Genomic DNA, 57,671 nt, shown 5'->3' with positions numbered 1-57,671 from the left:
ATAATTGATCCAGATTTCCGGATGAGGAGGATTTTCTCTTCCTGAATAATACAATGCAGGTAATCCCATTTGCAGCGATGCATAATACTCATCTGGATCATAGGCAAAATATTCTTCCAGAGAACCAATTCCATTAAAACCGTATCCATAATAATCAAGAATATACCCTGACATTAGTCTGGCAGTTCTTCCATTCCCCTCTTCAAAAGGCTGAATGGTAACCAGTTGATGATGGACAACGGCGGCAATGATTAACGGATGATCATCTGTAGTATTTACATATTCAACAAGTTCATCCAGTAACACCGGAATATCTATATACTCCGGTGGAATATATTCTGGTACTCCTGTTTCAGAATCATATACTGCAAATAATACGCCTGGCGGCATAGGACCTCTTAATCCTATCTTTTCTTTCCCGGCACCTTTTTCAACCATTGCCTGCACTTCAAGAATCATCTCTTTTGAAAAGAACTCTTTCTTTTTCAGTTTTTTTTCCAGAAGATTTAAGGCCAGAAAGTAATTGCGAACTTCCTGTTCCGGCTTCAAAAAGTGTTTGTGCGGCTCACTGTCAATGGCTTCACTTGCCTGTTTTTCAGTCAATGGATTCCCCTCAATCTTATTAGAAGCATATGAACTTTTTTTCTTGGAGTTTTTTCTAAGTCTATTCTTTGTAACAGGTGGCAATTCTATCGTGCTGAGAGAAAAACGATTTTCATCAATTTCCGATATCCTTTTTAAAATTTCATTCGTTAGTGTAACCTTTATCAAATTGTCCACCTCCATTAATCGATTCATGAATTATTTTTCCACTAAAATTACACTATTTTTCACTTCATCGTCTTCGCCAGTGAAGTAAGAGGTGCTGCCATCTCCGGGTTGGAAAGAACCTTTCCCAGTAGTTCTGCATCAACGCCTTCCGGAACCGTCACCGTATTTTCTGTTGTATTCGGATGCATCTGCGGATCCAGATTTTTTTCTCATAAAATGCTTCTTCAAACAGTCCTGCATTTTTCTTCCGATCATCATCCAGGATATGGGAATATACATCTGTGACCATGCTGACCTGAGCATGTCCGGATTCATGCCGATAACTTCCCACATTCTGGTCACACTGACGCAGTTATCCATATTATCATCTGCGACAAGTTCCCACAGTCCTTCTAGATTCTTAATCGTTATAACCTTGCGAGAGTTCTCTTGTTGTCTGTGCTTCCTCTTTCCCATTCAGAAAACACATGGTCACCTGATTTTTAGTTTTTTTTGATTGATACATCATATTGTCCGCAGCTTTGAAGAACTTTTTTATAGTTCCAATTCCATATGCTCCACCTATGCTTACAGACATATGCAGTTCGGGACGAGCATCAATTGTCATCCTATCAACAGAGTGCCTAATCCTCTCCAGTTTTTTCTCAAATATATCTGCAGGTATACTAAAAAAGATAATTACAAATTCATCGCCACCATAACGGATAACGACATCTGTTTTTCGTACGCAGGATAACACAGTTTGTGCAATACTCTGCAATACGATATCGCCAACATCATGACCATAATTGTCATTGATATGCTTAAAATTATCTACATCAATTACCACCATAGCCTGAATATCATTTGCGCCTTGAAAATGTTCGTCGTAATAACGGCGATTGTAAATACCGGTTAAGGAATCAATATATAATAATTGCAGATGCCTCTGTTTACTGGACAGAAAAGTGTCTTTTTCATAGGGAAACAGCCGGTCGTAGTCTATTTTATTTCTTATATCCTGAATATTTTTAGTCTCTTGTTCCGGGGAGGCATCCAGAAGCTCACTTTCAAGTATGTCCGCAATTTCTTGCAGACACAGTAAAAGAATAGGATTAAATGCACCACATTGTCCTTCTAAGATCATTTTCAAAGCTTCTTCATGTGAATAAGCTTTCTTATAGCATCGCTCACTTGTCAAGGCATCGTAAACATCGGCTAGGGCAACCACCTGGGCAGCTATGGGAATCTCCTCCCCCTTTAATCCATCCGGATAACCATTACCATCATACCTTTCGTGATGCCATCGACAAATCTCAGCAGCCATTTTGACAAGCGGAGCCTCCTGCTGCTCAATGGGCAGGTCTAATAGAATATTGGCACCAACTATTGAGTGAGTTTTTATTACTTCAAATTCCTCTGCCGTCAGTCGACCAGGTTTATTCAGTATTGAATCTGATATTGAGATTTTCCCAATATCATGAAGCGCAGAAGCGGTGCTAATTAAAAAAATATCTGCTTTGGACAAAAGATATTGATCTGTAAGCTGAATCAACTGCTTCAGCAAATATTTTGTAATCGTAATAACATGCAGAATATGTAAGCCGCTCTCTCCATTACGGAACTCCACGATATGAGCCAGGATTGAGATCATCAGTTTATTATTCTTTTCCGTCTCCTGAAATTGTTCTACGATAATTTTCTCAAGATGTTGCTGGCGTGCATATAAAAACATCGTATTAGAAATTCGACGCCGGACTATGGTCGAATCAAAAGGACGGCTAATGTAGTCAAAAGCCCCCAAGTCATAGGCACGCTTTATATTAGCAGGAGAATCAGCAGCAGAAATCATAATAACAGCGAAGGTGTCATCCCAGTGGTGTTTCTTTATGTAGGCTAATACTTCTAATCCATCCATTTCAGGCATCATAATGTCCAGAAGCAGAAGGGAGAAATCTGTTCTTTGCTTTGAAAGAAGAGAAATTGCTTCAACACCGTTCTCAGCCTCAACTACATCATAGTGCTCTTTTAAAATGTCTATTAAAAGATAACGGTTCATTTCTGAATCGTCCACAATTAAAATTTTTTGTTTTTCCATGATACTCAACCCTTTTCCTATATTTTTACGGTTTTATTATATCTGTTATCTCTACAAGCTGGCAATAACTATATTGGTAAGGTTTGCAAATAGGTTATGTCTTTTATTACTGACAAATTTGTTCCATCATGATATAATTCAAACAGATAGGAGGCGAATTATGAATCGACAAGAAACAAAATTTACATTTGTATATAACGAAATTAAGCAGTGTATTTTGGAGGGCCAAATACTTCCTGGAAATGCCTTGCCATCTTCAAGGATGTATTGTGACCAATTCCATGTAAGCAGATATACGATTAACCGCGTTTTTGAAGCATTGAGGGAGGAAGGACTGGTGAATATTCAGCCTCGCCTTGCGCCGATTGTTGTTTCAACAAAAGATACTTCTAATCCATCAAATACTGTTTTCGAAATTTTAAAACAAAAGGAAGGTATTTTACAAATATATCAGACCTCTGCTTTAATACTGCCTTCACTTCTGGTTTTTGCTTTGCAGGGCTGTGATGTGGAGGTACTACCTCACTATAAACAGGCTGTAAAAGCATTGCATTTAGGATACGCTACTGGCGGATGGCGTCCTCTTTCTAAATTAGGATATAATATATTAAAAATAGGTGGCAATCCCCTATTAAGCGAACTATATTCTACGTTTAGTCTTTATAACAAACTTACATTTTTTACAGAAGAGTGCCCCTATTTCTCTAAACACTTTTTAACGGAATCTATATCTGCAACCAATGTCATTATGGATATATTAAAGGGCGATGAACCACTCACAAGGTACAACCAGCTCTCAAATATGTATCAAAGACTTACGGATGCCATTCAAAATACGTTAAATCACCTGTCAGAGACCAATCCCAAATGTCCTGCACAAACGGGTTTGAAGTTTTCGTGGAATCCCATGCGTGGTCAGGATTATTTTTACTCAAAAATTATTGATGATCTGAATCTAAAAATTGGTCTTGGAGAGTATTCTGTTGGAATGTTTCTTCCATACGAAAAGCAACTGGCCAAACAGTACGATGTATCTATATCGACGGTCAGAAAGGCGTTATCAGAACTTGAACAAAGAGGTTTTGTAAAGACATTAAATGGTAAAGGCACTATTGTTATAAAACCGGATGATACGAAACTTCATCAGCTGGCTCTTAATTCCGGATATGTAGAAAAAGCACAACGTTACCTTCACGCTCTACAGCTAATGGTATTAATTATTCGTCCGGCAGCATTAGTTGCAGCTCCAAGGTTTTCTAGAGAAGAACTGGATGAGTTGGCAGATAAATTTACTTCTTCTGACTCTATTCATTTGGCAGATATTTTGGAATCTATAATGAAACATACCACTTTAGAACCCTTATATGTTATATTATCTAAGACCAATCATCTTCTTGAATGGGGACACCATTTTGCTTATTATCCGTCAAAGAAACATACTCTTTCACATCTCAACAAGCAAGTCATTCTAGCACTTGAGCAATTACGTGAAGGTAATGCTGACTCCTTTGCGGATGGTATAGCAGATTGCTACCGTTACAATTTGGTTCTTATGAAGAAACGTATGGTAGAAAAATATAAGTTTCATAATGTTGCTAATATCCGGGTTCCAGAAAAATACTAGTTACAAGCACTGAATGAAAAGTGGTAACCTTTTCTTCTTGTTGGAGAGTATAAGACCTCGACCTCTCACTTACTACGATTATTTTACAAAAGGCGGGCCCGGTTTTCCGGTGCCCTCCATAATTTTATTATCCATATTTTACCATATATCATATAACCTTCATCTAAGCCCGTTCTGTATGATTGACGTCTTTTATTTGCACAGGGATATACAGTTTTACTATGCTTTATGGGAAAGACAGACGATGTGTTACTATCATATTTTATTGCAACAGCAATATCATTAGTAAATCATATCAACAACCTCTTATTTGTACTTTTCTGCGGCTCGAATTGCTACTGTTCAGAATTGTAACAATACCATTCTGGGCATACCGAATATTTTCTGCCGGTTAGAATACTTTTCACTGCAATTTTCCTTGAAAGTTGGCTGAAGTTATGTATCACATCGCACTTATCAGCAACTACACGCTTCTACCCTATCATTTCTCCCGGATGGCCACAACAACCAAGCGGCTGTCCTTTTTCCAGTAACCACATGTAATTAGGAATAACAGTGGAGCACGATGATCTGGAAATATTCGATTTTCATGCATCCCTCTCTCAATTAGTACTTCAATCAATTCCTCTCTTTTCATGCTCCCCAAACCAGCATCAGCAAACAGCCCTCCCTCTTCACTCCATTCTGTTTCTTCTGCATAGAATACCGAAAATACCCGGTATTCCCGATGCTCATAGAGATTATCCACTTGAATGACCTGATGGGCCTCCCAAAATGGCTTCTTCTGGTACTTTAGCAAATCGGCAAACATTGTCCCATTTCTCATGTTATGTCCATATAAAAAGAGATCTCTTTTCTCCTGCAGGTTCCCCCTTCCCACAAAAGGAGTTCCGGCATAAGAGGCCTTGCCTTTAAAATCCCGGTGTAGATAATATTCCAGTTCTTTTGGAGTTTGCATGATTGGATAGTTAATCGCAGTATCATCAATAACAATCCATCCAGCAAAATCAGGATTTTTCAAGGCCAGTTCATGATATTCCGGTAGAATTTTCGCCTCTTTATCTTCTATTTTTCCCTTATTATCCACGGTTTTAACGTTTTCACTATCTGTGCCCTCATCCAATACATTCTTCTTTTTATCCTCAATGTAAGCCGCTAACTCTACAAACGCCTGCTGCTCAGAATCTAATCCCTGCCAATTATGAGCCAATAGAACGGTCAAAAATATAGTAAGAATAAAAAGTGTGGTCATAACAATCCCTTTCATCATTCCAGCCCCGTCCCCCGATTATCTTCCCACAAAATCCTAGAAAAATAAATAAAACGGCCGTTCCACCAACGACAGACTCGGTTCTCGGTGAGATAATCCTCAGTCCGAAGTTCTGGATTGTTTCTTTCCCATCCCGTAGCCTCAAAAAACTCGTCCGCATTTTCATAAACAAAAATCGCCCTCCGGGCTTTTGCATAATCTTCATCCTCAAATGAGTCTATATGTATGAAAAACTCCCGTTCCAAAAGAAATTTCAACTCTTTCTTTTCAAAAGTTAAGCTATCATTCATCTGTAAATAAATCCTCCACTTTCTCTATTATTCCCAGTTTCCGCTCTGTCGGTTCCTCCTGAATGTTTTTTTCATTAGCCTTGCTTTTTCCAACTTCTTGGGATTCATCTTCCTTTTTCAAATCCTTCCCAGACCAGATTCCCTGTTCAAATCCGGATTCCTGCTCCCCGATATCCTCCTGGCGGACCTTACTATCCTGTTCAGCTCTCAGTTCCTCTTCCCGTCTCCATACCGGCACATGAGAATCCGTTTTTTCCTGGATAAGTTTTTTTGCATCTGGATGCATAGTATAATCCATCTTCCTTACACGCAGTATTTTCTGTCCTCGGATAATCACAAGTGCCTGATCAAGAGGGAAGCGCAGTACCTCATCCGGCAAAAGCAGCATCCTCTTTCCCACGGAACTGGATTCTGAATAGCCTGGCACATAGTTGCTCATTCTCACCGTACTTAAATTTTTTCGGACCGAGGACACACTCACGGTTACTTCACCGGAACGATTGCTAAAATAGGTGGCTGTAGTCATATCATTACAGCCTAAAAACAGGGACATATCACAGCCTCCTAATATCTCCTCCCATTGCCCGTCCGGATATCGATTCTGTAGCTGTGGAATATTTTGGTATATGATACTCATTCCAATATTACGACCTCTGGCTGTTGCCAACTTTTTTTTGAAATCAGGTACAATCCCAATATTCGGAAATTCATCCAGAATAAAATGCACTGGCAACAGCAATTTCCGGTTTTTCTGGCGGTCAGCAAACCGTATCAACTTAATGCACAGAAAAGACACAAACAGCGTAGCCAAAACATCATAGGTTGATTCCTGGTCAGAGGTAATACAGAAATATGCACACTTCTCCCGTCCAGGCAACGTTAAATCAATTTCCTTATGGCTGGTAATTTTCTGCACCTTCTCATTCTGCATAATCTGAAGCCGGGTTCCCAGGCCTAGTACTGCATTTCCCTTTACCTTTTCAGCTTTGGCAAAGAGTCGGTAGGGACCCTTTGCTGGGTGAGAAGTAGGGAGCCGGTCAAAAATTCCATCTATTGCTTCCAAACTCTGGTTAATTAAAATCTTATAACTCTCTGCAAAGGTTTTATCTTTATCTTTGTATTCATGGTATACATACAGGCAGAGCGCCTTTAATAAATCCATTTCAACATTATCATAAAAATGATCGAATTTGTCAGTCGTGTTGCGGATTACTACGTCCACAAAGATATCAATCAGTCCTCCCTCGTCAATCTCTGCCAAACAATCCCATGCATCGGAATTTTCAAGGTTAATCAAATTCCATTGACGGACCGTATAGTTCTGCTCTTTTAAGTATGCAACCATATCCTCATACAGTTCGGATTTCGGATCCGTCACAAACATACTCTCCCCCCGTCTGACACACTGAAGAATCATGTTCCGGGCAAATGCCCTGGACTTCATGGAACCCTGTGAGCCACACACGGCAATATTACGATTCAGTCTGGAATTCACAGGAAGGCTTAATATATTCCCGCTCGTCATTTCCAGACCCAAAATAATTCCATCTACATTCCTTATATCTTTATTCTCCTTTAACACCTTCTTCCGCTCGGTATCCTTCATATATCCAGCCGTACCATAGGTTCCTAGATTCGAGTAGGTAAAATTCCGTTCCTCATCTTTCCCGTCCGTATCGCTTATACTACCCTGGAATGCAATAACCCCGGCAATCACAAAAAAAAGCAATACGGTAAACACCGATGTTTTTAAGCCATTCATGGAAGATACCGCAAAATACAGACACCGGAACGGGTTAAGACTCACATGACCGGCATCTACCATAAGCTGCAGTAAGAAACCGCCGCTATAAAGAGCCACCAGAAGCAAGCAGGCCAGTCCTATGGCAAATTTCTTTTTCCTAAATTTTTGTTCTTCCTCCATCTGAATCCTCCATTTCTATAATTGGCAACAAAAACAGACTGCCATATTGTCTGCTTTCCCAACCTATTTATGTTTATTCTCGTTTTATTTTCTGGTGATACTGGAACAGATTTCCGTAATAGGTCCCAATCGTACTCACGGAGTTATAAAGCGCCGTCACCATTACTGCCCGGATATTCCTCGCCTTTGATTCCGTCTCCTGCAGGCAGGATAACACGTACTGAATATGGAACATGGTTAAGCGCCGATATTGTTCTTTGACAAGCCCGGCCGGCTTGTCCTCCCGGTTGACACGAATGGTATCTCTGTTGGACGCCAGGATTTCCACGGCCACCTCCACCAGTTCCTCCAATTCCTCCTTCGCTCCTAAATCCCTTTTTAAAATGTCATACTCAATCTGCTCTTTAAATTCCTCCTTCAACTCCTGATATGATTGGATAGGATATTCTCTGTTGTGATCTATGTATGTAATTTCTGTATTTGTCTCCCTCATTTCGAAGAGAGATGTCACTTTTTTTAGTATAGATATGTCACCAATTTCGGGGGGAGGTGTCACCGATTTGAGTGACACGTCTCCCTTATTTCGGGCATACTGCCTGCTTGGTGCTCCCGTTCCGGTCGGCCGGCTCTTTTTTTCTTTTATTTTTAGTCTTTCCGGTTCCTCTTTATACTCCTCCGGGAAGGTAAGCCGCTCCAGGATGTCCACATCGAGGTCAAGAAACAGGACATTGGGGATGGACTGCCCATTTGAAGTCAATGTACGGAAAACACGGCGAACCACTCCCAGTTTCTCTAACTCCACCACCGCGTTGGTCGCGTCCCGTTTTGTAATCCCAAACTGTTCCGCTATCTGCTGGTAACTTCTCTGCAACAAGTCAGCCTTAAACCGCTTGCGGTAACCCAGAAGCTGTCCGCTCCCTTCATCCCGCACTTCGGCTGCGCGGTACCAGTACACTATATCAGACAGGATTACTATGGCAATCAAATATGGTTTTCCTGTGTCTCTTAAAATGGTTCGGTACCAGGCCGGAGGAATCACATTGCCGGTAAGCCGAATTCGGCTCAACCGGTCTACCGTGTCATTACCAGTTTGATAAATCGGTTCCATATTGCTCTCTCCTTTTTCTGTTCAGCTCTGCCCTACTGCCTCCACCCCAGATATCGGTACACTTTCTCTGGCCGGATTGCCTCCACCTGAAACCATTTTGGTACAAGTAAACGGAGTACCTCTGCCTGATAAGTAAAACAGAATATTCTGCCACCCTTTCTTAACGGCAGACTCATAATACGTTTAATCTGCCACAAATCCATTAAGTAACAAAAGTAGACCGGGGTCCCGTTCTCATCTTCTCCGGCCTCCGGTGAGAATCGGTCATTATTCACGCTTTTTAACGCGCCACACAAAAAGCGGTAAAACCTAACCCCATCGGTTTCACTGCCTAATAGTCTCAGTTGAATAGCCGCCTCTGCATAAAAGGGAATATAGTAATAACTCTCATACACATCATCTAAAGAAAAGAGGTTCCCCTTCAGTCCTCCGTCACTGATTAATATTCTCTGTACCATCTCCATACCGACTCCCATGATAATGGCACCGCCCGGTAAAATCTGCCTGCACTTTCTAAGACGTATCTCCAGACGGCTTTTTAAATTCCGTTCTATTTTTGGTGTCCATTTCATCAGGTTTCCCATTGTATTGTAGACCACATAAAACTGATCCGCCGCCAGTACCCCACAGGCCCTTGAGCCTTTGATTTCCATGTCCGTTTCCTGCTTCCACTCCATTGTCCCGTAATAAGATACCGGGGTACTGCCTATGATAGTTGAGGAATCGAACGGAACCTGATGGAAAACAGGGAAAAGTTTCGGTTTTTCACTCTGAAAAATCCGTATCCCAGCGCGATGAATATAAATCCATACCATACTCATACGATGAAGCCGCAACCGTTTTTCTGGCTCACTCTTCACGTGATTGGTGGAGTTGGCTCCGGATAAATAGAGCCGCACATCATCCCAATAATGAACCAATAGATACTGTTTAGCTTTATTTCGAAGCAGATAACCTCTGATACCATCCTTACTCCGAAGTTTAACTTCTCCCTCACGCTTCAATCGGGTCAAAAGCACAGCGGCGTAAGATTCAGAACCGACTGCACGGCCAATCCAATCTGACGGTATTTCCCCGCTGACTGCTATAAGTAACAGAAGTTCATCTTTTCTATCCATTTTCATATCTGTCCCCTTCTTCTTATTCCGTTTTGTTCCTTTTCATACCCTGTCCTCTCCATCCCTGGGTAGAATGAATCTCCTTTTTTCTGTCTATGGATACGTTTTTAAAGGCTCTCACCAAAATTTTACCCTGTCGAAAAACCTGTAGCGGGAATCGGATGATTTTTCGATATGATGTCCAGGTGGTGCCTTTTACAAATCCACTTAGGAAATTGGTTATATTCCATCAAAAAAAGGAACGTGCAATCCCGTTCCCCCAATATGGTAGTATGATAAGTGTCTAGATGCAGACCGCCGTCCGATACAAGGAAGTACATTCCTAAAGCATCCACTACCTGTTTTTCCTCTATATTGTCATGGTCCCGAATCCTGGTTCCTGGCAGTTTCTTATCATACTCATGAATAAAGCAGACCGTTGCCCGCTCATATACAGGAATCTCTTTTCCCTGCTGCTGACGCTCTTTACACCAATTCTGCAGAGCCAGAAATAAAGGTTTATAGATATAATCTGTATATTTACTTTTACGGTGGGGCAGTAAAACCGGGAGTTCTGCTTTCAATATGCAAGCCTCATATTCCACACGGATTTTATGGATTTGTACTAAATTCAGACAATATTCCTCTTTGAGAGAACTGCTAAATGGGTTTCTCAATATAAATCTCCGCAGCCGGTCTGTCAGACATTCAGCACGTTCAGAAGCTTCCATCATACAATCTAACAGTCGTCCATACTGGAAACTGGAAGCGCTACGATTATAAAGTGTTTTTACGCTCTGTGCCTCAGCAAGTTTATCCTGTACTACTCCTGCAACTCTCTGAACCTCCAAAAGCTGATGTTCCAATTGTTCCATCACCTCAAATTCATGTCCTTTTTCTATAATATTCGACTTCTCCACCCTCCTTCACAACGCAAAACCCAATGATTCCAGGGACCTCTATCTGGCTAATTAGCGTTTTATCCTCCAAAACGATAATGTTATTTTCCTCTGAGCGCCTGCTTTTGGCGAACATACCATTTACCAGCTTTAAATCCCTAATTCCTATATAAATAATATCGTAGATATCCTGACCACAGAAAAACAGGATTCTTACTGGAAAATCCTCTTTCACCGCCATATAATGGCCGTCCACTTCCCGTTTATGCATCATATCGATTAATACCCAAAGGCTTTGTATTGTACCCTCGTCTTTCAGCGAATAGGCAAATTCGTTAGATGCAAGAAGGCCGGTATAAGGATTTCTGTAAATCTGCCTGTTCTTTAAAAGCCTTGACACCGCTTTTCCTGCAGCCTTTTCTTTCCCATCAAAAAATTTCAAAAGCTGTTCCATATAAAGAACATTATACTTGCGTATTACCATAAGTATCCTCTCCTCCATTACCTCAGGGCTAATATATACTGCCATCCAGTTATCCTCCCCTCCTACCATATGCATGGTTTCCGAATTTTTCAAGCCGTTCCTTCAAGTTCTGCAGGTCTTTCCTGTCTGTAGTAATCAAATCATTCTCAAGCTGGCTTGCCCTAAATTCCAGTGTAAGATTATTACTGTTCGTGGAAATCATCCCTTTTCCACGCTCAAAATGTACAATCTCCATGCGTTCCGAATCGGACAGGTGAAGCAGCCCCTGCACTTTTTTTGCCTCGTCATTTTCCAGGTTAAGGACGATTTTTGTTTTCGTGGCGTTAATAATGCCACGTCCATATTTTCCTTCCTTGAGCGCCATAAAATCCGACAAATCTTGTGTCGCGCACACTGCTCCACCTGCGTAACCTCTAATTATCTTAAAAATCTCTAGAACATATTCCGCCGCCAGTTCGTTGGAGGAAGCCCCAATCAGCTGCCAGACCTCATCCAGGAATACCATCTTTTTCTCTGTCCGGTCCTCCTTTACCTTTGACCATACATAGTCCACCGCCACGAACATTCCCACTGGCAGCAAGTCCCCGGTAAGCTCTGATATGTCTAAAACAATATATTTGTTCTTCAGATCCACGTTGGTCTGCTGGTTGAAACTGGAGGCAGAACCATGCACCAGACGGTTCAAGATATTGGCCAGCCTCTTGGTCTCCTGCTTCTTAATCAGTTCATTGTAAACATCCCCCAGAACCGGCATTTCTTTATATTGTTCCGGTTTTTCCGGGTCAACCAGGCTTTCGTTCTCATGGGTAATCCCCTTCTGCTGATAGGTCAGTACCAATGCTTCATCCAGGAGCTGTTTTTCCTCATGGGACATATCGGGAATCAAAAGAGAAAAGAAAATATGCAAATCCTGGATTTTCGCCGCCAGTTCAGAATATTCCATGACTTCCCCGTCAAGGATTGCATTCGTTTCCTTATTTTTTTTCCTGATTTCCATTACATTGATACAGCTTTTTGAAGATGACGATATCTTAATAAATTCGCCTCCGATATTGGTACATGCCCTGGCAAATTCATGTCCTTTGTCTGGCGCTATAATAAAAACCTGTATGTTTTTTCTTCTCATACGCAGGGCCATTAACTGGAGAAGGAAAGTTTTTCCCGCTCCAGTTGTCCCCATGATAGAAATATTCGCATTTTTATATAAGGATGAATTAAAAATATCCACAATTACCAATGAACTGTTTGCAGTATTCACCCCCATCAATATGCCGTCCTTGTCCGACATCTCAAACGAAGTGAAGGGGTAACAGCTCGCAGCGCCAGATGTCAAAACATTCCGCTTAGAACGCTCATAAATGCTTTTATCAAGCTTTAACAGTGGCAGGGCGGACAAGAATGCCTGTTCCTCCTGAAACAGGCAGGAAACTGTGTCTAAATCCTGGGCATTTAAGAGCTTCCTCATTTCCTTAGCCCTCCACTCCACTTCCTTTGCGCTGTATCCGGTTACGGTTATCAGGATAGCAATATAATAAAATTCCTCATTTGCCGCAAGTCCATTTTTCAGATAATATCCGGATTGGATTGACTCTGCGAGATCATCAAAATCAGTATTGGTATCGGAGGCATCCTTGATTTTTGAGCGGTTCAGCCGGATTCTCCTTCCAATGCGCTCAATAGTCTTAACCTTATCCTGTTTATATAAAAAAAGGTCCACGTCAATACCCTCCCCCGCATTGACAAGAAGGGACAACCAGCCGGCCGGCACCCGGTTCCGGTACCTTGCCGATGGGACAAAGAGATATGTATGGTATACTCCGTCCATGATAACATAATTCCCATGCCTGAAGTCCAGTCTTTCGGGCGCAAAGTATTCCGCAACCGGAATCCGGCCGGTACTTTCCTCCCCATTCTCGCGAATATACCACTCGGCCACCTGATTTAACCTCTGGGAAAGAGAAACTGTGGCGCTGGTTTTCCTGTTTAACAGCAGATACAGCATTTCCACCATATCTTGTGTCGGATTATCTGATGTTTCAACTTCATTTCCACACTGGTATAAATATTTCTTTGCTGTCTGTGCATAAGAGTTTAATGTCGCTGCGATTTCAGACTCAGTTCCCCGCCTGCCGTCCACAGAAAATACCAGAAAAAACCTCCGGGTTACCGCTTCCCGGTATCCGACCGAACGCAGAAGCTTGATATAATCTTTTTGGAGCATCCGGCACCGTTCATCCGGCTCTGCCTCAATGTCCTGCTTCACAGCCTCAATATACAGGCCGATATCTGCCTTTTTCGAGATGGATTTTATCTGCAGTTCAGGAGGCGCTATCTTTAAATAGCCTATGTAAGAATAAATGATGTTACGCTGTTCGCTGGCGCTCCGGTGCAGGAAGTTAATCGGCAGAACCTCAACGATTTTTACATACCGTCCATCTGTTGTGTGAATCACTCCGTCACGGATTGATTCAATTGGAATTTCTTTAGAGGCTCTTGTGTAAGGCAGGTCATAAAACTCCTCCTGCTTTGCTGCTGTGATTTTCTCCTTTGTCTGTTTTTGGGGAGCGTTTTCTCCCTTTTGCTTTAGTTTTCTTCTTTTTTGCTCCTGTTTCAGTTTTTTCCTGACTCTCCGTAGTTCCCGCCTCCAGGCTTTTCTTTGGTTTTTCTCGCTTTTTTCCTCTTTCATGCTTTATCGTCCCTCCTTTCTCTGACCTTTCTCTCTTCCGGCTCTGTTCTAAGCGGTATCTCTCATCCGGTACGGACAGGTTGCGGCGACGCTTTAAAAATTTGAAAAAGCTTGCGATAAATGCCAAAAGACTTTCTCCCTGAACTCCCATGATAGCCAGGATTATAACCGGCACCAGGACTATCATGCCGATGTATAGTTTTGTCTTTCCCGTAACATTCAGTGACATAATAATTGGTACCAATACCGCGAGAATCAGTGCTGTTTCGAATGCATTTCTGGTTTTTACCCGCCCGGAAAGAATTGTCCCCTCCTCAGCAAAATTGGGCGGGATTGTATAAATATCAATCCGGTTATCCTCATTCATTACTCGTCACCCTCCTATTTATCCCGTTTTCTCAAATAAAACAGGCTGCCGGCACAGCTCAGGATTAATACAGTGCCAATAATACCCAAAACTGGTATATTCCTCCAATCCGGTTCTGTTTTAAACATCTCTTTCTCCACGGCTGGCTTTATCTGTTCTGTCTGTTTTTTCCTCTCTGCTATTTCTTGTTTTTCAGCCTGCTCTGTTATCTGCGTTTCAGTTTCTTCCGGAAATTTCTGGATACTGCCCGGTTTCACAAACACCTTACAGATAGAAATCCTGCCAGCTTCCACACAAACAGTATTCGGCTCTACATGGCAGTCATATTCCCGTAATTCTGATATGGCCGTGACTCCTGTTACTTTGTACTGCTCCCCCGCCAGCGAAAGATTTGCTATATAATCACCATCTTTATCAAGTGACACAGTAAATGTCCTTCCTCCTGCCAAACCAGTAAAATGAATGGTGACTGCGCCCTGAAACCCCTGAAACACCTGGCACCGGACAGCCAGCATTCCCTTCCCTGTGTCTGTATCGGTATACTCTTCACCCCACATTGTTTCTTCTTTTGCCCCCACCAGACTATCAGCATGGCAAACTCCAGATATGCCAAGAATCAGGCTGAGCGCAAGACTGGAAAAGAAACTCCATTTTGATCTATGCTTCATTCCTTCACTCTCCTATAATCCATATGCCGCCATCGCTTAAATCCCTGGCGTATGACCGAATTGTGGAAGGGCTGTACAGGTTTCCGGTCCTCCCCCGGCTTCCAGGGTCGGCAATTGTTATGTTTCCGTCACTGGTCACTCCGGTTAATACGATAAAGTGTCCGCTGCTTCCTGATATCGTATTTTCCGCACAAATTACCACCACAAGCTTACCATTCTTCAATTCCGCAACAACATGATTCATCTGTTCCCGCCTCACACGTTCCACCGACAGTCCCCAGTTCCGAGCCGCGTTCGCCGGATATGCATGGCTGGTTCCACGCCCCGAAACATATCCTCCGGTGTCCATTGCATATTGCGCTGTCATCTCCGGCGTTATCTGTTCACCTGTCAGTGTCGAAATCACAATAGCAAGCGCTGTAGGGCCGCAGCCAGAAGTGCGTATTGTGCTTCCCCCATAGGAAAGAGAGGCCCAGGGTTCCTCCCCCTGGTTGTAATACACTACCTCCCTCACACAACCGGGCACTGTCTCATAGGAGATTTTATCCCCTCCGGTAGCGATGGTACTGGTATAAATACCTCCTGACGCTCCCAAACCTAATATATAATTTTTCCAGCTTGCGGCCTTAAACAGTATATCCAGTGCCCCGTCCTTCCCATTTTGAACTAACTGGAACAGCTTCAGCACGTTATTAAAGCTATTTGGGTCCGTCACATAACGGAAACTATATCCGGTTCCTGTTGAAGACAAATGTGGATTCAACTTTACCACAATAGAATAGTCCACAATTTCAATTTCTTCTTCCTCATCGCCGGAACCAATGGTTTCTGTATGTGTTCCTGTCTCTGCCCAATCAAAAAAGGCGCTCTCTTTTTCATCAATAAAGGATTTTAAGAGCACTTTCGATATGGACGAATCGGTCTGTGTGATTCCCGGTATCGTGTTTCCGCCACCCTCTCCCATATATCCCAGAACCTTTTGCACATAGGCTGGTGTTTCTCCATTTTGGGGAATTTGATACCCTGCTCTCTTCACAGCGCCTGGCCCCGCGTTATATGCAGCAATCGCCAATTCCAGCCCATTCGGATAAACAGAAAAAGCTGCAAGTTGCTGTGAGATATAGTTAGCTCCTCCCATAATATTCTGTTTAGGATCGTAGGGATTGGTAACTCCCAGGTTCACTGCCGTTTCGGGCATAAGCTGCATGATTCCAATAGCACCTGCACTGGATACACAATTTGGATTAAAATCGGATTCTGCTTTTGCCATAGCCTTTAATAGTACTTCTGACACCTGATAAGTGGCGGACGCAAGCGTAAAATATTCATCATACGCACTGGTAAGACTGCTTGTCCCTCCCCCTGTACCGTACCCATTAAATCCTTCTATTTGTTTCCCGTTCCAGGTTTCTTCCATCAGAACGGCCAGATACTGGCTCAATTTTGGTTTCAGGACTGTCTCATATTCATCATCCACCTCATACCCATCATATCCACTCTGGTTATTATCATAGTCAGCCCGGATTTCCTCTGCTGCCTTATCTCTTAGGGCCTCGACCAAACCATATATTTCTGACTCAAAAGCCGAATCAGCGGCAAAAAGAGCATCTATTTGTATTTTTATGTTATTGCATTCTGCGGTACGAGCCTGGGACACATATGCATCCGCATCTGCAAAGCTGAGATACATAAAAATAAGGCTGACAGAATTTACAAGCAGATATGCAAAAAGCAGGATTGTAAGCAGGATAGAACCTATTACTTTCCAAACGGTTTTACTTGTAAGCAAAGCGCCGACTAATGTTCCAAGCGGTCCCCCCAACGCGGTTCCCACCGTGGCACCGCTGGCCGCACCTCCAGCCCTGACAGCCCCAGCGGCGGCATGTACCGCCTGTATCGAATGGGCAATTTTTTCTGTCTGCCCCGCTGCCCGAACGATTCGGGCAGCCGTTTCTGCCGCTTTGTCAAGCGGCTCATTGCTCCGGTCTTCGTTCATTCTCTCTCCTATAAAACAGCCGGTCCCATTTAGACCGGCTGTTTGTTATCTTTTTTCTCCTTTCCCGTCCGCATACCTCTTTCCGGTATTCTTTTTGTTCTCCGGTTTCTTTTTCGACGCTTGCTTCGGTACGCCTCTCTCTTGAGGAGTTTCCTTGTATACTTTCTCCAGACGTATCATGCCGTTCTTTTCCAAAACCGCTTTTGTTTCCGGTAAAACCGCTGGAGCTTGTTCCTTTTCCGGAAGTTCGTAATAGGTTTTTCCATCTTCATGTATCGTCTGATAGGCTCCCTGTGGTTTTTCAAACCGACTGGCATCATAACGCATATCCCGTTCTCCATCACGCTCCGCAAGATAAGAACCATAATTTTCATCAGAACTGCCCTTTCCGGATTGACCATAAGTTCCGGTACCAGTTTCCATAACTGTACCGCTCTCCATTCCGCCCTGGGATACACCTTTGACCTCTTGCATACTTTCAGCGCCTGAGACAGCACCAACACCATTGGAAACACTGCCATCCATTCCCATGCTATGGGGCTGACCTTCGTCCATGGCGCCACCACCTGCCATTTCGTTTATTGCGGTATCAGTATCCAATATGCCGGCTCCTGCCGTACTGGTTCCCGGCAGACCAGAATGTACAGAAGAGGCCGGGCTATCCAAACCACCTGCATAATCTGCAGCCATGGCTTCTGCTCCACCAGGCAATGTTCCTGCATGTTCTTTTACCTGTGCGGACTCACTATCATATGAAAGAATACCAGTGTCTGCCATTCCTGCACCTGGTTCTGCTTCCTGCCCGCCATCCTGCATTCCGGTAATTCCACCAGTCTCTCCTGATACCTCCATACCGCCACCCGGTTCTGCTCCTACAAAGCCAGAAATATTGCCTTCGTCCATTCCGATTTCAGTTCCAAACGCTTCTTCAGGCTCATCAAGGGAGGCTCCAAACGGCCCATCTTTTCCATATCCCATTCCGGGAATTTCCCCTGCCTCATCATAAGAACTATCCATAGGTACATCCTCATCATAATTAAAGCCAGGGTAATCCATACCTTCCCTACTCTCCATCCCGTCAAAGGAGCCTTCTTGTGCATCAAAATCTGATTCATCCGGCATTCCAAAGGGGGCATTTGCACTCTCAGTACCAGGCATTCCACTGTCAAAATTATTTTCAGCCCCATGCCAGTCAATGTCCTCCCCTAGTTCTGGGTTTTCATCGGCATTTACTCCACCACTCACGCCGCCAATATTGGAACTATTCTGCATACCGGACATACCAGCTATTCCAAAGTCCGGAGAACCACTTCCCATTGGAATTGGTTTTCCTGTGCTGAATCCCATGGGGGAAGTTCCCTTTTCCTGGCTTCCGCCTCCGATTCTGCCACCGCTGCCTCCCATATGAAGCAGCCGGCCTGCCATAAGAAGTGCGCCCATACCACTAAGGCCGCCTCCGATTCTGCCCAGATTCACTCCCAGAGAAGCCATATAACTATCAAGCTTCGCGGTTATCTTACAAAATCCAATCAGACACATGGTTGCCGCAAAAAACTTCGTAAATCCATAACTGCTGGACATTAAGTTACCATAGCCCGAAAGGAACATCTTCAGACACCACGCGTCCAGTATGATAATCAATATCTGTCCACCAAACATCCTCACCCATGTGGTGGTAATATTATTTGTGGATTTTGAACCGCCGGCTGCAAATGCCAATGGTGCGGTATAAGAAAAGATTCCCAGCAGGACATACCGTTCCGCCAAAATAAAAAGCATTTTAAAATAGTTCCAAGCTACAACAAAATGCATGATTAACAAAAGCATCTGAATGCTGATTATATCGATGCCCAATACAGATACCACTGCCTCCGCTGCTGTCACGTATGCTGAAAAAGAATTAACTGTGATTGCGCTTCCCGCTACCCACTGGTAAGGAGTTCCTACAATATTCAGAATATAATTGACAATATCTTTTGCGTAGACAATCATGAAAAGGCTGATGGCCGACCGAAGTATGAGTTCAATTGGCTCCTCCGATGAGGTTGTTATCTTGCTGAATATTCCCTTAAATAACTGCCAGACCAAAATCATAAGAAGAATCATAACCGCAATCGGCATAATGCCATCCCGGTACAAATTACCGGCAACGCCAAACAATTCTTCAAACAGATTTAAATTACAGGATAAAATTTCCGTAAACATACTGCTTGCGACATCCATCATATCTATGATAAATTGGGAACACATTTCTTTAATACTTTCAAATAATAATTCTAACAGCCAGCCCATTTTATTATCCCGTTACAGGATTTTACACACCTCCTTGCTGGGAGAGCACCAGCCTTTTTTATACACTCCATATAGTTACGCAGAAAACATACTCTTTGGAATAATACTTTCCATATAGGTTACAATACCGCCAAGAGTCATTAGGGCGGCCCAACAGATAATAATACGCTTTAGCCAGGCACGTGATTCATCCACGGTTTTTCCTGACTTTGAAAAATTCATAAGAAAGAGACATACTGCCGCACACACAACTGCACCTACCGTTGCAATTCCAGCAACATCTGTATACACTTGCTGCATGGCGGATTTAGCTGTATCAAAAATATCTGCATAGGCAGTCTGACACCTAAAAAGCACTATCATGCTGACTACATAAAACTGTCCTGTAAGCGCCGGTATGTTTATATGCTTTTTTTGATTAAACACCAGAACCCCCGCCTGTCTGTCCTTGCTCAAATTAATCACTCCTTTTTTGGTACAAAAAAAGCAACCATCACAATGATGATTGCCTTCTCTGCATATTTTACAATTTTTATGGCTCTCCACGGAAATATTCCCATGCATAAAAACTGATGATATCATTATAAAAACTTTGAAATCTCAAGTCAATGCATGTTCGGTCCCAATATAGTCCCTTTCTTATCTCTTTTTTGATCTTGCTTAAGCCGCACCTTTTAACTGCCCACAATCTCTGCCATTTCTTTCGATTGTATAGTAGTAGGAGGTAGTCTCAATCCGTACATAATCCGCCGCAACCTCCAGAATGCGATGTACCCTATCCGTCCACATTAGATGACCATCATATCGATAGCATACTTCTTCACCCACTTTAATTGGTAACTGTACGTCTCCTGCGGTTATCACGATTCTTTTTGCCTGCAAATTATTCTTCATCATAGCAGCCTCCTTCTCAACTGGCTAACTGATCCAACGATAATACACTCACCTTGTCAGTATAATCCACCTTTTTTCCGTTACCAAAAGCAAATTCCAGCTTTTTAACTGAAAAGGGGATAGTCTTTCTTAAGCGGAAGTCTAATAGTTCTGCTTTCACTTCCGTAATCACTGTTTTTGGCAACCTGGAACGAAAAAAATTATAATCCAGAATCTCCGCCTGCTTGCTGGTGCCTAAATTCCTCAGTTTCTCATCTTCTGTCCTGATACCTTTGGCCTCCAGTCCAACTAATATTGTTCCGTCAGGCATCCAGCTTTTTTTCTGCATTGCCTGACCGATTGACAATTCCATTGGTTCTGGATTTTCCATCTTAACTTCGCTTAGTAGTAAAACACAGTTATCTGGATGGCTCACTGGTTCAAGTGTCTGGATATCAAGTTTCATTTTCTTAAATTTGTCACGTTTCATTTGATTCCTCCTTTGAATTAAGCTCTGATTCCTAATCGCTATCCTCCTTCTGTATTGTTGCTTTTTTCTGCACAAAAAAAGACGCTACATTTTTCTAAAAATGAGCGCCATTCTATAGCTTAATAAATTTAAAACACCCAGAACAAACTGATGCTCTGATTGCTTCCTTCAATGCAGAAAGAACAAACTTTTATGTGTTACTTATTCAAGTACTACATAAATCAATACACCATCATTTTATCACTACATATTGTATGTGTCAATATTTAATCACAATATATGGTGCGTTTTTATTTTTTATCTAAAACCTCCCCACTTGATAACTGCTTTGTAACATTGTTTTGCAAATTAATCGTCCCTCTAGCTCTCTCACTGAGCATCATCTCTTCTTCCTGCGCAATCATATCAAATATTGATAATAAACTTTTTTCTTGTATAATCTTTCTACATGTGTCCCTATTCTCAAACAACTTAACTCACCTCTCCTATAAACATATTAAAAAGGATATTACACGTCTATTACCCATGTATCACGATAATGTTCTAATAGCATTCGGCTTTCCATCTCGTAACCCCACAGAATACCTTCCACGGCTTTTAGAGCACTTTCTCTCCACCGAAAGTAGGTACTTCGATTTATACGCACATTCTGAGACAAATGCGGTTCCAACTTATTTATAATCTCTGTTATATTGTTTGGCTGATAGGCAGACATATAAGTATAATATAGAATCCAATAATATCGTTCTCCCTGCGGATGGTATTTTCTCATAAGCTCTACAGCCTCATCAATCAATTTTAAAAATTTGTTGGAACTGTTGATTGCTTCCACTCTGGATTTAATATTTGCTTCATCATCATTTATATCCATGCCAGCCTGATATATTGACTCTAAAAATTGATCCACATCCGTCCCATACTCTTTTTGAAACCGATGTTTCACTTGTCCAATCTGCACTTGCATTCGCCAGGAAACAGAACGATAAATTTTAAATAATACAGCAACATCATGATATACCTGATTATCTTTACTTTCAATCGTTATAACTCCACTTTTACCCATTATATTTATCCTCCTTTATATCTTCTACATTTTGGTAAATATATTTGCTTTGGAGAATAATTCTAATGGCTGGCCACTTTGCGACATTCTTTCGCAAAGTGCAGATAAGTGACTTTATGACATTCTTTCGCAAAGTCTCCATGTATTAGATTAACCGACTTTGTGACTATCCCTCCAAGACTCCAGTAAGTCATATATTACAGCTTCAATCTGCCCTTTTGTATATTCCTTCGGAAAATAATCCCTTAGTTTCTTAGGGGATAATGTAATCTTCGGCATACTGGGCATCTTAGAGTCCGAAATCAATATTTCTGTCACTCTTTTTTTATTTAAAGTCCCTGCTTTGCTTTCATCCTTTAAGGCCTCTGCCTGTATCTCATTAGGAAAAAGACGTTTATCTAAAATTACTCCCAGTACCCACCCCTGTTCTTCAGCAGTAATAAATGATAACTTTTCTGCGGGTATCAGCAAGAGTTTTTTCAAGTCCACATATTCTAAAAGTTCTGGCAACAAATAAGTCAGGCGCACATACCGTTGCACTGTTCTTCCTGTTTTCTTCGCGCCTTTACCTATTAAATCAGCGGTATACTCTTCTCCTTTGACTCCCTGATGGCTTAATGCCTCCATTTTCATCCGATAAGCCTTTGCTTTTTCTGATGGCAGGAGATCTTCTCTCTGAATATTGGAATCAACCATAATGATAGTGGCTTCATCATCATTCAAGTCCCGGACTATAACAGGCATATCCTGATATCCAGCCAGTTCACAGGCCCGCTTTCTTCTATGGCCTGCAACTATTTCATATCCTCCCTGCTTATCTTTTCGGACAACTCCAGGAATCAGAACCCCGTATTTTCTCACACTATCAACGGTTTCCATCATCTTTTCATCATCAAGGACGCGAAACGGATGATTTTTGAAGGAATGAAGGATATCAAGAGATAGATGTATGACCTGGCCTTCAGCGCTTTGTTCTATTGATTCGTTACCAAACAAGTCATTATAAGAGGTGAATTTCACCTTATTCGCACTGCGGCTTCCCATAAGCAAGCACCTCCTCCGTCAGAGCTGCATATCCATCAGCAACAATCCCCTTTGGATCATGCAAAAAAATACTTTTCCCTTCCGCACTTGTCTCTACTGCTCTTACCGACAATGGAATACAGTTTTCAAAGATATGAATTTGACCGCCATATGCCATTCTCAGCTTGTCTGAAATATCTCTTGCAAAGTTGGTCCGTCGGTCTACCTTTGTCAGCAATATTCCTTCAATTCCAAGTTCCGGGTTCAGCTGCCGGTGGACCCGGCCAATCGTTTTTATAAGCTGCTGTAACCCCTTTGTAGGCAGATAGGCCGCTTCTACCGGTATCAGAACACTGCCGGCCGCAACAAGAGAATTAATTGTCATCATTCCTAAAGATGGCATGCAGTCAATCAATATGTAATCATATCGGTCCTTTATCTCGTCTACATACTGACGAAGGACCGTCTCCCTGCTCATAACGTTCACCAGCGTTGTTTCAAGTCCGGCAAGTTCTATATTTGCAGGAAGAAAATCCACACCCTCCTCATGGTGAAGAATTCCCTCTGTCACATCCAGAGGTTCATCATTCACCACCTTCGCCAAAATATTTACCAGTGTTACCTCCAGGTTGTCCGGCTCACCAATTCCTAAACAGGCTGCCAAATTTCCCTGTGCATCTGCATCGATTAAAAGAACCTTTTTCCCCTTTCTCACCAATCCAATGCCTAAATTTACGCATGTAGTCGTTTTGCCGACTCCACCTTTTTGATTTGCTATCGCTATTATTTTGTTCATGATATTCTCCTTTTGTTCTCTATAGAATCTGCAACACATCATGCACAGCCACAATACTCCGGATATCTGAGTTTCACTGCCTGCCAAAAATACGGTGCATAGCCACAACAAAATAAATCTTCGACCGTATATTTTCTGCATTCAGATAACTGATCGTCTGAGTTCTCACAATCAGATACGCTGGGAGTACCGTTGCAGTAGAGATTATATGCCATTCTTATAATGTGCTGGCTGCCAGAAGTCTGCCACCCCTCATGCAGGCATTCTGTTTTAACGCAACCAGATTTAAAATCATAAATCCTGGCTGCATTACGTCTTGTATCCTCGCTGATTCCCAGACAATAGATTAATGCGGCATGGTAGGCATCTTGGTACCTGCATTGAGACAAATATCTTTCAAAAAAGTCCCTATGGGCCGCACTCTTAAAAATCACATTAGCCATACCCTCTCTCATCGGTATATCTCCTTTCTTTTAATAAAATAAAACATAAGTATCAAATTCTCTGCTCGCTTTCTGAAATAGAATATCTGCTATAATAACTCTAAAATATGAGTCTTCATCCATTCAAGGGCATTTCTAAATATTTCTTTATTATGTCACTACTTAATACAACCTATCTTTATATCCGCATCGTATGTGCATCTCCTTTTCTTTGAATAAAATAAAAAGACATCTCCACATGTGGAAACATCTTTTTCAAATCAACAATTTATTCTGTTATGATAATACTTAATTTCTGGTATATTCAACTTACTTCTCCACTACGTATTGAGTAACTTCGAACCGCTCCTTTACGAATGAAGGTCACCAATCCATACTGCCCATATGGCATTATCTCGTCCATACGCTCCACGCAGAACACAATATATAGTATATTTATCACCAATCATAATCAATCAGTAGTGGTTTGTTTTGTTTTTCGTAGTACGAAACAAAATACTCCACCGCGTTCTCCGGGAAGAACTCCTTAAACTCGGAATAGAGCTGGGCGGCGAGAGTTTTGTTGTGGGCGATGATGAGGGTGGGCTTCTGTAATTGCTGGATTACGTTGGCCATGGTGAAGGTCTTGCCGGAGCCTGTGACGCCTAGTAAAGTCTCGAATTGGCTGCCTTCTTTGAAGCCTTTTACAAGAGCTTCGATCGCCTGCGGCTGGTCGCCGGTGGGCTGATATTCACTGTGTAATTTGAACTCCATAATGTGTTTTTACCTCCTTGGTGACCCAATAAAAAGTACGTCTGTTAGGCAGAAATTCGTAAAATCTTTGAAATCAGGTATTCGAGCAGCTGCCTAATGGACGTACTTCCAAATTCATATATATGGCAGCCACTAAAATAGCAAGATTTATCATCCTACAAGTGAATAGGAATGACTAGAAGATTGTCACCATCTTGCTTTACCAATTCCTTTTTTCATTCATAAGACCTCCACTTGAATTCGCTACACGCGTGTAGCGAATTGTTATTCACTATTTACACCTTTAAAATATACACCACATGTAACCTTAACGAAATAATCATTATAACTTTTAAGCTAATATAGGATTCCCCATCAATACAACTAATGCACAACCCACTTACCACTCCTACTAAATCCAATAAATTCAGCTACATGTTCTTCCCTCATTACAGCTATTTCCTTCTTCAGCGTATACATCGAAACTCCCAATATTCCTATCATTTCTTTTTTGGAAATAGAAGGATTTTTCTTTATAAGCACCAGTATCTGTTCTCTTAATGACAATCCTCTCAGTCCCTCATGCGGTGAAACTATTGGGGTTGAATTTGGGGTTGATGGGGTTGAATTTGGGGTTGATGCATTTTCAGCCCCATGGTTTTCTTCCAGAAATCCTTCATGCACAAATAATCTTGTAATAAAATAGCTGTGTGCTTCATCCGTTTCAAACTCCGGCTTTGGCGATCCATTTGTTTCCAATGCATCAAGAATTTTCTTAAATCCTGTATTTCTTCCCTCAGTCAAATGCAGCTCCTTCAAAAAGTCCCCTATTCTGCGGTTTCGGTACCGACGATTGGATACACGGTAAGATTTCAGTCCTTCCATTGTTACAGAACGATCCGGCCCCGGAAAACTTAATATCTCTATCCGGTCATGCTCCACCCGAACTTCAATTGGCTCTCTTTCATCATAAGCACGATGGTACACTGCATTTGATAATGCTTCCTCAACCGCCGCAAATGGATAATTAAAAAAGCGGTCTGCTTCGGCACATTCTGGATGTTTTACAACTTTTTCAGTAATAATCGTATTTCTAATATACTGTAACGCATCTCTTAACTGTTGTTGGATTGGTCCTTTAAAAGTCTGTTCAATAATATTATCGCCACCTAAGCCCTCCGGAAATTGAACAACATCTATCTGTGTGTATGGAAAAAATCGGTCAGGCTCCATGCTAAAAAACATCAATCCTACATTCTTCGGCTTTGTATATTCCGGAAGATTGCTGATAATATTCATATCACTGCATATTTCGACAAAATCCCCCGTTTTAGACTTCTCATATAACGAACTTTTAACTTCCTTTAAATAGTTTTGAATGAGTGTAATATTTAAATCTGACATCTCTGCCTGATGGTTTACACGATCATCAAATGGTATTCGATTTGCTAAATTAAACAAATCCTTTTCTTCATCATCCGATGGTTCTACCGTGCTGGACATTTTTCGAATGTAGTTAATACGTTCTTTATTATCTTTTTTCATCGTTTTTGGAGCAGAATATGGTCTGCTATCTCCACCTGGGCACCAAAGAACAATAAATTTCTTCTTTTCATAATCTACGACTTCCACTATTGGCATGTATGCAGGCCTAATCAACTTACATTTAGACAAAATACTCTTTTGATAAGCATCAATTTTACTCACAGGAACACCTTTAAGAGGATAAACGGGTCGTCCCTCATGTTCCTCAACGCCAATTACAATATATCCCCCGCCCCAGTTATCCAGATCATTTGCAAAAGCACATACTGATTTCAAGGAAGCTTCTGCATCCCAAGTTTCCTTAAATTCAATCCTTGCCCACTCAACAACATTTCCTGATAATAATGTCTTTATGTTTGTTGGTATTGCCATATAGTCCCCTCTCATTCATACCAATACACTGTTTTCAATTGATTTTGATCGCATACTGTCTACCCTTCTGCTTACCTATCTCTATAGAGATTATACATCATAATCTTTCAAACTAAACTCTTATTTTTTATTCATTTTAACCACTCCAATTTGAATACATTGCACACTTGTGGCGAATATATGTTCAAAACTTGTTCTTTACAAATGAGGGTCACTAAATCTATCCAGTCCACCTGGTCTTACCACGTTCATACAGTCCATATAGTCCACAAAATACTCCACCACGTTCTCCGGGAAGAACTCCTTAAACTCGGAATAGAGCTGGGCGGCGAGGTTTTTGTTGTGGGCGATGATTAGCGTTGGCTTCTTTGAAACCTTTTACCAGGGCTTCAATGGCCTGAGGCTGATCGCCGGTGGGCTGATATTCACTGTGTAATTTGAACTCCATAATGTGTTTTTACCTCCTTGGTGTCCCAATAAAAAGTATTTTTTACTTTGACTCCCTAATGGGCGCTACACGCAGCGACTATCCTTACTGCTTTGCTCTAACTGCATCCTTTTATAGGTCCTCTCCCGATTATTTCCTATTGCCTCTACTTCTCCATTCTCCGTAAGCACTTTCAACAGTTCACGCATTCTGGATGATTTTAAATCAACCCATCCTGCAATTTCGGTAGTTTTATATTCTTTACCCGGTTCCATCATAAGCACGATTTTCTCTAATTGTCTGTCTGTTTTTTAGATACAGACTTCTTATCACCGTTTTTTATCGCCGTTTTTTTAGTCAGCAATAATATCAGAACTGTTCGATCCGGTCCATACTGCTCCTCTATCTCAGGCTCTTTCCACCCTTCCTGTTCTTAAACAGAAAAAATGTATGGAACACCGCTTCCCGCACGCTCACCGATTCCAATCATATTAAACATCTTCATCAATGCCTTATTTCGTGGATCAGAAATTCCACCTTTTAACATCTGTCGTTTTTCAATCCTTACATACCCAGGATTTTCAATTACAATAGATTCTTGATTTTTCCTAACAACAATCCCACGTCCCACATAAAAATCTACATTTACCAGACAGTTAGCAAGCGCCTCCCTCAGTACTTTATGCACCGGCGTATCATCAATACGATTCCCACCCTCCAATTTGAAAGGTATTTTTATATCTTTAATCAGTTTATTGTAAACTCTAAAATAAAAATCAAACAAATTTCCTGACCAGTCTCCTGAACTGGAATGCAGTCTGTCTGTCCATCTTATTGTTGGATCTAAAACTTCTCTATAGTCTAAAAAATACTCCGGGAATTCGCGAGCTATATGATATTCCGCTCCCAACATCAACAGGCCGGCCGCTGTCGGATGCAGCTTGGCCATCTTTCTCTGAGTAAGCTGCTGCCCCAATCCTTTCAAGATACTGCTCATCGCTTAAATTTTTCCAGGGATGTCCGGCACGATATGCCATGTGCCGGTCCCGATATCCATGTAAAGTTTCCGAATCAAGCCGCATCATATTCCTTCAATTGGCTACCTGGTAATCCGATAAAATTATACCACATCCCCTGCAAAAAGTATAGGCATATCACGAACATTTGTTCTTCTTGATTTTTCCACTTTTTCCTCATAAACTCAGCCGTCGTTTTCCTCCTACACCATTATCTCCCGTTCCACCCTCTCCTTTAGCTCCCTCCATTTTCCAACCAGAAGTTCATAACACTCCTCCCCGTTTTTCACTTCCAGCAAGTCCTGTTTCGTAAAACACAGGATAAACTGCCGATTCACCGCCGCTCTCAGAATCTCTCTCTTCCCGTCCCTCGTCACCCCATTTGCCGCAAACAACAGCGTCGTTTTGTTTCCCTTCATATTGGAACTGTAGGACAGTGCCCGAATTACCGGTATTCCCACCTTATCCGTCCAATTTTTGCATTCCGTCAGAAAATACGCTCCCATTTCCCATAAATTACTGTCCAGAGACGTGTTTACAACACTCAAATCAATCTCCTGGAGACCCACATGTATACGGCGTCCGCTGACCTTCAGGCCTTTCGTATGGCTGATAAAATACTCTGCTGCCGCTTCCCACTGCACCCCCTTTTGAAAAGAATCCCCCGTTCCCGACAGTTCAATGATCTGTCTCATTTTTTCTGAAGAAAATGCATGGTTCTCACAATCTGCTGTCTTTTTCACTGCCCTGTCTCCCGCCGGCTTTATCAGTTCATGCAAATAGGGCAGATACGCATATCTGCTGTTTAAAAGCAGGAGAAAATCTTTCGATACCGCCACTTCCTCCTCCCCCTTCAAATATCCCCTGATCTCATCGACGTGCCCGGTCAGGACACTCCAAAACATCTTCTTTTCAATAATCGTTTCCGCCTCCCAGATATCACTGATATTTTCCTCCAGAAATGCAAGGAACCTTTCATAGACAGGAACAAAGGCATCTTCATCCCACACCTGCTCCGTCAGCGCCGCTGCAAAGAAAAATACTTTATGCCACTCTTCACACAGTTCCCGGGCCTGAAAGGCTTTGCCATACGCATACACCGGGTTGCTGGTAATGCGGTCTATCTCAGACACGGTAAACAGGCCTGCATCCGATACTCCAATCCGCTCTCTGAGATATGGTATTTCTTTATGCAGATAAAGCTTCATTCCGCCTTCGATGAGCAGATACCACCCTTCCTCCTCCGAATCATGAAGTGCTCCGATAATCTTTCTTCCTTCCAGATCACTCAATTCAAAGGTCTGTACCATTATCTGTTTTCCAAATAAAAACGGTTTCTCAACATTCCTCCACACGGCCACCGTCTCTTCAATCCACAGGTGTCTGTCATCCTCCTGATCTGTCCCTCCCCAGAGACAATACATCTCGAAGCCCTCCATATCCATGCGGCAGTTTCTGGGAAACAGCATGTTCCTTTCCTGAAAAATATATTCCTGTATCAGTCTGTTAAAATCCCCCTCCAGCCGATCCGTCCGGATCCCTTTCCCTTCTCTCCCGGGTTCCCCGCAAATTTCTAAAACTCGCTCTTTGATTTGCCCTTCAACGAAGGCTTCTATCCCATCCACCTTTTCAGACAGTCCCAGAACGCAGAAAATCTCCAAATCCACTTTATCGGAAATTTCAGCCCTCAGTTCCCTTACTCTCTCATAAAAATCCAGCGGTCTTTGATAGCTGTCTGTCCAATGAATACCGATTGCGCCGTCTTCACTCACTTCACCGGCCAAATATAAAAAAAGCATTCCCGCACTGCTGATCATCTGTTTGTCCATTCTTCTTCCTCCTGGTATCATGCCTTCTTTTCTGGCATCCTTCCTTCTTACATCCTGAAAAAATTATAACACCACCTGTACCTCCCGGTAAATATCCCGCCTCTGCCATCCCTCTTCACTTTTCTTCTCTCACCTTGCAATTCCGCCTCATTTGGTATATGATTAGTCTCAGACTATCAGATACAGGGAGGACTGTTTATGTACAGTTTTAACAATGACTACAGCGAAGGCGCTCATCCGAAGATTTTAGAAGCCATGATGAACTGCAATTTAGTGCAGAACGGCGGATACGGCCTCGATACCCACTGTGAAAATGCACGCCGGTTAATAAAAGAAGAGATTGGACGAAGCGACGTGGATGTCCATTTTATCACCGGCGGAACCCAGACAAATTTAATCACCATCGCGGCTGCGCTTCGTCCATGGCAGGCTGTTATCGCTACAGATAAGGGGCATATCAATGTCCACGAAACAGGAGCCATAGAGGCCACCGGCCACAAAGTTCTGGCCATGCCATCCAAAGACGGAAAGTTGACGCCTGCGGATATTTTAAAGGCTCTGGAGGCTCATACTGATGAGCACATGGTTCAGCCTAAAATGGTCTATATCTCCAATTCCACGGAGATCGGTACCCAGTATTCCAAGGCCGATTTAGAAGCCCTGCATCATATTTGCCGTCAGAAAGACCTCTTCCTTTTCCTGGACGGAGCCCGCATGGGAGCCGCGCTCACGAGTCCGGTCAACGATGTAACCCTTCGTGATATCGCGGAGTTAGTGGATGTCTTTTACATCGGCGGCACGAAGGCCGGCGCCCTGTTCGGAGAGGCACTCATCATCTGCAGAGATGAATTAAAACCGGATTACCGCTTTATGATCAAGCAGCGCGGCGCCATGATGGCAAAGGGATGGCTTCTGGGAATCCAGTTTGAAGAGCTGTTTCAGAACCATTTATTCTACGATATGGCGGCACATTCCAACGAGATGGCAGCCATCTTAAGAAAAGGGATCGAGGAGTGCGGCTACTCCTTCCTTTCAGACTCCATGACCAACCAGCTGTTCCCGATTCTTCCGGACGCGGTCATTGACACTTTAAGCAATGACTTTCTCTTTTCGATTCAGGAGCGTGGTACCAACGGATCCAGTGCGATCCGTCTCGTAACCTCCTGGGCCACGAAAGAAGACGCCTGCCGCGCCTTCGTCGCCGCCCTTCAAACCTGCAAGGCTAAGCTGCAGGATTAAACTGCAGAATTAAATAACGGTATCTAAGGATTGATATGATATGAAACGGCGTATTTTCGTCATCTTAAAATGGGTTCTGCTGCTTTATCTGATTTATCTGGCGGCAGGCGCACTGCTTCCCTTCGTACATACAAAGAAAACGGGAGAAGCATTTAAAAACAATTTTAAACCGGCCTCTTTCTATTCAGAGACCAAGAGTGCAGACCGGGCACGTGTCGTAGAAACCAGTATGGATGCCCTGGAGAGCCGCGTTCAGATGATTCATCAGGCTGAGAACCGCATCGTACTCTCTACCTTTGACATCCGGGATGGTTCCAGCTGCCGGGATATCTTCTCTTCCCTGCTGGAGGCTGCGGACCGCGGGGTAAAAGTCCAGATTCTGGTGGACGGACTGTACGGTACCCTTCATATGGAGGGTAATCCAATCTTCTATGCAGCGGGAACCAATCCAAACATAGAGATAAAATTCTACAATATTCCCAATCCGCTGAAGCCCTGGACCATCAACGGGCGCATGCATGACAAATATCTGCTAGTAGACGATAAACTCCTGCTGCTGGGCGGCCGCAATACCTTCGACTACTTTCTGGGCGAGTATAACTTACGCAACTTAAGCTATGACCGCGACGTACTTATTTATAATACGAAGCACGGACAGGAGGAGGCATGGCCCTCCAGTGTTCTGTCAGAAGCCGACGCGTATTTCGAGGCGGAGGGGGAATCAAATACTGTAAAACCGTATTTGATTCCCCCTCCGCCTCCATGAAGAAGAAGCTGCCCGCTGCAAGGACGGAACTGGCGGAATATTACCACTCCCTGAAAGAAGCCATGCCGGAGCTCACACGGTCCGGCCATGACTACATTCCGGAAACCGTAGCGATCAACAAGGCCACCCTGATCTCCAACCCTACCCATATCCTCGCCAAAGAGCCCTGGGTCTGGTATCAGGTCCAGTACCTGATGGCACATGCAGAAAAGCAGGCTTATATTCATACGCCATACGCCGTTTTCAGCAAAGATATGTATGAGGGCATGAAGGAAGCCGCAGATCATGTTCCGGAGGTTACCATGCTTTTAAATGCCACATCTGTAGGCGATAATTTTATGGCCTCCTCCGATTATACAAGGAACAGGGGGAAAATCCTGGACACAGGCGTTTCCCTTCGCGAATACTTTGGAGATCACTCTTCCCACGGAAAATCGATCCTGATCGACGACCGCCTCTCCATCGTTGGATCCTATAACCTGGATATGAGAAGCACCTATGTGGATACCGAGACCATGCTGGTCATCGACGGCGAAGAATTCAACCGCCAGCTCAAAGCGTGTATCGACACGCTGGAAGACGATTCCCTGGCAGTTCAAAAGGATGGCACCTACGTCACAGATCCTGAGGTTCCGGTAATTCCGGTACCTTCCAAGAAGAAGGTGATCTTTGCCGTCACCTCCCGCCTCTTTCAGCTGTTTCGTTATCTGATTTAACATGCACATGCGGCCCGGCGTATTCACGCCGGGCCGCACTCATTATTGATTCAGCGCTTTCAGCGCCGCTTCAATCTGGTTATCTTCCTTTACATCTACTGTAATCTGATTCCTCAGTTCTTCCTTCAGTTCCACTTCCACATCCGGTTCAATTCCCTTACCGTGCAAATCAAAGCCTGACGGTGTATAATAATGAGCCGTAGTCATTTTGATGGCAGTCCCATTGTCCAGAGGGATCAGGTTCTGAACGATTCCCTTGCCAAATGTTTTCGTTCCCACAATCGTCGCCCTGCCGTAATCCTTCATGGCTCCGGTAAATACCTCAGAGGCACTGGCGGACTCTCCGTTGACCAGAACAGCCATGGGAATATCGAGAGAATGACCGTCAGATGCGTATTCCTGCTCTCCCTTGCCGTTCTTATCGGCCATATACACCAGAAGCGTCGCTTCCGGATTGGTGCGCACCAGATCCTTATCTCCCTCGATGGTTAAATCGTCCGGCAGAATATAATCCAGCATATCCACCACTGTGCCCAGTACGCCGCCCGGGTTATTTCTTAAATCAACCACAAGCTTCTTCATACCCTGTTTTTCCAGATCATCGACCGCTGCTTTAAACTGATCCGCCGTCACAACATCAAACTGGCTTACCGCAATATATCCCACACTGTCTTCCATCATCTGGTATTCCACGGTCTGCACCGTTACATTGCGGCGTTCCATCTTCAAATCGACGTATTCGCCCTCATCCTGGCGGAAAACGGTGAGCTCCACTTCGGAGCCGTCCTTTCCCTTGATGTAGTCCTTTACCAGAATGTCCATATCCATTCCTGTAACTTCCATGTCGCCGACCTTATAGAGGATGTCTCCCGGCCTCATGCCTGCTTCTGCGGCGGGAGTATCCTTAAACACCTTGATCACCGTAATGAGACCGGTGCCTCTGTTCTGGCTGATCATGACGCCAATTCCATGATACTCGCCTTCCGTGTCCTCATTCAGCTTCTGGTACTCCTCAGCCGTATAGTATGTCGTATACGGATCATTTAAGCCGAACATCATGCCCTTGTAGATCCAGTCCTCCACCTGAGTCGTGTCCTCATCGAAGAGGTAGTATTTGTCTATAATCTGCTGCAGCGTCGTAATCTTCTTTGTGATCCGGTTTACATCCAGCGATCCATTCTGATTTTCCGCCTGGTTGGATTCAGCAGCCTGCTGCGGCCCGTCAATCGCGGTTCTCCCGATCAGAAAGATTCCAAGGGACATGCCCACGATGATCAAACCTGCAAAAGCTGTCAGAAGTGCGCCGACAAGGGCGCCTTTCCAAAATTTATTTTTGTTTTCCAATGTTATTCTCCTTGTCTTTCGGGTTATGGACTTACATAGTTTATGGGATTCACATAACTTCCATTCACCCGGATTCCAAAATGAAGGTGGGGGCCGGTAGAATAACCTGTAGAGCCCACCTTAGCAATTACCTGCCCCTGCGTCACCTCCTGCCCTGCAGAAACGAGTAGTTCCGAGCAGTGCATGTATACGGTGGAGACGCCTCCTCCATGATTAATCATGATGTAGTTGCCGGCAGAATAACTGTATGTAGATATGGTTACGGTACCCGAAGCTGCCGCCAGGATGCTGCTGCCCGCAGATGCGCCGATATCGACCCCCTGATGGCTGGACGACGCGCCTTCCGTCGGAGATTCCCGGTCTCCGAACGAGGAGGTGATCCTGCTGCTGGAGGGACATGGCCATATGAAGTTAATATTCCCAATACTGACCGTATTATACTTCTGCCCTGCCGCTAACGCAGCCTTCTTCGCTTCCTCTTCTTTTCGCCTGATTTCAGCCTCAATAGCCTTTATTTTATCTTCCTGTGCAGCGATGTCTTTTTCCAGTTCTGAGAGACTTCCCGCGCTGGCTGCAATTTTACTGTTATAAGAATTCAGTTCCGCCGTCTTTTCATTCATCAGACGTTCGGCATCCTTCTGCTTTTCTTCCGTATTAGTCTTAAGTATTACCAGTTCCTCATGCTCTGCCTTTAAGTCCGCCTCTCTGGCAGCCACCTCGTCACTGGCTGCTTCATACTGATCCAGCATTTTTCTATCATATGCCGCAATCTGACTGATATATTCCGCACGATTAAAAAGCTGGGTGAGATCGGCCGACTTAAACAACAAGTCTAAATAACTGGTCTCACCCTTTTCATACATATATTGGATTCTAAGCTTCATGCTTTCATACTGACGCCGCTCTGTTTCCCTCGAAGCGGCCAGTTCTGCTTCGGCCTGCGCGATCTCGGCTTCCTTCGCCGCAACACGGGAGTTCAAAGCAGTTACCTGCTTATTTAAGGAATTCAGCTCTGCATCCAGTTGATTCACGTAGGATACGGTGTCAGATTTCAGCGCCTCCAGTTTTTCAAGCGTCTTCTCGATCTCTTTCTTTTCGTTTTCCAGATTCGATTTGCTTTCTCTGGCCGCATCCATATCAGTCTTTGTACCATAGGAAGGAAATATACAGGATACGGTAAGTACTGCGGTCACTATGGCCGCTCCCATCCGTTTTCTGTATCTCATATACAGTTCCCCTTATACCTTTAAATGTTTACGAATTGTAAAGAAACTTACAAAAAATCCGATTCCAACGCCCAGTGCCATCGCAGTTCCCGCCATATACGGGAAGATCTGCTCCACCGGCAGAAACTGGAACAGGCCGGACAGGATGCTGAATTTCTCCACCACATATCCCACCGCATTCCGGTACAGGTAAAAGATGGCCGCGAGAGGAATCACTGCTCCAAAGATTCCCAAAAGCACGCCTTCTACCACGAACGGCGCACGAATCATATAATTCGTAGCTCCGATTAATTTCATAATTTCATTCTCATGCTTGCGGAATGCAGCCGCAACCGAGATCGTATTGCTGATCAGGAATATGGCAACTGCCAGAAGTACACCGATTATCATTACAGACAGCACGCCAATCACCTTATTGATGCTGGTGATGCCTTCCGCCGCGGTGCTTGAATAGTTCACCCTTCTGACGATATCCTGGCTCTTCAGCCAGGTGACAAATTCTTCCTGATTCTCTAAGTCATTCAGGAAAATATCATAAGAAGAAGAATTGGCAAGCGGATTATCGTCGCGGAACCCTTCCGCCAGATCCATCTTATCCTCTCCGAAATAATCGACCTTCATCTCTTCCCAGGCTTCCTCAGACGAGGTGAATTTAATCTCCTTCACTTCCGGTCTCGCTTTCAGCGTCTCGCCGAACTTGGCAATCGTCTCATCCGTTGTACCTTCATTAAAAAATACGGTGATTCCCACCGTGCTTTCCGTATTCTTAACCACGTACTGTACGTTCACTACGATGGAAAAGAACAGGCAAAACAAAAAAATACACGCAGAAATCGTCGCGATCGAAGCAAGCGAAAACAGAATATTTCTGCATATATTATTTACGCCCTGTTTCAGGCAATACCAAAATGTACTAATCCTCATGTGTATATCCGCCCTTTTTCTCGTCGCTCACGATGGTCCCGCGATCCATGGTAATCACCCGTTTCTTCATGCGGTCTACGATTTCATGGCTGTGGGTGACTACGATTACCGTGGTTCCTCTCCTGTTGATCTCATCTAACAGCTTCATGATTTCCATGGAGTTATGGCCATCTAAATTGCCCGTAGGCTCGTCGGCTAAAAGTATCTCCGGGCGGTTAATCAGTGCCCTGGCTATCGCAACACGCTGCTGTTCGCCTCCTGACAGCTGCTGCGGATAAAATTTGTATTTTGAAGAAAGTCCCACCATTGTCAGCATGGTTGGTACCGATTCCCTGATGCTCCTGGCGGAAGCGCCGATGACACGCTGCGCAAATGCCACATTCTCGTATACATTGCGGTCCTTTAACAGCCGGAAGTCCTGGAAAATCATTCCCAGCCTCCTGCGGTACTTGGGAATGTAGCGCCTGGGCATCTTCCCGAGGTTCATATCGTTCACGATTATCTTGCCGGAGGTCGGTTCCACCTCTTTTAACAAAAGCTTTAAAAGCGTTGATTTACCAGAACCGCTCCGTCCAATGATGAAAACGAACTCTCCGTCCTCAACCGTTATGTTGATGTTACGCAAAGCCTTGTTTCCGGTTTCGTATGTTTTATTTACATTCCACAGTTCGATCATCTTTTTCCTCTGAAGTCTTGTTTCATTCCTTTATCTCGTTCCGCTCCTTTGCAGTACCGGCCATGCTCCGCTTCGCTCTACGAAAAGAGCCAGGAAAGAATCTGATTTTGTGCCTGCACAGCGCAGATTCTTTCCTGTCTCTTCCCCCAATGCTTAAGCTGCGCACACAGCCGCGCTGCTTTTTCTCTTTAGTAGTCCTGGTTCTCCATATATTTCATATACTTCACAACCATAAGCGCAATCTTGAATGTGATCGCATCCTCAAATACCCTCAGATCAAGCCCTGTGCTCTTCTGCAGCTTATCCAGTCTGTATACCAGCGTATTTCTGTGAATATAGAGCTGTCTCGATGTCTCAGAAACATTTAAGCTGTTCTCAAAGAACTTGTTGATCGTGGTAAGCGTCTCCTCGTCAAACTCGTCAGGAGATTTGCCGTCAAAGATTTCCTTGATGAACATACGGCACAGCGGAAGCGGAAGCTGATAGATCAGTCGTCCGATGCCCAGCTTGCTGTATGCAACTACATTCTTGTTGCTGTAGAAGATCTTGCCTACATCCATCGCCATCTTGGCTTCCTTGTAGGAACGGGATACTTCCTTGATCTCACCGACGATCGTACCGAAGGCCACGTGAACCTGAGTCATGGCTTCTGTGTTCAGCATGTCCAGAATGGTATTTGCCGTCTTCTCCAGTTCCTCGTATGTCTCGCCGTCCCGGACTTCCTTCACCAGGATGATGTTCTTCTCATCCACCGCGGTAACAAAATCCTTCGTTTTGGCAGCAAATAAATTGCGGACTGTCTCTAATGCGTTGACATCCTTCTCATGCTGTGTCTCAATGATGAATACGACACGCTTGATGTTTGTCTCAATGTGAAGCTTCTTGGCGCGGTTGTAGATATCCACTAAAAGCAGATTGTCCAGAAGCAGATTCTTAATAAAGTTATCCTTATCAAAACGCTCCTTGTAAGCAACCAGAAGACTCTGAATCTGGAAGGCGGCAAGCTTGCCGACCATGTATACGTCGTCACTGCCTCCCTTGGCAAGAAGAATATATTCTAACCGGTGCTCATCAAAAACCTTGAAAAACTGGTATCCCTGAATTACCTGGCTGTCAGCCGGAGAATCCACAAATGCCAGGATAGAACTCTCATAATCTTCTGCATCAGGAAATGTTGTTGCCAATACCTTTCCTTCCGTATCACATATGCATAAATCAATTCTCGTAATTCCTTTTAATCCTTCAATCGTCGTTTGAAGTATTTGATTCGAAATCATGGCACACTCTCCTTATCGTAAATTTTCCCTTATTCTATATTAATGCAAAAACTAAAAAAAAGCAAGCGAGTATAGCACTCGCCTGCTTAAATTTTCATAAAATTTAGTTTAAGATTACCAGTTCTGTATCCTTATCGAATACATGGATCTTTGTTAAGTCAAGAGCAAGCTTTACAGTATCGCCAGGTCTTGCGGTTGTACGAGGATTTACTCTGGCTGTAAAGTTAGCGTCATCAACATCGAAGTATAAGTAAACTTCAGCACCTAACAGCTCGTAAACTCTGATGGTTGCATCGATGATGCTGTTCGGGGAAGATGCAAGGAATGCTTCCTCATCATGTAAATCTTCCGGACGGATACCTAAAACAACAGTCTTTCCAACATAGCCGGCACCCTCTAACTTCTTCGCTTTTCCTTCCGGAAGTGCGATGGTGTGTCCGCCGAATGTAAGAGTAACGTCGCTTCCGCTCTTAGCAACGGTAGCTTCGATTAAGTTCATCTGAGGAGCTCCGATGAATCCGGCAACGAACTTGTTGCCTGGCTTGTCGTATAAGTTCTGCGGAGAATCAACCTGCTGAACAACACCGTCCTTCATAACTACGATTCTGGTACCAAGTGTCATAGCCTCTGTCTGGTCATGTGTAACGTAGATGATAGTTGCCTGCAGTCTCTGATGTAACTTGGAGATCTCAATACGCATCTGGCCTCTCAGCTTAGCATCCAGGTTGGATAACGGTTCGTCCATTAAGAAGACTTTAGGATTACGTACGATAGCACGTCCCATAGCAACACGCTGTCTCTGTCCACCGGATAATGCCTTCGGCTTTCTGTCTAATAAATGCTCAAGGTCAAGGATTCTTGCTGCTTCGTGAACCAGCTTGTCGATCTCGTCCTTTGGTGTCTTTCTCAGTTTCAGACCGAATGCCATGTTATCGTATACGGTCATATGCGGATACAGAGCGTAGTTCTGGAATACCATTGCGATATCTCTGTCCTTCGGCTCAACGTCGTTCATTAATTTGCCATCGATGTAAAGTTCACCGGAGGAAATATCTTCCAGACCAGCGATCATACGAAGGGTTGTGGACTTACCACATCCGGAAGGTCCTACGAAAATAACAAACTCTCTGTCTGCGATTTCCAGATTGAAATCCTTTACTGCTTCGAATCCGTTCGGATATTTCTTTGTGATGTTCTTTAATGATAAACTTGCCATCGCTTAATCCTCCTAATTTTGAATAAAAATATGTGTTTGTTCTTCTTCCCAGACCCGCGGCCCCTGGCTGCTGTCTGTTTCATTTACTGACCTAATCATACATGAACACCACTTCTTTTACCATATGGCAATTAACCAAAATCCAATTCTGCCTTTTGGCTAATTTGTATATTCAATAAAAAAAATGACTGAAACGTCAAAATATCGAAAGTTCCGGCCGGGCATTTCTGTCTAATATCTCTAACCTGTTCCGCATCCGTCCCGGATTTGGTCGGAAACGACAAAACAGCGCCGAATTTCTTCGCGCTGTCTTGTTTATATTTTCGTAAGATTTACTGTTTTCTGACCAGGACATTCAGCCACCGTGTGTCAGAATGACCAGAGCGGACATCCTCGGTTTCCCAGATCTTTACTACATCAAACCGGTCGTTGTCTTTCAGTACTTCCTCCATGGCATCCTCTGTGTAGTCACAGAAATACCGTTCTCCCCGGAAGCCCTCAAAGTCTCCCAGCTTAAAGGACATATAAAGAATTCCACTGTCTTTTAAGGCCCTTGCTATCTTTGTAAGAATGTCAGACAGTTCCTTTTCCGGAACGTGAAGCAGGGAAGCGCAGGCCCAGATTCCATCAAACACGCTGTCGAAATCCATCTCCTCAAAGGTCATATGGAGTACTTCCAGCCCTGTGTGAATCTCCGCCAGTTTACACATCTCCTCTGATGCATCCATGGCCGTCACATCGTATCCCAGTTCGTAGAAAATCAGGCTGTCCCTTCCGGAGCCGCATCCGAGGTCAAGAATCGTATCCCCTTCCTCCAGCAGATTTAAAAATTCCGTTCTAATCTCCGACATATCCTGATCCACTGTCTCTTCGAACACCTTTGCCGCATACTTATTATAATAGTCTATCGAGTCCAAAACAATCCTCCTGTTATTCCTTTCCACTCTATTAAAGTATCTCTATGGTTTTCTCGGTAATCCTTACTTTTCCATCTTTTAAGAGATGGCCAACCGCACGTTTAAATGCGTTCTTGCTCATCTGAAACTCACGCTTGATCACCTCCGGCGCCGCCTTGTCCGTAAAGGGAAGCACTCCGCCGAACTGGTCTCCGATTACGGCAAGTACCCGGGCCGAATCATCGTCCATCTGTAAATATGCCTTCTGTCTCGGGCTTAAATCCAGCTTGCCGTCCTCCCGCACCTTGGTCACCCGGGCCGACACCGTGTCTCCTTCATGATAATCGTCAAAGAGCTCCTTCTTTGGAATCAGTCCGTAGTACTTATGATCGACCGCCACGAACGCTCCAAGATTCTCATTGATCTCATAGATCGTTCCCGTCACCTGATCGTCTTTCTGATAAGGCGATTCACTGCTCATGTAGGCATAAACCCGCATGGTAGCCGCAAGTCTCTGGCTCTTATCTACATACAACGCTACCAGAACAGATTCGCCCTGGCGTACCTTATGCGTCTGCTCACGGAACGGAAGAAGAAGATCCTTCTCCAGTCCCATGTCGAGAAAGGCTCCGATTTTGGCGACCTCCTTTACCGGAAGCATCGCTGTCTCTCCTACCGAAAGCTTCGGGATCCCTGTCGTTGCAATCAGGCGGTCCTCCGAGTCTTTATAAATAAATACGCTGATTTCATCGCCCGGCTTCGCTCCCTCCGGAACCTGTTTCTTCGGAAGCAGAACGGAAGCTTCTGAAGCTGCCCCCTCCCCCAAATATACGCCGAACTCCTTGACCCTCTGCACCGTCAGGGTCTGCACTTTTCCCAGTTCTATCATATTATATCCTCTCTCGTTTTTCCCCGCAGCCATATCACTGCATAAGCCGCTCCCTGCTCATCACAGAGAGAAACCGTGTATCCTTCATCCGTCCGGCTGACATGCGGATAAACCACATCGCCGCAGACGGCTGCCTTCTTATACTCCACCCGGAGTTCTCCGACCTCGATTTCAGCCGGAAGCACCTCCCTGGCTATCTCCACATACTGGGCATTATTCACATGATGATTCGTGTCGATGTGGTGTTTGGCGATCGTCACGCACTCCGTCTCCACATAGTCTGCAGGTACCGTGATCTTCCGGGGCGCGTACTCCATCTCCAGGCGCTTCTCATCGCCTCTGCCGTATCCACGGATATTCTCTTCCTTCACCTTCACAGGGCGGCCCAGCTCCGTATCAAACAGAAACCACACGGAATTGGCCCTCACCAGGTAATTTCCTGCCTGATCGCAGATGGTAAAATTACGGTATCCGTAAAAGCCCTTAAAATCATAGGGCCATGTACCGATGACCACTTCCTCTCCCAGAGCCGGATACCGGTCAATCACAATCTGCCAGGAAGAGAGCCACCACGCCTGATGGTGTTCTGTCAGATAGGAAATTCCAAGCCCGATATCCTCCGACTGGAACGTCGAACAGTCCTGTAAGTAATTCATAATACCTGTAAGCGTCAGTTTTCCGTATTCATCCGTCTCACTGTACCGTATCCTGCTGCCAAATGTGTACATGCTGCACCTCTCATCAAAATTAAGTAACATTATAAAGCATTTTGCCTGTCTTGTCCAGAAGAAGGAACGATTCTGCTGCAGAAAAAGAAGCAGTTCCTTATGGATTCCTGCTTCTTTTCATGTTTCTGCAATTTATAAGATGACATTCTCATAAAATACTGCAAAACCCGCAGGACAGCTCCTGCGGGTTTCATCAAGACTGGGCTACAAGGATTCGAACCTTGAAATGACGGAGTCAGAGTCCGTTGCCTTACCATTTGGCGATAGCCCATTAACACAGCGAAATTTATTATACAAGATGTTGGTGTGATAGTCAAGCACTTTTTTATTATTTTAATCTCGCTGTGTCAATAAAGCCTTTCTTTCCTCTACTTTACAACTACTTCCAACTTCTCCTCTCCCAGAACTTCAAACGTAATGTTTGTGGAAACGTCCGCAGATACGCCTGCGGACGTTCTCTCTGCCCGAAGCGTAATTTTCCCGTCTGCCCTGCCGGCCGACACAGTCATGACTACATTTCCGTTCAGATCCGTTACTCCGGTCTCCGCAGTCATTCCCTCCTCCGGGAGCCAGAGAAGGAAGCGTACCCCGTCAGCAAAGTCATAATCCGGCCTGCTGCTTTCCTGTCCGACTGCCACAATACTGCCGGGACGTACCATAAGCGGCAGGGAGAAGTAATCGTGTGTTTCCTTCTGCCATCTGCCTCCTTTGACAGTCGTTCCGGTAAGTAAATTCACCCATACGCCCTCCGGAAGGTAGTATTCCACCTCTCCCGATTCTTTAAATACCGGAGCCACAAGAAGTGAATCGCCCAGCATATACTGCTTATCAAGCGGTTCGCAGGCCCGGTCCTCCGGAAATTCCACAAACATCGGACGCATCATTGGAATGCCCTCTTCATGAGCTTTTACCGCCTGCCGATAGAGGTACGGCATCAACGCACATTTTAACTTCACGAATTTCCGGAGCACGTCGCAGGCCTCGTCATCGAACAGCCACGGCACGCGGTAGGAGGAAGAACCATGAAGCCTGCTGTGAGAGCTTAACAGGCCGAACTGGCACCATCTCTTGTAAATATCCGCCGGCGCTGTATTCTCAAAACCGCTGATATCGTGGCTCCAGAAACCAAAGCCCGCGCAGGCCAGAGAGAGGCCGCTCCGTATAGTTTCAGCCATTGACGGATAAGTCGCCGAACAGTCGCCGCCCCAATGAGCCGGAAACTGCTGGCCGCCCACTGTCGCGGAACGGGCAAACAGCACGGCTTCCCCCGTCCCCCGTTCTCTTTCCAGAAGCTGGAATACAGCCTGGTTGTAGAGATAAGTATAATAATTATGCATTTTCACCGGATCAGACCCATCGTAATAAGCGATATCCTTCACCGGAACCCTCTCGCCAAAATCTGTCTTAAAACAGTCCACTCCCATATCCAGAAGCGTCTTTAATTTGCCCTGATACCAGGCGGCCGCATCCGGATTGGTGAAATCCACCAGCCCCATGCCGGCCTGCCACATATCGGTCTGCCATACATCCCCATTCGTCTTTCTGATCAGATAGCCATGCTCCATTCCTTCCTGGAACAGAGGAGATTTCTGTCCGATATACGGGTTAATCCACACGCAGATCTTTAATCCCCGGTCGTGATACCGTTTCAGCATACCGGCCGGATCCGGAAATGTCTTTGGATCCCAGGTAAAATTACACCACTCATACGCCTCCATCCAATAGCAGTCAAAATGGAACACATGCAGAGGAATATCCCGGTCCGCCATCCCCTGGATAAATCCGGACGTCGTCCCCTCGTCATAATTGGTCGTAAAGGAGGTGGTCAGCCAAAGGCCAAAGGACCAGGCCGGAGGCAGCGCCGGTTTACCGGTCAGTTTCGTATATTTAGAAATGGTTCCCTTCGGGGTAGAGCCGTTAATCACATAGTAATCGAGTCTCTCCCCCTCCACGGAAAACTGCAGACGCTCCACCTTTTCGCTGGCAATCTCATAGGCGGCGTCCCCTTCATTGTCCAGAAGCACACCGTACCCCTTGTTGGTAATATAAAACGGAATATTTTTGTATGTGATTTCGCTCGCTGTCCCGCCGTCCTCATTCCACATTTCAACCACCTGGCCGTTCTTCACAAACGGGGTGTATCGCTCGCCCAGTCCATAGATGCACTCATCCACATCAATAGCCAGCTGCTCCACCATATAAGTTTTTCCTGTATCCCGGTTTGTCATATGAGCCATATTGCGGTATCCTGTACTGGTCAGCTCCCGTTCCCCGTCAAGGAAGCGGATTCCCCAGCAGTTTGGCCGCTTGTCAATGACCGCAGTCGTACGGCCGCTCTGATAGCGGATTTCATCCTCCGTCTCCTCAACCGTCACATGAGGGGTGGTCTGATGGATCCGGGCGAAGGGGCCGTTGTATGCAGTTCCCTCAAAATGTCTCACGGAAACCTTAATCACATCTTCCATTGGGCTGGAAAGGCGGACCGTAAGCATCCCCAGGTTTAAGCAGTCCCCTCTTCCCGCAATATGCTTTCCCGGCGCGTAGAGGATGAGTTCATCCCCCTCTCTCCGGCTGTCTGCGAACTCTGTCGCATAGAGCGGGGTTATTTCCTTTTTTGTACACCAGTAACCTTCCGTAAATTTCATAGATGACCTTCCTTTCAAAAATTATAGGAACATTTTACTGATCTGAACGGCTTCCGAAGTCGAAACGCCATGTCCAGATTCTATCGATAAAACACGCTTTTTAGCATAAATTCATCATATCATAAGAATCCCTTTTGCAACATAGACAATTCCGAACTGTCATTTGCATTTTTTTGACTAACCTTGTATCCTCCCATTTACAGAGAAGGCCGCCAATCTTATCAAAAATTCGGCATCACGCCGGAGTCTTTAAGGGGAATTTTCAAGAAATATCAGGAATTCAGCCGAGCGAATTCAGAAACCGCTGAACCGGCTGTACAAGTAAGACCTCTTTCCAGCAATAACAAAAAAGCTTTCAAGCACAGAATTCTCATGCTTAAAAGCTTTTTTTACTGGGCTACAAGGATTCGAACCTTGAAATGACGGAGTCAGAGTCCGTTGCCTTACCATTTGGCGATAGCCCATCAACACAACGGTTGTATTATACTATACCATTTTCTCCTCGTCAAGCCCTTTTTTCATATTTTTTCTATTTTCTTTATTATTCCTTCAAATCAAACAGTTTAGGTCATATTTCTGATGCGTCACATGACACAATCCGTATCAAACCGCCGGAGGCGTATCAGCCGGCGCTTCCGTCCGGGTTTCAGTGGGCGCTTCCGTTGGAGGCTCGGTGGGCGGAGTGCTCTCCGTCTGCGGTACAGATTCTGTCTCGGCCGGTGATGTGGCAGAAGCCTCAGACGATTCCTCCGTCTGAGGCTGTGTTTCCGTTTCCTTTGTCTCTTCTGTTTCCGGCAGCGTCACCGGTTCCTCGTTTGCTCCGCCATCCCCGATGACCGGGGTCTCAAAGGTACCTTTCACCGTTGTCTGCTTTCCGTTCTTCGGAGATATTCCGCCGAGCACAAACGTGTATGAAGTTCCGCCTTCCAGGCCGCTTACGTAAATCTCACAGGTGGAACTGTCTGTATCGCCTACCATGGCGGAGTAGGTGGTTCCTCCCTCATCCTTTACCGATACGGTGGGATTCTTCCACTTCACTTTTGTCTTGAAATTGACCGTAACCACCCCGTTCTCATAATCGACGTAATCAATCGTGATCTTCGCGTCTGACACCGGCACCTGTGCTTCCGTCGTCGGCGCCTCCGTCGTCATCTCCGGCAGGCCGGAAGGAACCGGAGCGGTCGTCTGCGGAACCGGGGCCGCTGTGGTCTGATTACCTGTCTCAGACTCAGATTCCTCCGCAGTCGTTGTCTCCTCTGTCGCCGCCTCTGTTGTAACGGGAACAGTCGTAACCGGCTGCGTGGTTGTCTGCGCCGCGGTCGTCATATCCTCACTCACGCCTGCATGGCCTCCGACTGCGTAGGAACGTTCCGTGATCTCCTTCGCAATCTCCTCCATGGTCAGTGGCGCCAGCTTCTCCATATCCTCCATGGTCAGCGCCGGATTCTGATCAATCAGTTCCTTCAGGAAATATGCTTTTCCATAAGAGATCCTGTACTCATCCGCCAGCGCCTTTACATCATCTTCTTCAATCACCTGCTGGTCGTATACCACAGCCTTCACCTGATTTTCTTCCAGGGAACTCTGAATATCATTCACGACCGAGGACCGCAGAGCCGATGCCTTGCTGATACTGTCATTGGAGACAGTTACCAGAATGGCATTGTCCAGATCATCCAGGTAGCCATGAGTCACCATGGAACCGATCACTGCGTTCACCGCCACATTTAGATCAACTCCCTTAAGATTCATGTCTTCCATAATGGCTTTTGCATCTTCGTTCAGCGGCTCTGCCTCCAGTACCCGGTTCTTCCGGTTCACGGACAGTTCCACACTGGGATTGACATCGATGCCGATCACGGAATCCACTTTCCCGTTGCGGTACGTATATGTGCCTCCTGCGGCTGCCACCATGCAGAGACACGCTGCTGCCAGAGCCGCCATCACACGCATGCGTCTGCGCATCACAGCGATGGAACTGACAGCCCTCCCGGCCTCCTCATGCAGCTCCTCCGCTGTCATCTGAGGCATGGTTAAATCAATTTTATCCAGCACATTCGGAGTCAGGTCCATGACCGCAGACTTCAATTGTGCTTTCAGTTGTTTTCTGTTCAGTTGTCTGTCGGTTTTGTGAAACATGAACGCTCACTCCTTTCTTTTGCAGATGCAGAACTTCCGGCACCGTACCTGCGGGAAACTCCCTGCTCTTTTTATGTTAAATAGTTTTCCAGCTTTTTCATCGCGCGGTTGTATTTGGAAAGTACCGTAGCCAAAGGCATGCCTAATGATGCTGCAATCTCCCGGTGCTTCATGCCTGCAGTCGCGTGAAGAAGGACGATCTCCCGCTCTTCCTCTTTCAATATCTTAAGAGCCGCGGCCAATACCAGCTTATCCGCCGCCTGTTCAATCTCAGGGCATACTTCCCCCGTCTCTTCGCCTTCCAGATCCTCAAACGCGATATCAGACTCATGCTTCTGATTGCGAAACTTCATATAGCATAAATTCCTGGCTATGGTAAACATCCACGCCAGCGGCTTCCCCTGGGACTTATATCCCGCAGCGGAAGTCCATACCTTTATATAGGTTTCCTGCATGATCTCTTCGGCATCCTGGGGATTCTTTACAATAGACAGGATAAACCCGTAGATTGACCGGTCTGTATTCTGATATAATTGTCTGAACGCTTCCTGGTCTCCTGTTCCAACCTTATTAAGGAGCACCTCATCGCTTAACCGGCCGTAATCTTCCGGCCCATCAAGGCTCATCATACCCATAAATAACATGGAGTCGATTTCCTTTCTACTAAGTTAATGCAGGATGCTGTCTTCTTATTGCATATTATGGAAATTTTTTTGTTTCCTTATTCTTCCACGCCAAAGCCGCTTTCTGTCGTCATGACCAGACAGCACCTGCTATCCCGCTCTGCTACCTTCTCTGTTATCTCTTTCCTGATCGCTTCTCTCGCCGCCCTGTCGTAATCCCTTGGAACGACCAGATCGAAGATCAGATTGATCTGTTTTTCACCTTCCACCATCCGAAAATCATGGAAGCTGCACTTAGAATCGATGCTCATAACGATCGATTCCACCATTTTCTTAAATTCCGTTACCCTGCTGTCCTTTGTCTCGATGGGATCCATATGGATCACGAGAAAAATTCCGAAACGGCGCTGTGCTTCCCGTTCCACATAATCAATGATCTCGTGGGATTTTTCGATGCTTACATCATTCGGAACCTCCGCATGGATGGATGCCATACTTCTGGAAGGCCCGTAATTATGTACGATCAGGTCATGGCTTCCCACAATGCCGTCAAAGCTTTCTACAAATTCCGTAATCTCCCGGTAGAGCTTCGGATCGATGGGCTCTCCGATTAGCGGCGCCAGCGTGTCCCTGGCAATTCCGACACCCGCCCACATAACGATAAGCGACACGATGAGCCCCACAATTCCATCGATATTGATCCCCCAGATTCCATAAACCAGAATCGAGAGTATGGTCGCCGAGGTAGTGCCCACGTCGCCCATGGAATCAGCCGCCGTCGCCATCATAACGGAAGAGTTGATCCTCTTTCCCAGCTTTCTGTTAAACATGCCCATCCACAGCTTCACGCAGACCGACATCAAAAGAATTACAATCGAAATATACTTAAACGTCATCTCCTCCGGATGGAGAATCTTGCCGGCAGACGTCTTAAACAGTGAAAAGCCTACCTGGATGACGATAAACGCCACGATAAACGCCGCAATATACTCCACACGGCCGTGCCCGAAGGGATGGTCCTCATCCGCCGGCTTGCCTGCCATCTTTACGCCGATAAAACCAATGATGGAGGAGGCTGCGTCCGATAAGTTGTTAAATGCATCGGCCATAACGGAAATGCTGTTGATCAGCAGTCCGATAAACAGCTTCGCGGCAAATAAAAGCACATTGCAGCAGATCCCCACAGTACTGGCCATCAGGCCATACTCCGTCCTCACTCCAGTGTCTCCCGTATTCTCGTAATCCTTAACAAATGTCTTCACTAAAAAATCTGTCATGTTACTCCCTGTCCTCATACATAACCCGCTCTAAAAACAGACCTTCCGGCGGTGCGGTAAAACCGGCCGCCTGCCGGTCCAGTTTCAGCAGGATTTCCTTCATTTCCTGCGGACTGCGTTCTTCCAGCCCGATCTCAATCAGCGTTCCCGTAAGAATCCTGACCATATGATATAAAAAACCGTTTCCCGTATAGCGGATCAACAGTTTCGTGCCTTCTTTTTCAATTGTGATATCAGAAATCGTCCTGACTGTGGACTTTTTCATTTTTTTATTGCCGCAGAAGCTCTTAAAATCGTGTTCCCCCAGAACACAGGCCGCAGCCTCCTTCATGCGGTCTGCCGACAGCTGCTTTCCGAGCCCATAACAGTACTTTCGCTCGAACACATCCTTCTTCGGCCCCATCTCAATTCGGTATAAATACGTTTTTTGTACAGCATTTAACCTGCTGTGAAACTTGTCCGGCACTTTCTCTACAGAGAGCACGGCAATATCCTCCGGCAGGTACTGATTAAAGTATGCCCTGATCTGGTCTTCCGTCATACCGGTATCTGCATGGAAATTGGCCGTCTGTGCCAGCGCATGAACTCCGGCGTCCGTTCTTCCCGATCCGTGAACCTCCACCGGCCTTCCGGTGAGTTTAAGCAGGATACCTTCCAGCTTTCCCTGAATCGTATTACCCGTGTTGCCCTGTTTCTGCCAGCCGTCATAGCGGCTCCCGTCATACTGAAGTACTATTTTGTAATTTTTTATCACGTTTTTTCGCTCCTGTCCTGCTTACGATCCAAGCTGCTGCTGCAAATAAGATAGTTCCAAAAGCCACTCCCGCACAGTCCAGCCAGACATCACTGATCTGTCCCGACCTGCCAGCCACAAAAAGCTGAATCGTCTCATCGGCAAACGGTACCAGAAAGCCTGCCAGCACCTGAGACAGAACACGGCTGTGCAGCGGCAGGACATACGTCTGAAAGCAGAGGCAGAGCAGTATCCCCAGGGCGGCATATTCCGTAAAATGCGCGGTCTTGCGGATCACATGTTCCGTAATAATGGTTCCGTCCACACCTCCTGCGGTCAATACCTGCTGCACCAGCCGCAGCACCGCACCGCTGTCCGCAGAGGAGAGATCGGCGTTCTTCATGGAATTGGAGAAAATAAACAGCACATAGAGTACTGCCGCAGCACTCCAAAAACACTGTCTCTTCGTAATCTTCATCTTCATCGCAGGATCCCGCTCTTATCAACCAGTTCGGCTGCTTTCTTCAGCACATCTTCATCCTGGACAAGTGCCAGCCTCACATAGCCCTCGCCGGAAGGCCCGAAAGCGCTTCCCGGAGTGACCAGAAGTCCGGACTTTTCAGCCAGTTCCATGGCAAAAGAACTGGAATCGGTAAAGTTATCCGGTATCTTCGCCCACACAAACATCGTAGCCTCCGGCTTCTCCATCCTCCAGCCGATCGCTGTCATGCCGTCACACAGGGCATCCCGCCTGCGTTCATAGGCCTTTCTTGTCTCTTCCACGCATGCCTGATCCCCCGTAATCGCCGCAATTGCTGCCATCTGAACGGGCAGAAACATACCGTAATCCATATTTGATTTCAGCATTTTCAAATGACTCACGACTTCTTCATTGCCCACGCAGAAACCGATTCTCGCGCCGGCCAGCCCGTAGGTCTTTGACAGCGAATTAAATTCCACACCAACCTCTTTTGCTCCCGGAAAGCGGAGAAAGCTTCCGCATGTCCTGCCGTCGAATACCAGTTCGCTGTATGCATTGTCGTGCAGAACTATCACGTCATGCTTTTTGGCAAACGCGATTACCTCTTCATAAAAACTGTCCGGAGCCATGACTGTGGTCGGATTATTGGGGTAAGAGATGACCATGAGCCTGGCCTTTTCCGCCACCTCTTCCGGTATCTCCTTCACATCGATGACATATCCGTTTTCCTTTTTCTGAGGCATATAAAAAAGGGTGGCACCCGCCAGAAGCGGACCATCCGCAAACACAGGATAACAGGGATCAGGAACCAGAACGATATCGCCCTCATCAGCTATGGAAAGCGCGATATGAGCCAGTCCCTCCTGAGACCCCAGCAGAGAACAGATCTCCGTATCCGGATTTAAGTTCACGCCGTAACGCCGCTCATACCACTGTGCCACCGCCTTTAAGAGTTCCTTCTGGTCACTGATGGCATAGACGTAATTTTTCGGATCCGCAGCCGCCCTGCACAGGGCATCGGTAATATGCCTGGCCGGCGGTATGTTAGGCGCTCCCACGCCTAAATCGATTACAGTCTCTCCCCGTTCTTCCTTCTGTCTTTTTATCTCCAGTAATTTAGAAAATATTCCTTCTCCGAACCGGTCCATTCTCTCAGCAAACCGCATAGATTCCTTTCCACCTCATTCTTCCATCAAAATTCATAATGTTACCATTATAGTACAAAGGTGGACATAATACAAGAAAAGCGATAAAAATTCACGATTTTACAGTTACCGGTAATTCGTCAGGCAATTTTGACACATCAGGCGTTCCATGCTGTCACACATGGAACGCCTGATGCTTTTTTCTATCATTTCCGATCCGCAGGGCGGTTTTCTGCCCCGCGGTCTATGACTGCTGTTCTACTGCACCGACTCCAGATAGGCCAGCACTGCCTTCAGGCAGCCGTCTACCCCTACCAGACCACTTTCCAGAGAGAGATGATAATTCTGAGCCTTTCCCCATTCATTGCCGGTGTAATACTGATAGTAATCCTTTCGTTTCCGATCCACCTCACGGATTCTGCTCTCCATCTTCACCGGATCCACTCCGGTCTCCAGAGAATTCATCCGTCTGATCCGGTCTTTCATTTTCGCGTAAATAAACAGGTTGACACTGTTCTCAAGAACCATATCCGCACACCGTCCTACGATCACGCAGGGTCCCTGCTCTGCCAGCTTCCGGATCACTCTGGACTGTGCTAAAAAGATCTGGTCCGACATGGGAACCTGATAGATAGACGAAAATGGTGAGTAGAAATGGCGGTCCAGCGGATCTTTGATCAATGGCATGTTCTCATCATAATGAAGGAACGCATCCTCCGGCATGTCACTCTCCTCCGCAGCCATGGAAATCAATTCCTTATCGTAAAACGGAATCCCCAGACTCTCAGCCAGCCTCACTCCCAGTTCACGCCCGCCGCTTCCAAATTCACGACTGATTGTAATCGCTCTTTCCATAAACCATTCCTCCTTGTCCTGAGCACACAAAACGGCTGAAACAGGCCGTATGCGTACCATGTATGTGCTGAAACTCATACCTGCATTGTACCACATCCGGCCGTTTCTGTATACTGGTTTACAGATCGTTTCTTCGCCGGTTTCCCGTAAGAAATCAATCGGGAATTGCGTTTTCAGAATATGTAGTATATGATATAAATGATAACCGGACAGGACGTTAAGCTGCCGTAAATTCGCGGAGAATGGAGAGACTCATGATTGGATTGGTAATTACGGGACATGGTCAGTTTGCTGCCGGGCTGGTCAGCGCACTGGAACTGTTGATTGGACATCAGGATCTGCTGACCGCTGTCGATTTCGAAGCCGGACAGAATGAGGACCTGTTGACAGAGCATTTGAAGCATGCCGTCGAAGGCATGCACACTTGCGATGAGATCCTAATATTGTGTGACATGATCGGGGGATCTCCTTATAAATGCGCAGTCAGGCTGACCGCCATACTCCCGAAGATCACGGTCATATATGGAATTAATCTGGGTATGGCCCTGGAATTGACCATGCGGTGCAGGATGGGACTGGACAGAGATGCCGGAGCGCTTGCCGATGAAATGATAGATACCGGCAAAGCACAGATCGGTAAATACAGACCAGTGCCAGCCGGATCTTCCTGATTCTGCAGACAGGAATCAGCAGTATTCTCGAAAAAACTCACATTCTTCATCATTGCAGCGTGATGCTTCCTTCAGACGGATATTGCAGTGGAAAACGTGTCCCAAAGGCTGGTCCGCATTTCCAAAGTAACGGTATACAAACGGAATCTCAAACTCCATCAGTTTCTCCGCCAAAAGCGGCGCCTGATCTCTCAGGAAATCACCGGAAGCAGTCATAAGAAATACCGGTGGGTATTGACTGGTCACGAAGTTCACGAGACTGATCCTCTCAAACTCTTCTCTCGTCCCTTTCTCCGGCAGAAGATCTGCCATAAGCAGATTGCTCTGGTCCTTTTCGTCGTCGGAAACCGGCGTCCGGTAGACACCGCAGTTTAATGCAACAGCAGCAGGCACAAACCCCTTTGGCGGCTGAAAAGGATACGCCGCCGCATAGTCCGGGTTCGTACAGATCGCCGCATAAAGCCCCAGAATGTGGGCTCCGGCTGAATCGCCCACGCCGAATATCCTTGACCGGTCAAAACCATACTCCTTTGCATGGTCAAGCACCCATGCAAATACCCGGTTGGTATCCTCCAGAGACGCGGGATACTTGAATTCCGGAGCCAGGCGATAAGTAAAATTTACAACTGCAAATCCCCGGCGCGCCAGATCCATACAATAGTACTGGTATCTCTCCTTATCTCCGTATACCCAGCCGCCGCCATGGACGCTCACGATAACCGGGAGCGGCCCTTCCTCCTTTTGAAGACGGTATACATCGAGAACCTGCCATCCTGCATCCTCTCCATAGACGATATCATCATAACGCAGGATTCCCTCTGGGGTGGTAAGACCGGCATCCCGCCGGTCATCACCTTCCTTAAATAATTTACGAATGGTATCACTCAATTCTGACATCGTTCTCTTCACCTCTCTATTTTGTATTTCGTTTTGCCTCCAGGTCATGCTGAATCGTCACAATATATTTATCGATATTCATCATGAAACACAGAGCCAGGCATACTACCGCAATTATGGCGCCGCTGTATCCGAATCCGAACCGAATCATGGCAACGGCAGAGGCAGGCTGTACAGCGGCAGTCCCGTCATATCCGCCCATAGTGATGATCCAGGTACAGAGTGCGGAGCCGAGGCCGATTCCCACCTTCATTCCAAAGGAAGTACAGCAGTTGACGAGCCCCTCTGAGCGGACTCCGGTCTTCCATTCGCCGTAATCCACGACATCTGCGGTCATCGCAAAGATTCCTGACATGATTGGTCCCATCCCGGTTCCCTTTATAATCAGTCCCAGAAGAACCAGAGGGAAGCTGGAACCGGCTGCGCCAATCACCAGGCCGCCCAGTACCATCAGAAATGCACCGCTAACCATCAGTTTCCACTTTCCGTATTTCCGAATGACTTTCGGAAGCATAAGATTGACTATGATTGCCGGAATTGTGGTAGCCATGGATATGTAGGTTAAATAACCCAGATTGTTTAAAACGATGTTGCAAAAATAGAACGTTGTGGAACCGGTACTGACGATGCCAATATAAAGAAACATAAACAGCAGACTCTGAATATAAAAGTATCTGTTTTTTAAAAGTGCCGGCAGCGCTGTTTTCAACGGAACATTTTCCACCTGCACCACACCGGTTTCCGCGTCTTCTCCGATATGCTCCCTGGTTCCCAGAAAGCAGATCAGGCACATAACAAAGGTTACAATCCCGTAAATAATTGACAGCCAGAACCATCCGGCCGTAGACAGCAGAGTCGCCGTCACCGCGTTAATAACCAGCGTTGTAAGCTGCGTCATGACAAAACGCGTAGTAGCCGCAGAAGCACGGTCCTGAACATTGAGTGTCATGCGTGACAGCAATGCGTTAAAGGGAAGGTTATTCGCTGTATACACAATGCAGTTCTGAAAAATATAGGTCAAATATGCATAAACAAGTTTTCCATTACCGCTTAAACCCCCCGGAACATTAAATTCCAGGATCAGTGCGATCGCCATAAGCGGTGCCGTCCAAAGAACCCATGGCCTGGCTTTTCCCCAGCGTGTCTTCGTCCTGTCAACGACAGCCCCCATCACGATGTCGGTAATACCGTCAAACACCCGGGCCAGCAGCATCATTGTTCCGACCGCGGCTGCCGCAATTCCTACAGTGTCCGTATAATACGCAGTTAAAAATGTGGAGCAGAGCGCCACCGTGACGTTTGCTCCGCAGTCTCCCATACCATAAGAGATTTTTTCCGTCCATGATAATCCATTCTTCTTCCTTCCCATTGCTTCCCCTCTCCTGTCACTTGATTTTTATATCCCTCATTATAGCGGAGAGCGGACGGGAATTCCTTGCGTATTTTATCCAAAAACATCCATATATTGACCTGTACCCAAAAATGCGTCCCCTTTTTACCGTCATTTTTCTTTATTTCTTTCCATTTTTCTGTATTGGAACGGAGTAGTACCGTACTCCTGCTTAAACGCCAGTATCAGTCTCCGGTCATCCGAGAATCCATTGTTCAGGGCGATTTCCAAAATCCCGCTGTCGGAAGCCATCAGCTGCATCCTGGCCTTCTGAAGGCGGTATTTTGTCAGATATTCCGTAAATGTCATACCGGTATGCTTCTTAAAGAAGCGTGCGAAATACTCCCTGGAAAAGTAGAATTTTTCTGCAATCTCCGCCTGAGAAATCTTTTCCATGTAATGATTCTCGATGAATTGAAGGACACCTTTCAGCCGTTCAATATTCTTTTGATTATTAAGCGGCAGGATCACGTTCTTCTCCGCCACCCCCTCCTGCGTGATGTGGTACAGCAGCTGAAGCACCAGCCCCTTTCTATATATTTTCTCGTAGCGTGACAGCTCTGTTCCATCACCAAAGTGAGACAGCGTCACCATCAACTCTCTGATGACCGGAGTCGTCACCTCCTTTTCATTCAGAAAATACATATTCCGAAAATCCGGAAATACCTCCTCTAAAAACTCCCGCGAAATAATCAGGGCAATCACCACTTTTCTTCCATTCCCATATACCGAACGGTCCGGTATGATGTTGTGACTGCTTTCTGAATTCACCACAATCAGTCTTCCCGGCTGCGACCTGATGCAGGTTCCATCAATATAATGGAGACTGTTTCCCTGTAATGTATAAACAATCTCCAGTTCCTCGTGCCAGTGGTTAAACAACAGTTCATCACCAATTGACGGATAATAGGGAAGATTATAGATATGAAACGGATTATCTCCGTCATATTCAAACATCTGGCGCTTTGCAACAGGTTCACTCACGTTCCCACCTCTCTCCTGCCGCTGCAGGTCTTTACGCTTATCTCTCAGTACACAGCTTCTGTCTATTGTTTCTATTCTGATTATAGTGTTTTTTACATCTTCTGTAAATTAAAACGACATCCGGTCAGCCTTCCGTATTTGACAGACATTCTGAAAAGAGATACACTTACTGTAATACAACACACAAGAGAGTACTTTCTGACAGGAGGATCGCATTTTCATGAAATTAAAAAAACGTCTTTTCACCATTTCCGCCGGAATCTGTCTGTCTCTGGCACTTACCGCGGTGCATTTTCCTGCACGGCTTCAGGAAACCTTTGCCGCCGCAGACACGGGCAGCGAAACGAACCGTACCGGCTGGCTGCACAATGGCAGCCGGTGGCAGTACGCTCTCTCTGACGGCTCCCTGATTTGCGGCGGCTGGATCAAAGACGGGGATGGCTGGTATTATTTTGACACCGATGGAATGATGGTGAGTGATACTACGCTCGATATCGAGGGACATACCTACCGTTTTGAGCCTTCGGGAGCCTGGAGGGAGACTCCGCCGGCAGACCCTCTGTTCGTCCATCTTCCTTCTGGCCGGTTTGAACAGTCCGTCTATGAGCATCCATGGGCCGGAATCCGTATAACGCTGCCGGAATATACCTTTGCGCTGACCGCCGAAGAGCTGAACGCGCTGTCTGCCCATGATTATATCCCCAGCTATTACGATTTTCTGGCCATCATGCCGGAGCAGTCGCTCTTTGGAGTCGTCATCCAGTATAACAGCGATCCGATTGAACAGATTCTCACAGATGATCTCAATGTATTCTCTGCATTCTGGGGGAAATACGATTTGTCCCCTTCAGTCCCGCAGCCCGTAACTGTAGCCGGGCAGACTTATCAGAAAATGGTCTGCAGCATACCGGAAAATCTCAAGATGAACGTTTATCTGCGAAACCAGGAGAATAAGGTGATCTATCTCTTTTCAATCGCTGCCGACGAGGAAGCCGCCGATCGATTCATCGAAACGATTATTCCCTGTACGCGCTAACAACTGGTCTCGGAGTATCAGTTTAATAAAAAAGAAAATGCAGCAGAATCAGAAAGAACGTTATTATAACAATCGTCAGGTAAACTTATGATAAAAACAGAATTTGGAATTATCGATGCGATAGATCCGGAAAAAAATTATAATATCTATGAGCCAGAAACATATCACTGTGTCGCCATCGATGACGACAAGTATATCAGCGACTGGTGGCCCAGACTGCTGCTGATCAGGACCTATACACAGTCCCTGAAGCGCCCCTCCTTTGCCCTTGACAGATGGGGCGTTACCTTAATCCCGCCGGAGTCACTCCCCGCATTGCAGGATATCGTGATCAGCGACAGAAGAATTCATCACGATCACCAGTTGATTGCACTTGCAGACAAGATCAGCCAGGCGATTGATGAGCAGAAGTATATGATTCATTTTGGCATATAATACAAGAAAGCGGATCTCCATCACTGGAAATCCGCTTTCTTTCTCTTATCCTCAGAGCGCGAGACGGGGATCGAACCCGCGACCCCAACCTTGGCAAGGTTGTACTCCACCACTGAGCCACTCGCGCTTATTCTATAAAAACGAAGCGACTCTCATCTCTCCGTTTTCTCTTATGGCATATACCCTCAAAACCACACATTGTACATATCTTTTCATCCGTTCTTATTTCCTCTTTTTCCTAAACCAACTTGGTTAAGCCCTCGACCTATTAGTGACAGTCAGCTCCATACGTTACCGCACT

Annotated in this window: 51 protein-coding genes, 3 tRNA genes and 4 pseudogenes (1 of these 58 running past the window's edge); 7 read left to right on the top strand and 51 right to left on the bottom strand. The window is 45.3% G+C overall.

Annotated elements, in window-relative coordinates:
• The 3 genes and pseudogenes from NE473_RS20350 to NE473_RS20340 all read right to left on the bottom strand — a co-directional run.
• Positions 1-771: the 5' end (the start) of an ATP-binding protein gene (locus NE473_RS20350; RefSeq protein WP_166434169.1), read on the bottom strand. 2,391 nt of this gene lie to the left of the window's left edge; 771 of the gene's 3,162 nt are visible here — the first part of the coding sequence; its start codon is at positions 769-771; the stop codon falls past the left edge of the window.
• A 59-nt stretch (positions 772-830) separates the two neighbouring features.
• Positions 831-1,096, bottom strand: a pseudogene (locus tag NE473_RS33160) (site-specific integrase); the annotation flags it as partial.
• 75 nt (positions 1,097-1,171) lie between these two features.
• Positions 1,172-2,848, bottom strand: a complete 1,677-nt coding sequence (locus NE473_RS20340; protein WP_002591322.1) for a diguanylate cyclase — start codon at positions 2,846-2,848, stop codon at positions 1,172-1,174.
• Between the two features lie 160 nt (positions 2,849-3,008).
• On the opposite strand from NE473_RS20340, the gene NE473_RS20335 reads away from it, so the two are divergent.
• Positions 3,009-4,472, top strand: coding sequence for a GntR family transcriptional regulator (locus NE473_RS20335; protein WP_002591321.1), 1,464 nt, complete (start codon positions 3,009-3,011; stop codon positions 4,470-4,472).
• Between the two features lie 481 nt (positions 4,473-4,953).
• Here NE473_RS20335 and NE473_RS20330 read toward each other — a convergent pair whose 3' ends face one another.
• From NE473_RS20330 to NE473_RS20215, 25 genes and pseudogenes are all read right to left on the bottom strand, one after another.
• Positions 4,954-5,742, bottom strand: coding sequence for a class B sortase (locus tag NE473_RS20330; protein WP_002591320.1), 789 nt, complete (start codon positions 5,740-5,742; stop codon positions 4,954-4,956).
• A complete protein-coding gene (locus NE473_RS20325) occupies positions 5,739-6,032 on the bottom strand; it encodes a hypothetical protein (RefSeq protein WP_002591319.1) in 294 nt (97 codons plus the stop codon). Before NE473_RS20325 ends, NE473_RS20330 begins: the two co-directional genes overlap by 4 nt.
• Positions 6,025-7,956: a VirD4-like conjugal transfer protein, CD1115 family gene (locus NE473_RS20320; protein ID WP_002591318.1), complete on the bottom strand. Its 1,932-nt coding sequence runs from the start codon at positions 7,954-7,956 to the stop codon at positions 6,025-6,027. Before NE473_RS20320 ends, NE473_RS20325 begins: the two co-directional genes overlap by 8 nt.
• A 73-nt stretch (positions 7,957-8,029) precedes the next feature.
• The gene (locus NE473_RS20315) at positions 8,030-9,064 is read right to left on the bottom strand and encodes a DUF6017 domain-containing protein (RefSeq protein ID WP_002591317.1); all 1,035 of its coding nucleotides are present in this window, start codon (positions 9,062-9,064) and stop codon (positions 8,030-8,032) included.
• A gap of 32 nt (positions 9,065-9,096) precedes the next feature.
• Complete coding sequence (locus tag NE473_RS20310; protein WP_002591316.1) at positions 9,097-10,188, bottom strand: hypothetical protein; 1,092 nt, start codon at positions 10,186-10,188, stop codon at positions 9,097-9,099.
• 122 nt (positions 10,189-10,310) lie between these two features.
• Complete coding sequence (locus NE473_RS20305; protein WP_002591315.1) at positions 10,311-11,036, bottom strand: DUF6100 family protein; 726 nt, start codon at positions 11,034-11,036, stop codon at positions 10,311-10,313.
• A 10-nt stretch (positions 11,037-11,046) separates the two neighbouring features.
• Entirely contained in the window at positions 11,047-11,589 is a 543-nt protein-coding gene (locus NE473_RS20300; protein ID WP_002591314.1) for a DUF5697 family protein, read from the bottom strand.
• 4 nt (positions 11,590-11,593) lie between these two features.
• On the bottom strand, positions 11,594-14,230 hold the full coding sequence (locus tag NE473_RS20295; protein ID WP_002591313.1) for a VirB4 family type IV secretion system protein: 2,637 nt from the start codon (positions 14,228-14,230) through the stop codon (positions 11,594-11,596).
• A 381-nt stretch (positions 14,231-14,611) separates the two neighbouring features.
• Positions 14,612-15,265 (bottom strand): hypothetical protein, encoded by a 654-nt coding sequence (locus NE473_RS20290; RefSeq protein WP_002591312.1) that lies wholly within the window; start codon positions 15,263-15,265, stop codon positions 14,612-14,614.
• A 4-nt stretch (positions 15,266-15,269) separates the two neighbouring features.
• On the bottom strand, positions 15,270-17,261 hold the full coding sequence (locus NE473_RS20285; protein WP_002591311.1) for a transglycosylase SLT domain-containing protein: 1,992 nt from the start codon (positions 17,259-17,261) through the stop codon (positions 15,270-15,272).
• 45 nt (positions 17,262-17,306) lie between these two features.
• The gene (locus NE473_RS20280; RefSeq protein ID WP_243145797.1) at positions 17,307-19,466 is read right to left on the bottom strand and encodes an SLC5/6 family protein; all 2,160 of its coding nucleotides are present in this window, start codon (positions 19,464-19,466) and stop codon (positions 17,307-17,309) included.
• Positions 19,467-19,628: 162 nt separating this feature from the next.
• Positions 19,629-20,018, bottom strand: a complete 390-nt coding sequence (locus NE473_RS20275) for a hypothetical protein (protein WP_418885888.1) — start codon at positions 20,016-20,018, stop codon at positions 19,629-19,631.
• Positions 20,019-20,213: 195 nt separating this feature from the next.
• Positions 20,214-20,450, bottom strand: a complete 237-nt coding sequence (locus NE473_RS20270) for a hypothetical protein (protein ID WP_002591308.1) — start codon at positions 20,448-20,450, stop codon at positions 20,214-20,216.
• Positions 20,451-20,463: 13 nt separating this feature from the next.
• A complete protein-coding gene (locus NE473_RS20265) occupies positions 20,464-20,916 on the bottom strand; it encodes a hypothetical protein (protein ID WP_002591307.1) in 453 nt (150 codons plus the stop codon).
• Between the two features lie 290 nt (positions 20,917-21,206).
• A complete protein-coding gene (locus NE473_RS20260) occupies positions 21,207-21,386 on the bottom strand; it encodes a hypothetical protein (RefSeq protein WP_038269748.1) in 180 nt (59 codons plus the stop codon).
• 38 nt (positions 21,387-21,424) lie between these two features.
• Positions 21,425-21,979: a hypothetical protein gene (locus tag NE473_RS20255; protein ID WP_006773551.1), complete on the bottom strand. Its 555-nt coding sequence runs from the start codon at positions 21,977-21,979 to the stop codon at positions 21,425-21,427.
• 150 nt (positions 21,980-22,129) lie between these two features.
• Entirely contained in the window at positions 22,130-23,023 is an 894-nt protein-coding gene (locus NE473_RS20250; RefSeq protein ID WP_002591305.1) for a ParB/RepB/Spo0J family partition protein, read from the bottom strand.
• Positions 23,001-23,798 carry a ParA family protein gene (locus NE473_RS20245; RefSeq protein ID WP_002591304.1) on the bottom strand — a complete coding sequence of 266 codons (798 nt, stop codon included), beginning with the start codon at positions 23,796-23,798 and terminating at the stop codon, positions 23,001-23,003. Before NE473_RS20245 ends, NE473_RS20250 begins: the two co-directional genes overlap by 23 nt.
• A gap of 38 nt (positions 23,799-23,836) precedes the next feature.
• Entirely contained in the window at positions 23,837-24,253 is a 417-nt protein-coding gene (locus NE473_RS20240) for a DUF6075 family protein (protein ID WP_002591303.1), read from the bottom strand.
• Positions 24,254-24,718: 465 nt separating this feature from the next.
• Positions 24,719-24,994, bottom strand: a pseudogene (locus tag NE473_RS20235) (DEAD/DEAH box helicase family protein); the annotation flags it as partial.
• A 363-nt stretch (positions 24,995-25,357) separates the two neighbouring features.
• On the bottom strand, positions 25,358-26,890 hold the full coding sequence (locus tag NE473_RS20230; RefSeq protein ID WP_055650104.1) for an RNA-binding domain-containing protein: 1,533 nt from the start codon (positions 26,888-26,890) through the stop codon (positions 25,358-25,360).
• A gap of 255 nt (positions 26,891-27,145) precedes the next feature.
• A pseudogene (locus NE473_RS20225) lies at positions 27,146-27,338 on the bottom strand (DEAD/DEAH box helicase family protein); the annotation flags it as partial.
• A 412-nt stretch (positions 27,339-27,750) separates the two neighbouring features.
• A complete protein-coding gene (locus tag NE473_RS20220; protein ID WP_070102787.1) occupies positions 27,751-28,314 on the bottom strand; it encodes a DUF8451 domain-containing protein in 564 nt (187 codons plus the stop codon).
• Between the two features lie 37 nt (positions 28,315-28,351).
• Positions 28,352-28,399 (bottom strand): annotated as a pseudogene (locus tag NE473_RS33155) (hypothetical protein); the annotation flags it as partial.
• 137 nt (positions 28,400-28,536) lie between these two features.
• Positions 28,537-30,162 carry a hypothetical protein gene (locus tag NE473_RS20215; protein WP_155560803.1) on the bottom strand — a complete coding sequence of 542 codons (1,626 nt, stop codon included), beginning with the start codon at positions 30,160-30,162 and terminating at the stop codon, positions 28,537-28,539.
• Positions 30,163-30,360: 198 nt separating this feature from the next.
• Between NE473_RS20215 and NE473_RS20210 the strand changes: the two genes are divergently transcribed.
• From NE473_RS20210 to NE473_RS20200, 3 genes are read left to right on the top strand one after another with little or no spacing between them, the layout of a single operon-like run.
• On the top strand, positions 30,361-31,401 hold the full coding sequence (locus NE473_RS20210; RefSeq protein ID WP_022030987.1) for a threonine aldolase family protein: 1,041 nt from the start codon (positions 30,361-30,363) through the stop codon (positions 31,399-31,401).
• A gap of 40 nt (positions 31,402-31,441) precedes the next feature.
• Positions 31,442-32,167, top strand: a complete 726-nt coding sequence (locus NE473_RS20205; protein WP_256265372.1) for a phospholipase D-like domain-containing protein — start codon at positions 31,442-31,444, stop codon at positions 32,165-32,167.
• The gene (locus NE473_RS20200) at positions 32,068-32,883 is read left to right on the top strand and encodes a phospholipase D-like domain-containing protein (RefSeq protein WP_256265371.1); all 816 of its coding nucleotides are present in this window, start codon (positions 32,068-32,070) and stop codon (positions 32,881-32,883) included. The genes NE473_RS20205 and NE473_RS20200 overlap by 100 nt, the downstream gene beginning before the upstream one ends.
• 42 nt (positions 32,884-32,925) lie before the next feature.
• On the opposite strand, the gene NE473_RS20195 is transcribed toward NE473_RS20200, so the two are convergent.
• The 19 genes from NE473_RS20195 to NE473_RS20105 form a co-directional block, all read right to left on the bottom strand.
• Entirely contained in the window at positions 32,926-34,227 is a 1,302-nt protein-coding gene (locus NE473_RS20195) for a S41 family peptidase (RefSeq protein ID WP_055650108.1), read from the bottom strand.
• Between the two features lie 23 nt (positions 34,228-34,250).
• Entirely contained in the window at positions 34,251-35,453 is a 1,203-nt protein-coding gene (locus NE473_RS20190; RefSeq protein WP_055650109.1) for a murein hydrolase activator EnvC family protein, read from the bottom strand.
• Between the two features lie 12 nt (positions 35,454-35,465).
• Complete coding sequence (ftsX, locus tag NE473_RS20185; RefSeq protein ID WP_055650110.1) at positions 35,466-36,377, bottom strand: permease-like cell division protein FtsX; 912 nt, start codon at positions 36,375-36,377, stop codon at positions 35,466-35,468.
• A complete protein-coding gene (gene ftsE / locus NE473_RS20180) occupies positions 36,367-37,053 on the bottom strand; it encodes a cell division ATP-binding protein FtsE (protein WP_006774851.1) in 687 nt (228 codons plus the stop codon). The genes ftsX and ftsE overlap by 11 nt, the downstream gene beginning before the upstream one ends.
• A 188-nt stretch (positions 37,054-37,241) precedes the next feature.
• Positions 37,242-38,330 carry a PucR family transcriptional regulator gene (locus NE473_RS20175; protein ID WP_256265370.1) on the bottom strand — a complete coding sequence of 363 codons (1,089 nt, stop codon included), beginning with the start codon at positions 38,328-38,330 and terminating at the stop codon, positions 37,242-37,244.
• Positions 38,331-38,433: 103 nt separating this feature from the next.
• A complete protein-coding gene (locus tag NE473_RS20170; RefSeq protein WP_006774847.1) occupies positions 38,434-39,546 on the bottom strand; it encodes an ABC transporter ATP-binding protein in 1,113 nt (370 codons plus the stop codon).
• 332 nt (positions 39,547-39,878) lie between these two features.
• Entirely contained in the window at positions 39,879-40,463 is a 585-nt protein-coding gene (locus tag NE473_RS20165) for a class I SAM-dependent methyltransferase (protein WP_022030992.1), read from the bottom strand.
• A gap of 31 nt (positions 40,464-40,494) precedes the next feature.
• Complete coding sequence (locus NE473_RS20160; protein ID WP_006774844.1) at positions 40,495-41,331, bottom strand: CvfB family protein; 837 nt, start codon at positions 41,329-41,331, stop codon at positions 40,495-40,497.
• On the bottom strand, positions 41,328-42,059 hold the full coding sequence (locus NE473_RS20155; protein ID WP_022030993.1) for an acyl-[acyl-carrier-protein] thioesterase: 732 nt from the start codon (positions 42,057-42,059) through the stop codon (positions 41,328-41,330). The genes NE473_RS20160 and NE473_RS20155 overlap by 4 nt, the downstream gene beginning before the upstream one ends.
• A 199-nt stretch (positions 42,060-42,258) precedes the next feature.
• Positions 42,259-42,330, bottom strand: a tRNA-Gln gene (locus NE473_RS20150).
• Between the two features lie 97 nt (positions 42,331-42,427).
• The gene (gene yicI / locus NE473_RS20145; protein WP_055650111.1) at positions 42,428-44,704 is read right to left on the bottom strand and encodes an alpha-xylosidase; all 2,277 of its coding nucleotides are present in this window, start codon (positions 44,702-44,704) and stop codon (positions 42,428-42,430) included.
• Positions 44,705-45,096: 392 nt separating this feature from the next.
• Positions 45,097-45,168, bottom strand: a tRNA-Gln gene (locus NE473_RS20140).
• Between the two features lie 139 nt (positions 45,169-45,307).
• Entirely contained in the window at positions 45,308-46,843 is a 1,536-nt protein-coding gene (locus NE473_RS20135; protein WP_022030995.1) for an anti-sigma-I factor RsgI family protein, read from the bottom strand.
• Between the two features lie 71 nt (positions 46,844-46,914).
• Positions 46,915-47,487 carry an RNA polymerase sigma factor gene (locus NE473_RS20130; RefSeq protein WP_002602284.1) on the bottom strand — a complete coding sequence of 191 codons (573 nt, stop codon included), beginning with the start codon at positions 47,485-47,487 and terminating at the stop codon, positions 46,915-46,917.
• Positions 47,488-47,564: 77 nt separating this feature from the next.
• Positions 47,565-48,743 (bottom strand): cation diffusion facilitator family transporter, encoded by a 1,179-nt coding sequence (locus NE473_RS20125; RefSeq protein WP_055650112.1) that lies wholly within the window; start codon positions 48,741-48,743, stop codon positions 47,565-47,567.
• Between the two features lies 1 nt (position 48,744).
• Positions 48,745-49,497: a tRNA pseudouridine(38-40) synthase TruA gene (gene truA / locus NE473_RS20120; RefSeq protein WP_022030997.1), complete on the bottom strand. Its 753-nt coding sequence runs from the start codon at positions 49,495-49,497 to the stop codon at positions 48,745-48,747.
• Positions 49,463-49,960, bottom strand: a complete 498-nt coding sequence (locus NE473_RS20115; protein ID WP_242866121.1) for a VanZ family protein — start codon at positions 49,958-49,960, stop codon at positions 49,463-49,465. Before NE473_RS20115 ends, truA begins: the two co-directional genes overlap by 35 nt.
• On the bottom strand, positions 49,957-51,123 hold the full coding sequence (locus tag NE473_RS20110) for an aminotransferase class I/II-fold pyridoxal phosphate-dependent enzyme (RefSeq protein WP_022030999.1): 1,167 nt from the start codon (positions 51,121-51,123) through the stop codon (positions 49,957-49,959). The genes NE473_RS20115 and NE473_RS20110 overlap by 4 nt, the downstream gene beginning before the upstream one ends.
• A gap of 237 nt (positions 51,124-51,360) precedes the next feature.
• Positions 51,361-51,957 (bottom strand): cytidylate kinase-like family protein, encoded by a 597-nt coding sequence (locus NE473_RS20105; protein ID WP_039892103.1) that lies wholly within the window; start codon positions 51,955-51,957, stop codon positions 51,361-51,363.
• 254 nt (positions 51,958-52,211) lie between these two features.
• On the opposite strand from NE473_RS20105, the gene NE473_RS20100 reads away from it, so the two are divergent.
• Positions 52,212-52,628 carry a PTS sugar transporter subunit IIA gene (locus NE473_RS20100; RefSeq protein ID WP_055650157.1) on the top strand — a complete coding sequence of 139 codons (417 nt, stop codon included), beginning with the start codon at positions 52,212-52,214 and terminating at the stop codon, positions 52,626-52,628.
• Between the two features lie 15 nt (positions 52,629-52,643).
• On the opposite strand, the gene NE473_RS20095 is transcribed toward NE473_RS20100, so the two are convergent.
• From NE473_RS20095 to NE473_RS20085, 3 genes are all read right to left on the bottom strand, one after another.
• On the bottom strand, positions 52,644-53,525 hold the full coding sequence (locus NE473_RS20095; protein WP_055650158.1) for an alpha/beta hydrolase: 882 nt from the start codon (positions 53,523-53,525) through the stop codon (positions 52,644-52,646).
• Positions 53,526-53,541: 16 nt separating this feature from the next.
• Complete coding sequence (locus tag NE473_RS20090) at positions 53,542-54,894, bottom strand: MFS transporter (RefSeq protein ID WP_022031003.1); 1,353 nt, start codon at positions 54,892-54,894, stop codon at positions 53,542-53,544.
• Positions 54,895-55,026: 132 nt separating this feature from the next.
• Entirely contained in the window at positions 55,027-55,899 is an 873-nt protein-coding gene (locus NE473_RS20085; RefSeq protein ID WP_242866128.1) for an AraC family transcriptional regulator, read from the bottom strand.
• A 220-nt stretch (positions 55,900-56,119) separates the two neighbouring features.
• Here NE473_RS20085 and NE473_RS20080 point away from each other — a divergent pair, with 220 nt between their 5' ends.
• A complete protein-coding gene (locus NE473_RS20080) occupies positions 56,120-56,935 on the top strand; it encodes an N-acetylmuramoyl-L-alanine amidase family protein (protein ID WP_055650159.1) in 816 nt (271 codons plus the stop codon).
• Between the two features lie 87 nt (positions 56,936-57,022).
• Positions 57,023-57,370 carry a hypothetical protein gene (locus NE473_RS20075; RefSeq protein WP_055650160.1) on the top strand — a complete coding sequence of 116 codons (348 nt, stop codon included), beginning with the start codon at positions 57,023-57,025 and terminating at the stop codon, positions 57,368-57,370.
• 55 nt (positions 57,371-57,425) lie between these two features.
• Here NE473_RS20075 and NE473_RS20070 read toward each other — a convergent pair.
• Positions 57,426-57,497 (bottom strand) — tRNA-Gly (locus NE473_RS20070).
• Between the last annotated feature and the right edge of the window lie 174 nt (positions 57,498-57,671).

It is taken from the genome of Hungatella sp. SL.1.14, assembly GCF_024460495.1.
GTDB classification, from domain to species: domain Bacteria; phylum Bacillota; class Clostridia; order Lachnospirales; family Lachnospiraceae; genus Hungatella; species Hungatella hathewayi.
This window is presented reverse-complemented; position numbering and strand designations above follow the sequence as displayed.

What these genes read in the sequence shown, in the direction of transcription:
- NE473_RS20155 (WP_022030993.1), bottom strand. Translation starts at nt 42,059, where the DNA reads ATGTACACATTTGGCAGCAGGATACGGTACAGTGAGACGGATGAATAC.
- NE473_RS20265 (WP_002591307.1), bottom strand. Translation starts at nt 20,916, where the DNA reads ATGAAACGTGACAAATTTAAGAAAATGAAACTTGATATCCAGACACTT.
- NE473_RS20110 (WP_022030999.1), bottom strand. Translation starts at nt 51,123, where the DNA reads ATGCGGTTTGCTGAGAGAATGGACCGGTTCGGAGAAGGAATATTTTCT.
- NE473_RS20320 (WP_002591318.1), bottom strand. Translation starts at nt 7,956, where the DNA reads ATGGAGGAAGAACAAAAATTTAGGAAAAAGAAATTTGCCATAGGACTG.
- NE473_RS20115 (WP_242866121.1), bottom strand. Translation starts at nt 49,960, where the DNA reads ATGAAGATGAAGATTACGAAGAGACAGTGTTTTTGGAGTGCTGCGGCA.
- NE473_RS20325 (WP_002591319.1), bottom strand. Translation starts at nt 6,032, where the DNA reads ATGAATGATAGCTTAACTTTTGAAAAGAAAGAGTTGAAATTTCTTTTG.
- NE473_RS20125 (WP_055650112.1), bottom strand. Translation starts at nt 48,743, where the DNA reads ATGACAGATTTTTTAGTGAAGACATTTGTTAAGGATTACGAGAATACG.
- NE473_RS20210 (WP_022030987.1), top strand. Translation starts at nt 30,361, where the DNA reads ATGTACAGTTTTAACAATGACTACAGCGAAGGCGCTCATCCGAAGATT.
- NE473_RS20160 (WP_006774844.1), bottom strand. Translation starts at nt 41,331, where the DNA reads ATGATAGAACTGGGAAAAGTGCAGACCCTGACGGTGCAGAGGGTCAAG.
- NE473_RS20230 (WP_055650104.1), bottom strand. Translation starts at nt 26,890, where the DNA reads ATGGCAATACCAACAAACATAAAGACATTATTATCAGGAAATGTTGTT.
- NE473_RS20315 (WP_002591317.1), bottom strand. Translation starts at nt 9,064, where the DNA reads ATGGAACCGATTTATCAAACTGGTAATGACACGGTAGACCGGTTGAGC.
- ftsE (WP_006774851.1), bottom strand. Translation starts at nt 37,053, where the DNA reads ATGATCGAACTGTGGAATGTAAATAAAACATACGAAACCGGAAACAAG.
- NE473_RS20095 (WP_055650158.1), bottom strand. Translation starts at nt 53,525, where the DNA reads ATGTCAGAATTGAGTGATACCATTCGTAAATTATTTAAGGAAGGTGAT.
- NE473_RS20255 (WP_006773551.1), bottom strand. Translation starts at nt 21,979, where the DNA reads ATGGGTAAAAGTGGAGTTATAACGATTGAAAGTAAAGATAATCAGGTA.
- NE473_RS20220 (WP_070102787.1), bottom strand. Translation starts at nt 28,314, where the DNA reads ATGAGCAGTATCTTGAAAGGATTGGGGCAGCAGCTTACTCAGAGAAAG.
- NE473_RS20215 (WP_155560803.1), bottom strand. Translation starts at nt 30,162, where the DNA reads ATGGACAAACAGATGATCAGCAGTGCGGGAATGCTTTTTTTATATTTG.
- NE473_RS20105 (WP_039892103.1), bottom strand. Translation starts at nt 51,957, where the DNA reads ATGGAAAGAGCGATTACAATCAGTCGTGAATTTGGAAGCGGCGGGCGT.
- NE473_RS20280 (WP_243145797.1), bottom strand. Translation starts at nt 19,466, where the DNA reads ATGTTTACGGAAATTTTATCCTGTAATTTAAATCTGTTTGAAGAATTG.
- NE473_RS20335 (WP_002591321.1), top strand. Translation starts at nt 3,009, where the DNA reads ATGAATCGACAAGAAACAAAATTTACATTTGTATATAACGAAATTAAG.
- yicI (WP_055650111.1), bottom strand. Translation starts at nt 44,704, where the DNA reads ATGAAATTTACGGAAGGTTACTGGTGTACAAAAAAGGAAATAACCCCG.
- NE473_RS20090 (WP_022031003.1), bottom strand. Translation starts at nt 54,894, where the DNA reads ATGGGAAGGAAGAAGAATGGATTATCATGGACGGAAAAAATCTCTTAT.
- NE473_RS20250 (WP_002591305.1), bottom strand. Translation starts at nt 23,023, where the DNA reads ATGGGAAGCCGCAGTGCGAATAAGGTGAAATTCACCTCTTATAATGAC.
- NE473_RS20245 (WP_002591304.1), bottom strand. Translation starts at nt 23,798, where the DNA reads ATGAACAAAATAATAGCGATAGCAAATCAAAAAGGTGGAGTCGGCAAA.
- NE473_RS20080 (WP_055650159.1), top strand. Translation starts at nt 56,120, where the DNA reads ATGAAATTAAAAAAACGTCTTTTCACCATTTCCGCCGGAATCTGTCTG.
- NE473_RS20190 (WP_055650109.1), bottom strand. Translation starts at nt 35,453, where the DNA reads ATGAGATACAGAAAACGGATGGGAGCGGCCATAGTGACCGCAGTACTT.
- NE473_RS20310 (WP_002591316.1), bottom strand. Translation starts at nt 10,188, where the DNA reads ATGAAAATGGATAGAAAAGATGAACTTCTGTTACTTATAGCAGTCAGC.
- NE473_RS20170 (WP_006774847.1), bottom strand. Translation starts at nt 39,546, where the DNA reads ATGGCAAGTTTATCATTAAAGAACATCACAAAGAAATATCCGAACGGA.
- NE473_RS20285 (WP_002591311.1), bottom strand. Translation starts at nt 17,261, where the DNA reads ATGAACGAAGACCGGAGCAATGAGCCGCTTGACAAAGCGGCAGAAACG.
- NE473_RS20100 (WP_055650157.1), top strand. Translation starts at nt 52,212, where the DNA reads ATGATTGGATTGGTAATTACGGGACATGGTCAGTTTGCTGCCGGGCTG.
- NE473_RS20205 (WP_256265372.1), top strand. Translation starts at nt 31,442, where the DNA reads ATGAAACGGCGTATTTTCGTCATCTTAAAATGGGTTCTGCTGCTTTAT.
- NE473_RS20270 (WP_002591308.1), bottom strand. Translation starts at nt 20,450, where the DNA reads ATGATGAAGAATAATTTGCAGGCAAAAAGAATCGTGATAACCGCAGGA.
- NE473_RS20330 (WP_002591320.1), bottom strand. Translation starts at nt 5,742, where the DNA reads ATGATGAAAGGGATTGTTATGACCACACTTTTTATTCTTACTATATTT.
- NE473_RS20135 (WP_022030995.1), bottom strand. Translation starts at nt 46,843, where the DNA reads ATGTTTCACAAAACCGACAGACAACTGAACAGAAAACAACTGAAAGCA.
- NE473_RS20075 (WP_055650160.1), top strand. Translation starts at nt 57,023, where the DNA reads ATGATAAAAACAGAATTTGGAATTATCGATGCGATAGATCCGGAAAAA.
- ftsX (WP_055650110.1), bottom strand. Translation starts at nt 36,377, where the DNA reads ATGAGGATTAGTACATTTTGGTATTGCCTGAAACAGGGCGTAAATAAT.
- NE473_RS20200 (WP_256265371.1), top strand. Translation starts at nt 32,068, where the DNA reads ATGGCCCTCCAGTGTTCTGTCAGAAGCCGACGCGTATTTCGAGGCGGA.
- NE473_RS20130 (WP_002602284.1), bottom strand. Translation starts at nt 47,487, where the DNA reads ATGTTATTTATGGGTATGATGAGCCTTGATGGGCCGGAAGATTACGGC.
- NE473_RS20240 (WP_002591303.1), bottom strand. Translation starts at nt 24,253, where the DNA reads ATGAGAGAGGGTATGGCTAATGTGATTTTTAAGAGTGCGGCCCATAGG.
- NE473_RS20290 (WP_002591312.1), bottom strand. Translation starts at nt 15,265, where the DNA reads ATGAAGCATAGATCAAAATGGAGTTTCTTTTCCAGTCTTGCGCTCAGC.
- NE473_RS20340 (WP_002591322.1), bottom strand. Translation starts at nt 2,848, where the DNA reads ATGGAAAAACAAAAAATTTTAATTGTGGACGATTCAGAAATGAACCGT.
- NE473_RS20300 (WP_002591314.1), bottom strand. Translation starts at nt 11,589, where the DNA reads ATGGCAGTATATATTAGCCCTGAGGTAATGGAGGAGAGGATACTTATG.
- NE473_RS20295 (WP_002591313.1), bottom strand. Translation starts at nt 14,230, where the DNA reads ATGAAAGAGGAAAAAAGCGAGAAAAACCAAAGAAAAGCCTGGAGGCGG.
- NE473_RS20175 (WP_256265370.1), bottom strand. Translation starts at nt 38,330, where the DNA reads ATGATTTCGAATCAAATACTTCAAACGACGATTGAAGGATTAAAAGGA.
- NE473_RS20305 (WP_002591315.1), bottom strand. Translation starts at nt 11,036, where the DNA reads ATGGAACAATTGGAACATCAGCTTTTGGAGGTTCAGAGAGTTGCAGGA.